The sequence below is a fragment of the Ruegeria sp. HKCCD7221 genome, from assembly GCF_013031225.1.
In the GTDB taxonomy this organism is placed as follows: domain Bacteria; phylum Pseudomonadota; class Alphaproteobacteria; order Rhodobacterales; family Rhodobacteraceae; genus Ruegeria.
Map to the genome: position 1 here is coordinate 1 of NZ_WPZE01000009.1, position 57671 is coordinate 57671.

General features: G+C 55.4%; 53 protein-coding genes and 1 pseudogene. 30 read left to right on the forward strand and 24 right to left on the reverse strand.

Annotated features, from left to right (window positions below; all coding sequences use genetic code 11):
* Positions 1-287 precede the first annotated feature (287 nt).
* The 3 genes from GOX73_RS17415 to GOX73_RS17425 are packed head-to-tail and all read right to left on the reverse strand — an operon-like array spanning position 288 to position 3067.
* Complete coding sequence (locus GOX73_RS17415) at positions 288-1346, reverse strand: GTP-binding protein (RefSeq protein ID WP_254429241.1); 1059 nt, start codon at positions 1344-1346, stop codon at positions 288-290.
* Positions 1347-1350: 4 nt separating this feature from the next.
* Positions 1351-2823: a guanitoxin biosynthesis MBL fold metallo-hydrolase GntH gene (gntH, locus tag GOX73_RS17420; protein WP_171125551.1), complete on the reverse strand. Its 1473-nt coding sequence runs from the start codon at positions 2821-2823 to the stop codon at positions 1351-1353.
* Positions 2824-2833: 10 nt separating this feature from the next.
* Positions 2834-3067 carry a hypothetical protein gene (locus tag GOX73_RS17425; RefSeq protein WP_171125552.1) on the reverse strand — a complete coding sequence of 78 codons (234 nt, stop codon included), beginning with the start codon at positions 3065-3067 and terminating at the stop codon, positions 2834-2836.
* Positions 3068-3166: 99 nt separating this feature from the next.
* Between GOX73_RS17425 and GOX73_RS17430 the strand changes: the two genes are divergently transcribed.
* The 6 genes from GOX73_RS17430 to GOX73_RS21065 all read left to right on the forward strand — a co-directional run bounded on the left by GOX73_RS17430 (position 3167) and on the right by GOX73_RS21065 (position 7824).
* On the forward strand, positions 3167-4561 hold the full coding sequence (locus tag GOX73_RS17430) for a hypothetical protein (RefSeq protein WP_171126728.1): 1395 nt from the start codon (positions 3167-3169) through the stop codon (positions 4559-4561).
* Between the two features lie 108 nt (positions 4562-4669).
* Positions 4670-4918, forward strand: coding sequence for a hypothetical protein (locus GOX73_RS17435; RefSeq protein ID WP_171126729.1), 249 nt, complete (start codon positions 4670-4672; stop codon positions 4916-4918).
* A gap of 40 nt (positions 4919-4958) precedes the next feature.
* Complete coding sequence (locus GOX73_RS17440; protein ID WP_171126730.1) at positions 4959-5867, forward strand: LysR family transcriptional regulator; 909 nt, start codon at positions 4959-4961, stop codon at positions 5865-5867.
* 92 nt (positions 5868-5959) lie between these two features.
* A complete protein-coding gene (gene speB / locus GOX73_RS17445; RefSeq protein WP_171125560.1) occupies positions 5960-6922 on the forward strand; it encodes an agmatinase in 963 nt (320 codons plus the stop codon).
* Positions 6923-6999: 77 nt separating this feature from the next.
* Positions 7000-7275, forward strand: a complete 276-nt coding sequence (locus GOX73_RS17450; RefSeq protein WP_171125562.1) for a hypothetical protein — start codon at positions 7000-7002, stop codon at positions 7273-7275.
* 237 nt (positions 7276-7512) lie between these two features.
* Positions 7513-7824 carry a hypothetical protein gene (locus GOX73_RS21065; RefSeq protein ID WP_371808193.1) on the forward strand — a complete coding sequence of 104 codons (312 nt, stop codon included), beginning with the start codon at positions 7513-7515 and terminating at the stop codon, positions 7822-7824.
* Here GOX73_RS21065 and GOX73_RS17460 read toward each other — a convergent pair.
* From GOX73_RS17460 to ccoG, 3 genes and pseudogenes are all read right to left on the reverse strand, one after another.
* Positions 7725-9140, reverse strand: a complete 1416-nt coding sequence (locus GOX73_RS17460) for a tetratricopeptide repeat protein (protein WP_217351017.1) — start codon at positions 9138-9140, stop codon at positions 7725-7727. The genes GOX73_RS21065 and GOX73_RS17460 overlap by 100 nt on opposite strands.
* A gap of 645 nt (positions 9141-9785) precedes the next feature.
* A complete protein-coding gene (locus GOX73_RS17465; protein ID WP_171126727.1) occupies positions 9786-10031 on the reverse strand; it encodes an HAD hydrolase-like protein in 246 nt (81 codons plus the stop codon).
* Positions 9977-10855 (reverse strand): annotated as a pseudogene (gene ccoG, locus GOX73_RS17470) (cytochrome c oxidase accessory protein CcoG); the annotation flags it as partial. The gene GOX73_RS17465 and the pseudogene ccoG, both read right to left, overlap by 55 nt.
* A gap of 252 nt (positions 10856-11107) precedes the next feature.
* Here ccoG and GOX73_RS17475 point away from each other — a divergent pair.
* On the forward strand, positions 11108-12508 hold the full coding sequence (locus GOX73_RS17475; protein WP_171126731.1) for a PLP-dependent aminotransferase family protein: 1401 nt from the start codon (positions 11108-11110) through the stop codon (positions 12506-12508).
* A gap of 260 nt (positions 12509-12768) precedes the next feature.
* Here GOX73_RS17475 and GOX73_RS17480 read toward each other — a convergent pair whose 3' ends face one another.
* Positions 12769-13125 (reverse strand): DUF983 domain-containing protein, encoded by a 357-nt coding sequence (locus tag GOX73_RS17480; RefSeq protein ID WP_171125568.1) that lies wholly within the window; start codon positions 13123-13125, stop codon positions 12769-12771.
* Between the two features lie 283 nt (positions 13126-13408).
* Positions 13409-13873 (reverse strand): phosphate-starvation-inducible PsiE family protein, encoded by a 465-nt coding sequence (locus GOX73_RS17485; protein WP_217351018.1) that lies wholly within the window; start codon positions 13871-13873, stop codon positions 13409-13411.
* Positions 13874-14275: 402 nt separating this feature from the next.
* Between GOX73_RS17485 and GOX73_RS17490 the strand changes: the two genes are divergently transcribed.
* Genes GOX73_RS17490 through GOX73_RS17515 form a run of 6 tightly spaced genes read left to right on the forward strand, consistent with a single transcriptional unit; the run spans position 14276 to position 21328 of the window.
* Positions 14276-15463 (forward strand): acetyl-CoA C-acyltransferase, encoded by a 1188-nt coding sequence (locus GOX73_RS17490; protein ID WP_171126733.1) that lies wholly within the window; start codon positions 14276-14278, stop codon positions 15461-15463.
* 6 nt (positions 15464-15469) lie between these two features.
* Positions 15470-16195 carry an IclR family transcriptional regulator gene (locus GOX73_RS17495; RefSeq protein ID WP_171125572.1) on the forward strand — a complete coding sequence of 242 codons (726 nt, stop codon included), beginning with the start codon at positions 15470-15472 and terminating at the stop codon, positions 16193-16195.
* Between the two features lie 19 nt (positions 16196-16214).
* On the forward strand, positions 16215-18275 hold the full coding sequence (locus tag GOX73_RS17500; protein ID WP_171125574.1) for a 3-hydroxyacyl-CoA dehydrogenase NAD-binding domain-containing protein: 2061 nt from the start codon (positions 16215-16217) through the stop codon (positions 18273-18275).
* 2 nt (positions 18276-18277) lie between these two features.
* Entirely contained in the window at positions 18278-19465 is a 1188-nt protein-coding gene (locus tag GOX73_RS17505) for an acyl-CoA dehydrogenase family protein (RefSeq protein ID WP_171125576.1), read from the forward strand.
* 3 nt (positions 19466-19468) lie between these two features.
* Entirely contained in the window at positions 19469-20527 is a 1059-nt protein-coding gene (locus tag GOX73_RS17510; RefSeq protein WP_171125578.1) for an acyl-CoA dehydrogenase family protein, read from the forward strand.
* Between the two features lie 3 nt (positions 20528-20530).
* A complete protein-coding gene (locus GOX73_RS17515) occupies positions 20531-21328 on the forward strand; it encodes an oxepin-CoA hydrolase, alternative type (protein WP_171126735.1) in 798 nt (265 codons plus the stop codon).
* Between the two features lie 202 nt (positions 21329-21530).
* On the opposite strand, the gene GOX73_RS17520 is transcribed toward GOX73_RS17515, so the two are convergent.
* The 12 genes from GOX73_RS17520 to GOX73_RS17575 all read right to left on the reverse strand — a co-directional run bounded on the left by GOX73_RS17520 (position 21531) and on the right by GOX73_RS17575 (position 32420).
* Entirely contained in the window at positions 21531-22217 is a 687-nt protein-coding gene (locus tag GOX73_RS17520; RefSeq protein ID WP_171125582.1) for a hypothetical protein, read from the reverse strand.
* 395 nt (positions 22218-22612) lie between these two features.
* Positions 22613-23098, reverse strand: coding sequence for a bacterioferritin (gene bfr, locus GOX73_RS17525; protein WP_171125584.1), 486 nt, complete (start codon positions 23096-23098; stop codon positions 22613-22615).
* A 198-nt stretch (positions 23099-23296) separates the two neighbouring features.
* Positions 23297-23554: a hypothetical protein gene (locus tag GOX73_RS17530; RefSeq protein WP_171125586.1), complete on the reverse strand. Its 258-nt coding sequence runs from the start codon at positions 23552-23554 to the stop codon at positions 23297-23299.
* 13 nt (positions 23555-23567) lie between these two features.
* Positions 23568-24269 (reverse strand): NapC/NirT family cytochrome c, encoded by a 702-nt coding sequence (locus GOX73_RS17535; protein ID WP_171126736.1) that lies wholly within the window; start codon positions 24267-24269, stop codon positions 23568-23570.
* 29 nt (positions 24270-24298) lie between these two features.
* Complete coding sequence (locus tag GOX73_RS17540; RefSeq protein WP_171126737.1) at positions 24299-24727, reverse strand: nitrate reductase cytochrome c-type subunit; 429 nt, start codon at positions 24725-24727, stop codon at positions 24299-24301.
* A gap of 56 nt (positions 24728-24783) precedes the next feature.
* Complete coding sequence (gene napA, locus GOX73_RS17545) at positions 24784-27276, reverse strand: nitrate reductase catalytic subunit NapA (RefSeq protein WP_171126738.1); 2493 nt, start codon at positions 27274-27276, stop codon at positions 24784-24786.
* Between the two features lie 2 nt (positions 27277-27278).
* On the reverse strand, positions 27279-27566 hold the full coding sequence (locus tag GOX73_RS17550; protein ID WP_171125594.1) for a chaperone NapD: 288 nt from the start codon (positions 27564-27566) through the stop codon (positions 27279-27281).
* A complete protein-coding gene (locus GOX73_RS17555) occupies positions 27563-27991 on the reverse strand; it encodes a ferredoxin-type protein NapF (RefSeq protein WP_371808660.1) in 429 nt (142 codons plus the stop codon). Before GOX73_RS17555 ends, GOX73_RS17550 begins: the two co-directional genes overlap by 4 nt.
* Positions 27992-28238: 247 nt before the next feature.
* On the reverse strand, positions 28239-29162 hold the full coding sequence (locus GOX73_RS17560; protein ID WP_171135040.1) for a hypothetical protein: 924 nt from the start codon (positions 29160-29162) through the stop codon (positions 28239-28241).
* 8 nt (positions 29163-29170) lie between these two features.
* The gene (locus tag GOX73_RS17565) at positions 29171-29926 is read right to left on the reverse strand and encodes a class I SAM-dependent methyltransferase (protein ID WP_171126741.1); all 756 of its coding nucleotides are present in this window, start codon (positions 29924-29926) and stop codon (positions 29171-29173) included.
* Positions 29923-31452: a hypothetical protein gene (locus GOX73_RS17570; RefSeq protein WP_171126742.1), complete on the reverse strand. Its 1530-nt coding sequence runs from the start codon at positions 31450-31452 to the stop codon at positions 29923-29925. Before GOX73_RS17570 ends, GOX73_RS17565 begins: the two co-directional genes overlap by 4 nt.
* A complete protein-coding gene (locus tag GOX73_RS17575) occupies positions 31449-32420 on the reverse strand; it encodes a glycosyltransferase family 2 protein (RefSeq protein ID WP_171126743.1) in 972 nt (323 codons plus the stop codon). The genes GOX73_RS17570 and GOX73_RS17575 overlap by 4 nt, the downstream gene beginning before the upstream one ends.
* A 686-nt stretch (positions 32421-33106) precedes the next feature.
* Here GOX73_RS17575 and GOX73_RS17580 point away from each other — a divergent pair.
* Positions 33107-34504: a pyridoxal-dependent decarboxylase gene (locus GOX73_RS17580; RefSeq protein WP_171126744.1), complete on the forward strand. Its 1398-nt coding sequence runs from the start codon at positions 33107-33109 to the stop codon at positions 34502-34504.
* A gap of 249 nt (positions 34505-34753) precedes the next feature.
* Here GOX73_RS17580 and GOX73_RS17585 read toward each other — a convergent pair whose 3' ends face one another.
* The gene (locus GOX73_RS17585) at positions 34754-35722 is read right to left on the reverse strand and encodes a DUF3137 domain-containing protein (RefSeq protein WP_171126745.1); all 969 of its coding nucleotides are present in this window, start codon (positions 35720-35722) and stop codon (positions 34754-34756) included.
* Between the two features lie 339 nt (positions 35723-36061).
* Between GOX73_RS17585 and GOX73_RS17590 the strand changes: the two genes are divergently transcribed.
* From GOX73_RS17590 to GOX73_RS17625, 8 genes are all read left to right on the forward strand, one after another.
* Positions 36062-37882, forward strand: a complete 1821-nt coding sequence (locus GOX73_RS17590; RefSeq protein ID WP_171126746.1) for a hypothetical protein — start codon at positions 36062-36064, stop codon at positions 37880-37882.
* 10 nt (positions 37883-37892) lie between these two features.
* Positions 37893-39026 (forward strand): hypothetical protein, encoded by a 1134-nt coding sequence (locus tag GOX73_RS17595; protein ID WP_171126747.1) that lies wholly within the window; start codon positions 37893-37895, stop codon positions 39024-39026.
* Positions 39027-39028: 2 nt separating this feature from the next.
* Positions 39029-39583, forward strand: a complete 555-nt coding sequence (locus GOX73_RS17600; protein WP_171126748.1) for a sigma-70 family RNA polymerase sigma factor — start codon at positions 39029-39031, stop codon at positions 39581-39583.
* Positions 39580-40188 (forward strand): hypothetical protein, encoded by a 609-nt coding sequence (locus GOX73_RS17605; protein WP_171135041.1) that lies wholly within the window; start codon positions 39580-39582, stop codon positions 40186-40188. Before GOX73_RS17600 ends, GOX73_RS17605 begins: the two co-directional genes overlap by 4 nt.
* A 2-nt stretch (positions 40189-40190) precedes the next feature.
* Complete coding sequence (locus GOX73_RS17610; protein WP_171126750.1) at positions 40191-41606, forward strand: S8 family serine peptidase; 1416 nt, start codon at positions 40191-40193, stop codon at positions 41604-41606.
* Positions 41607-41790: 184 nt separating this feature from the next.
* Complete coding sequence (locus GOX73_RS17615) at positions 41791-42810, forward strand: hypothetical protein (protein ID WP_171126751.1); 1020 nt, start codon at positions 41791-41793, stop codon at positions 42808-42810.
* A gap of 171 nt (positions 42811-42981) precedes the next feature.
* Positions 42982-45225 (forward strand): ATP-binding protein, encoded by a 2244-nt coding sequence (locus GOX73_RS17620; protein WP_171135042.1) that lies wholly within the window; start codon positions 42982-42984, stop codon positions 45223-45225.
* Entirely contained in the window at positions 45222-45944 is a 723-nt protein-coding gene (locus GOX73_RS17625; protein ID WP_171125623.1) for a response regulator, read from the forward strand. The genes GOX73_RS17620 and GOX73_RS17625 overlap by 4 nt, the downstream gene beginning before the upstream one ends.
* Before the next feature lie 13 nt (positions 45945-45957).
* On the opposite strand, the gene GOX73_RS20825 is transcribed toward GOX73_RS17625, so the two are convergent.
* Positions 45958-46845 carry a transporter gene (locus GOX73_RS20825; RefSeq protein WP_371808661.1) on the reverse strand — a complete coding sequence of 296 codons (888 nt, stop codon included), beginning with the start codon at positions 46843-46845 and terminating at the stop codon, positions 45958-45960.
* A 56-nt stretch (positions 46846-46901) separates the two neighbouring features.
* On the reverse strand, positions 46902-47219 hold the full coding sequence (locus GOX73_RS17635; RefSeq protein ID WP_171126753.1) for an antibiotic biosynthesis monooxygenase: 318 nt from the start codon (positions 47217-47219) through the stop codon (positions 46902-46904).
* Between the two features lie 210 nt (positions 47220-47429).
* Between GOX73_RS17635 and GOX73_RS17640 the strand changes: the two genes are divergently transcribed.
* From GOX73_RS17640 to GOX73_RS21075, 7 genes are all read left to right on the forward strand, one after another.
* Positions 47430-49358, forward strand: a complete 1929-nt coding sequence (locus GOX73_RS17640) for an amidohydrolase (RefSeq protein ID WP_171135043.1) — start codon at positions 47430-47432, stop codon at positions 49356-49358.
* Positions 49359-49366: 8 nt separating this feature from the next.
* Positions 49367-49816, forward strand: a complete 450-nt coding sequence (locus GOX73_RS17645; RefSeq protein WP_171126755.1) for a GNAT family N-acetyltransferase — start codon at positions 49367-49369, stop codon at positions 49814-49816.
* 35 nt (positions 49817-49851) lie between these two features.
* Positions 49852-50370: a DUF3299 domain-containing protein gene (locus tag GOX73_RS17650; RefSeq protein WP_171126756.1), complete on the forward strand. Its 519-nt coding sequence runs from the start codon at positions 49852-49854 to the stop codon at positions 50368-50370.
* A 141-nt stretch (positions 50371-50511) separates the two neighbouring features.
* Positions 50512-52440 (forward strand): amidohydrolase family protein, encoded by a 1929-nt coding sequence (locus GOX73_RS17655; RefSeq protein ID WP_217351019.1) that lies wholly within the window; start codon positions 50512-50514, stop codon positions 52438-52440.
* A gap of 188 nt (positions 52441-52628) precedes the next feature.
* Entirely contained in the window at positions 52629-54170 is a 1542-nt protein-coding gene (locus tag GOX73_RS17665) for a phospholipase D family protein (protein ID WP_171126757.1), read from the forward strand.
* Between the two features lie 147 nt (positions 54171-54317).
* Positions 54318-55091: a sulfatase-like hydrolase/transferase gene (locus GOX73_RS21070; RefSeq protein WP_371808662.1), complete on the forward strand. Its 774-nt coding sequence runs from the start codon at positions 54318-54320 to the stop codon at positions 55089-55091.
* A gap of 4 nt (positions 55092-55095) precedes the next feature.
* Positions 55096-55866 carry a sulfatase-like hydrolase/transferase gene (locus GOX73_RS21075; RefSeq protein WP_371808663.1) on the forward strand — a complete coding sequence of 257 codons (771 nt, stop codon included), beginning with the start codon at positions 55096-55098 and terminating at the stop codon, positions 55864-55866.
* Positions 55867-56068: 202 nt separating this feature from the next.
* On the opposite strand, the gene GOX73_RS17675 is transcribed toward GOX73_RS21075, so the two are convergent.
* The gene (locus GOX73_RS17675; protein ID WP_254429242.1) at positions 56069-56899 is read right to left on the reverse strand and encodes a class I SAM-dependent methyltransferase; all 831 of its coding nucleotides are present in this window, start codon (positions 56897-56899) and stop codon (positions 56069-56071) included.
* A 225-nt stretch (positions 56900-57124) separates the two neighbouring features.
* Between GOX73_RS17675 and GOX73_RS17680 the strand changes: the two genes are divergently transcribed.
* Positions 57125-57418: a putative quinol monooxygenase gene (locus GOX73_RS17680; protein WP_171126759.1), complete on the forward strand. Its 294-nt coding sequence runs from the start codon at positions 57125-57127 to the stop codon at positions 57416-57418.
* Positions 57419-57671: the final 253 nt, after the last annotated feature.

Here is a 57671-nt window from a genome sequence, read left to right on the forward strand (position 1 = left end):
GAATCGCTGGGCGAGGTCGCCGAATACGCTGGGGCTTCGATCCTGAAGCGGTGAAATCCAGTCGGGGTGCGACCTTGATCCAAACTCTGTGAGAGGGGTCGCACACGCAGGACGAAAATGACGAATACCCTGAATCCTCACCCTTGCGCGCATTGAGTGAGAAGCTCAGCGCCAAGTGAGTACATTAAGATAAGATTACGGTTGCTTAATATTGCGGTTGGAGCCTTGCAGGGAAACCGCTCACGGACCACCTAATCGGGTATCCCATTGGACAAAATCAGAGGCGATCAGGATGAAAAAGGTGGTGTTGACCAGCATTGTTGGCGGATCGTTGTTCTTGGCGGCATGTGGGGCCCCAACAACGCCAACTCGGTTTCCAACAACGCATCGGAAAGCGCGTGTTCCGAAAGGGCGCCCGGTGCGCCAATTGCGACGAGCCTTGTCTCGGGTTTTCGGCTGCCCCACGCCCCATCCCGTGCGATGTCCATACGCTTTCCGACGACTTGTACAAGGATGCGATGATCCGGATCCTCTTGGCTGAAGACAAAACCCTTCAGGCGATAGACGTTGCCGGGAAGCTTTCGAATAGCACTTCGAAGAGATGACAGGCTTATCGGGTTTTCAACTTTCATCATGATCGTCGAAAAGCTGTCTGAATGATCAGCGTGACGACAGTCGCAGTCGGGGCCATGTTCATGATGATCAGGTATCTCTGCTTCAAGTTGTTCTGCCGCAAAGCGGCCAACGGAAAGAAGTATGTCCAGTGGGACGTTCGCATTGACGGCTTCGACAAGACGATATCGCCTGAAACGAGAGCCAAGCCAATCATGCACCTTCTGAACTGTGGCCCTGTCGACAAGATCGACCTTGTTCAAAATAACCATGTCGGAAAATGCGATCTGACGAAGCTTGAGTTCCATCTGTTCCGGCGCGGCAAATAATTGTTCCGCATCAACAAGACACATGAGGCTGTCCAGGCGGATCATGTCCTGGAACCGCTGATCCGTAAACGTCATTGCGATTGACGACGGGTCCGATACGCCACTTGCTTCAAGAACGATGTATTCCGGTTTCTCAGGCCGGGCGAGAACGGATTCCACAGTCTCAATCAGATCATCCCGGATCGAGCAGCAAACGCAGCCATTCGCCAGACTCATCACATCATCTTCAAGGCCAACAACGAGATCAGCATCGACGTTGATGGATCCAAAGTCATTCACCAGAACCGCGACCCGCAGCCCGTGATTGCCTGTCAGGATACGGTTCAAAAGTGTTGTCTTACCGGCCCCAAGAAAGCCGGTAAGGATTGTAACAGGGATTGCGGATGCCGAGCCGAATTCGATCATGTAGTCACTCCGCCTTTTTCTTGCGGTTCGGGATGACGTCATCGACCTTGATGACGAAATCGCTGGGCCATTCTGGATTGGGGGCCCGGAACACGTCGGCTGGATAGTACTCCTTGGGATCAATCTCCATATCGCGGTATTTCTGGTCCTGCTGTTCCGCCCGTGATGACCGGGGTGCCGGTGGCTTGATTTCGTCCGGCAAGGTGATCCTGCCTTCGGCTTCCATTTTGCCCAATTCGCGGAATGGCGCGACCGAGCCGGATTTCCCCGGAAGCGTTGCCTTCCGATACCAGATTGCATCCTTTGTGACGTTTACGACGGCGACATCCAACCCCCAAGCGAATAGCCCGTCATAGTGGGCTCGGATTCCCGCCAGCATCTCGGCATCAATGTCCTCGTCCTGCGTATAGTGCGTTACCATTGCAAGCCGTGGGCGCGCCTCAGCCATCATCTTACCGACCGCATAGTGCGAGGTGTGGTGGGTATCGATTGTGTAGTTGAACAGTTCTTGCGGCAGGCCGTATTTGTAGGTCATCAACTGACCGATATCCTGACCGGACATTTCGGTGACAAACACGTCGACGCCTTTGCCGTACTCAAGGCTCAGTTCATCGGGACGGCCATCGCCGGTCCAAACAAAGCTCAGGCCGTTCCAATCCAAACGATAGCCAACAGCGCCGTCCTTGGCATGACTGCGCGGCCAGGACCGAACCGTGACGCCGTCTTCGTCATAGACAATGCCGCCTTCTTGACGGAAATCGAATTCATTTACGTCGATCTCGTACCCGTCCCCGATTGGGAAAACGTCAAATGCCTCCAGATGCCATTTGAGCATCTGTTGCATGCCTTTTACCATTCCGGCAGTACCAAGTTCGGGCGTCCGACCAGAGGGGCCGTGAATGCGCAGCGGTGTGTATCCACCTGACCACGCCCGGAATGGGTAGATGTAAGGAATATCGGCGTAGTGATCGACATGCAGGTGTGTGATGAAGATGTCATTGATCAACTGACCCGGAACCTGCATCCCGATGATATTGCGAACGCAGCCCGATCCGAAATCGAAGAAGAACCGTTTTCCATTGCCCAATTCCACCATGATACATGTCCCGGCCTGATCTTCACGGGGTGGAAATGGAGTTGAACCACAGAATGAAATCCGCATCTCGTCAGGCCCGAGTTCCTCGGACAGCGGGAAATAGTTCGCGTTCGAGCCTGTCATGTATTTCGTGGGGCGAAAATACTCTGGCAAAGTGATGCCCCCGGCAGGCCTGCCGCCGTAAGGGTTCTTAAGGGTTTCACCCAGTGGTCCATTGCCTTGGTGCGCTTGCGCTTCGCCTGTACCGTAACTGACCGCTCCGGTTGCGACTGCACCTGCGGCCAACCCCTGAATAACGTGCCGCCGTGAAGGGTTTTCGATTTCGTCAGATTGCTGGTTCGGATTGTTCTTAATATCTTTGCTGTTGTCTTCTTTTGTCATGGCCATGCCCTCAATTGGAAATGCTACGAGGATCGCGCTTCACCATCCGGCGAAGCTCGTTCACGAGTTCAGATTTGATGTGGGCCCATTCCGCGCGCTCTGAGGCTGTGATGGATACGTCATCCAATTGCGTCGAAACCTTCCGTAGGTCTTCGATGACTTCTTTCAGCAACGCATCCGCTTTGATACGCCCTGAAAGCACTTCGGAAAGTTCTGGTATCTCTTCAATCAGATCCACCGCCACTGGATAAATCCCGGTTCCCACTATCTATTCTCACATCCAGATGAGTGTGGTTGACCGCATCGGCCAAGTGAGTCACCGTGAGTTGGGGGTGAGTTTGCCTTGAACACAGTCAATGATTTGCAGATAGATCAAGATGTTGGGCAGCCGTCGCCGGATCTTGTCCGCGAAGCACTCGCGCGTGTTGTATCAAGCGAAGAGTTTCAGGCTTCGCCCCGCCTCCAGCAGTTTCTTACCTACGTTGTCGAGGAAACTATCGCGGGTCGCGGCCCCCAGATTCGGGGTAAAGCAATCGCTGTCGAGGTCTATGGGCGCCGCATTGACGGTTCTGGCGGTCAAAACCTTGTTCGTGTCGAAGCCAGACGGCTGCGTCGATTACTGCGTGAGTACTATGACGACCACTGGGATGGTACCGGCGTTCAGATATTTGTCGATCCTGGCGGCTACAAACCTCGATTTTCGTACGAGGCCCCGCCTGAAGATCGCACCGAAAATGTTAGAACGCACAAAGGTGCTGGGCGGCGTTCCTGTCTCGCATTGCTTTTCGGATTTGGGGCTCTCGCTTCTGTCGCTGGCCTTGGGATTTGGCTCGGCTGGGAACGCAACGAGTCTATGCCAACATCCAATTTCAGAGAGCAAGCGGAACGAGCCGCACTTGGCGAGCAGTCTTTGACGCGATTGCAGGCGTCTAACCTTGCGGATCAGGCGCGCGGCATGTTTTTCCCCGTCTTTGACGCTGAACGTCAGCGGATCGCACTAGGAATGTTCCAGCACGCGACCGAACTCGACCCTGCGCTGTCCGACGGCTACGCCGGTTCGGCGCAGGTTTTGGCGACTCTGGCATTGTTGTCACCGGATGAAGCGCAGAGAGAAGAGCTTATTGGCCAAGCTTCGAAAATGTCAGGGAAGGCGCTTGAATTATCCCCAACTGATGCGTGGGCGAATGCTGCAAATGGATGGGTATTGGCTGTAAGCGGTCAGTCAAACGACGCTTTGAAATTTGCGAAGATTTCGATCGAACTGACCCCATCGGACGGCCATGTTTTGGATCTTGTTGGAATAACGGCCATTGTTGCCAATGCACCCGAGCTTGCAGCCCAAGTCAGCAACCCCGAGAGACCCCGAACGGGATCTGGCCGATTTGGCGCAAGAAACATCTGGGGGGTCTCGCAGCTTATGCTCGGGAATTACGAAAGTGTTGTCGAAGCCTTTCAAGGCGCTCCAGCCGCCGGCGCCCCTGTCAGCGCCCCTTCTTTGCTGTTTCAAGCTGTTGCGCAAAACAAATTAGGAAACTCAGAGTCTGCGCGACAACTTGTTACTGAAATGCGAAAGACGTGGCCCGAGTTTCCTTACGAACTTCTCACCAACAGAATCTTTCCAAATGCTGGTGCGACCCGAAATTCAATATTCGAAACACTAGAAGTGTATGATCAATTGGGTTGCAAGAATCCGTGTCACGGGCGCGTAAGGTCAAGCGTTAGCGTGTCCGACGAGTAAGGATTGTCTGAACGGGACTTTTCATATCTGGCCGGATCTATCTGCGCCGAGATCAGCGCACCAATTGCTGCAGTTTTTGTACCCAGGGCTCGTCCTTTGGCTGCGCCAATGTCCCCAGTTCTGCCCCGCGCCATATCCGGAAATGGCCAACTCGGGCGCGACGAGCAGATCGGAGCCCTCTGCCTTGGCATCGCGCATGGCCTGTTCCAACCGGGTCTAACGGTCTTGGGGGGTGCCGCCCGCCTGCATCTGAAATGCGGTGATTTTCATGTTCGACCCCTTGTCGTGGTGCAGTTGGATCAAAAATTCAGCGTTTCCTTTCGCGACCGTATTCAGAATGCCGGATTCAACAAATAGTGCGTTGCAAACGGATACATTCCTCAGGCTCAATGAAAAGATGAAAATAACTGGCTCAGACATCCATCTTTTGACCGTATTTAACAGTGTGGTGCGCAATCGGGGTTTTTCGGCTGCGCAGGTTGAGCTTGGCATCAGCCAGCCGACGATCTCAAACCATATTACTGCGTTAGAGGAGCGTTTGGGCGTGCGCCTGTGTCAACGCGGGCGCCGCGGGTTCCTGCTGACCGAAAAGGGTCAGATGGTGCATGAGATAGGCATGGCTCTGCTTGGGTCTTTGGACGAACACTCGACCCATCTGGCCGAGTTGAAAGGCAATATGGTGGGCCGTCTGAAGCTGGCGGTGGTTGACGCCACCACAAGCGACAAAAATTTCAAGCTGCCGCAAGCAATAAAACGGTTCACCGAAGCCGCGCCCGCAGTTCGGATTGATCTTTCGATTTCCGAGCCGCAGGAGATTCTACAAGGTATTCTGGACGGTAGTTACCACATTGGGATTGGGAGTTTTGATAATGTTGGTAACGGGTTAAGTCTGACCGATTTATACGATGAAAACCACGCGCTCTATTGTGCGGGTACACATCCTCTTTTTGGCGCCCTCGCAGAAGAGATCACCGAGGATGTGATCGCACGTCAGGCCTGGGTGCATCGCGGATACTGGAATCAGCAAAGGCGGAAGACCCTGAAACCGTCCGAAAGGGACCTGTTTGTGCAGAAAATCGAAGCTCAGCTCATCTTGGTTCTGAGCGGAGCCTATGTCGGTCTGTTGCCCCTGCATTTGGCAACCCCACTGGAGCGCGAGGGCCGTGTCCGGCGTCTGCCCAATAGCCACGGCGACTTTACCTGCACCATGCAGATTGTCACCCGCTCCGGGAGCCTGCCTAACGTCAATGAGCTGTTCATTTCAATTCTCGAAGGGGTTTATAGGCCAAATTACATTGGGAAATGAAAATGTAAGAGTTTGCGCAACGGTATTTTTCGAGCGCCCGCCTCTGGTTAAGGTCTGGCGATAGTCGAAAAAACAGCGCGACGGGAACCACAATGCCAGACACCGCAAGGCCGCATTTCAATCAACCTTTGGGCGGAAATGAGATGCCGCGTTTCGGGGGTGGAACCACGATGATGCGGCTTCCGGCTCAGGATACAGCGCAGGGGCTGGATGCTTGTTTCGTTGGGATTCCAATGGATATCGGTACGTCGAACAGAACCGGTACACGTTACGGCCCACGGGCAATTCGCGCTGAAAGCTGCATGTTGCGGCCCTTTAATATGGCCACCGGCGCGGCACCTTTTGCCAATATGCAGGTGGCGGATATCGGGGACGTAGCGATCAACACCTTCGATCTGAAAAAATCCGTGGACATCATCACCGACGCCTATGATCAGATCCTCAGCCACAACACCGTGCCGATCACGCTGGGCGGTGATCACACGCTGACCTATCCTGTGCTACGCGCGATTGCCCGCAAGCACGGCCCGGTGGCCTTGATCCATGTCGATGCGCATTCAGACACGAATGACGAGATGTTCGGCGAAAAGATCGCCCATGGCACCCCCTTCCGGCGCGCGGTCGAAGATGGGTTGCTGCAAAATGAAAAAGTTTTTCAGATCGGGTTGCGCGGCACGGGTTACGCGCCCGATGATTTTGACTGGGGCCGCAAACAGGGTTTTATCGTCATTCAGGCCGAAGAATGCTGGCACAAGTCTCTAATCCCCTTGATGCAAGATATCCGTGCAAATATCGGAGATACGCCCACTTATCTGACCTTTGATATCGACAGTCTGGATCCGGCCTATGCCCCCGGCACTGGCACGGTTGAAATGGGCGGGCTGACCAATATCCAAGCGCTTGAGATCGTGCGTGGTTGTGCCGGGCTCAACCTTGTCGGAACCGATTTGGTCGAGGTCTCGCCGCAATACGATGTCAGCGGCTGCACCGCGCTGATCGGGGCCAACCTGGCCTATGAAATGCTATGTGTTTTGCCCGGAAACCAGGCCAATTAACGGCACTAATAGGAGACCGCAATGCCACAATCACCTTTCCGCGCCGCCGCTTTCTGGGTACTGCCGCCGCCCTTTCCGTGCCTACGATCGTCAGCGCCGCACAGCCGCTGAAGGTCGGAACCTATGGCGGGTTCTTCAAGGACAGCTTCAAGCAGTTCATCTTTTCTGAGTTCACCAAGGCCACAGAGATCGAGGTGAACTCGGCCGCCGTTCCCACGGGCGAAACTTGGCTGGTGCAGATCAAGAACGTCGCCCGCGCCAAGACCGCGCCTGCGGACGTCTCGCTGATGGCTGGTATTCCGCGAAGCAACGGGGCCGCCCACCGAAATCGCCCAAACTTGTGTCGGCCATGATTGGGTCGCATCCCTATATCCTGATCGCGAACTCCGAACATTCTTTGGCGGGGTTAAGCGCAGTGTCGTCCTAAGCGATTTTGCAGGGAACGTTCATCGCCCGAGAAGAGGGATTGGGCACCCGGATGCTGATGGCGCGCTATCTGGACGACATGGGAGCAGGGCAAAGCTATCGGGTTTCGGTTATGGGGTAACGAAACCATCAAACAGGCCGTGAATGCAGGGCTGGGTATTGCTATGCTGTTCAAACATACGGTTATGGAAGAGCTGAAAACCGGGCGTCTGGTCAGCCTGAACCTGAACGTTCTGCCGCTGCAGCGGCATTGGCATCTTATTCAGCCACTCAATATACCGGGCGCGCCCGCAGCAAAAACAATCTGGGGCGAGATTTGTGAAATGGAAGGTAGTTTCCTGCCCCGACAGATCAGGGGCAGGGGTCTGCCGGCTTGTCAGGCCGAGGCAAGCACGTCGGCCTTCGACGTGGCCCGAGCTGCGCCGCTGTTATCGCCTAATCCTTTCAACGCGCGCGCGACGGCTCGCCAGTTTTGAACAGACGTTGGCTTTAATCCGGCGCGCTCATTGGCCAACCCCAGCGCCAGATCATAGCGTTTGTCGCGCAAGGCGGCCTCCAGCAAGGTCCAGCCGATGATGTCCCGCTGGGCAAAGCTGCCGCCCAAGCGGTGGGTCATATAACGGACCGGCAACAAGCGTTCGACGCAAGCGGAATAATCTTCGCGCTTAAAGTCCTGAATTGCCATGCAAAAAGGCATTCCTATTTCGCGGCTCATTGCAGCGTTCGCGTCCGAGGCGCTTTCGAGATAGCGTTTGTTGGCGTGGATCAACAGGTCTTGTGCCTCTAACCGGTCGTCAGACGCAAATGTCATCATCGCGTGCACATCATTGAATGCATAAAGCGTGTCCTGGGCCGCCGGTTCCCATTTGTTGGCCAGATGCACCCAGCGGTCGCCCGAATCCTGACCGGCCAGATTCATACGCCACAGCAGGGCCGCCGCATCCAGCTCTTCGTATTTGTTGCCATCCTTCTGGCGGGAATCCAGGTGGTGATCAAAGATATCGTAGACCTGATCATATTGCTCCAGATCGAGGTGATATAGCGAGGTGTGCCACCATAGGTGGTTTGCGAAATTAGACGTGCCCCAGACGTCAGCGCGATCTTTCATGAACTTGATGCCGCAGGATTGCTGTCCGCGCATCTCCATCACATGGCTTACTGCGTGAATCGCATAGGGGTTGTCAGGCCGGATATCCAATGCCTGTCGTGCCAGATCTTCGGCATGGGTAAAGTCGCGGTTTTCTTCCAACCCAAAAGCGTAGAAGCCCAGAACAAACTCATAGCCCGGAATATCGGGATCCCACAGGTTGAAGACACGGGCGGCCACGTCGCGCTGCCCCGGGACATCGCCAAGCAAAACCATGGTGTAGTGGATCAGACCAAGCGCAAACAGATCCTTAGGGTATTGCGTCAGAACGGCCTCCCACTTCTGTAAGGCCCCAAAAAAATCACCAGCCGCCCAGGCTTTGACAGCCGCCAGGTGACCCTGCTCGCGTGTGTTGGCCTGGTCTGACAGTTGTTCCGCGCGCGTGATCGCTTCGATGAACTGCGGGTACACGCGCGTTTCCATGAACTGTGTCAGCCATCCAGCCTTGAACAGCCACCCCATGACGAAGCGGGGATGCTCGGCCAAAATCGCTTCAATGCCGGCAATTGCGTCTCCGCGGAAGGACAAGGATTGTTCAATCGCCCGTTCCAACCCCTCGATGGCCGATGCGTCGCCATAAGAAACCGGTACCCCGCGAATATCCTTTGAGGACCGCGGAGTGCCTTGCATTTGATCGAGCGCCATTTTGTCGTCCTTAGCCGCTGTCAATAAACATATCTCTTATTCGAACCGCTCGCGCTTATTGGGCAAGCGTTGTCTGCACCATTTCGGGCTGGCCTTGTCCTCGTTTATGCCACAGGCGGTACCTGACCGAGTATGAGCTTCGCTGATTTGTGAAGGGGAGTGTTAGTTTCGTGTTCAGATTGGGTCAGCGAGCGCAGATTATTGCATCACAAAAGGAATTTCGGCAGGAATCGGTTAAAATTTGAAACATGTGCCAAAAAGTCTGAAATAATTCTGAAATAATATTGACGAGAAAACACACCCCTTGGACCGCCAATAATTGACTTTGGCGGTTCAAGGGGTGAATCGACTCTGGGTGTATCAGGGCGACCGGGCGTTTTCGGAGTCGGCTAATAGTGCGCCCACAAAACCCGGCATGCCGTCGTGGTGGGAAAAGGATTGGGTATGCGGAATCAACCCGACCGGTTTCTTGCGATATTCTTCGGTGAACAGCAAAAACGGAACCTACGCACGCATTTCGGCCTCGGCATCAACCCCGCTGTCGCCGACAAAAATCTCAGGCCCCGGTGGCAGGTCTGCATAGGCCGAATACAGGGGAGCCGGGTCGGGGTTATGTACAGACGGTCTGTCCCCGGCGCACACGACCTAAAAATATTCTTCAAGATCAAGATGCTTAACGACGTCCATGCAGGGGACCGTTGGCTTGTATTTGCAAATTCCCAGGTTGTGACCTCCCTGAACCAGCGCATCCAGCGCCTGTTTGACGCCCGGATATATTAGCGTCAAATGAACGGCTTCCTGATAGCCTTCTTTGAACTTGCCCAATATCCGGTCATGATCCGCGTCATCACGTCGTTGCAGGCGTCGATGTACAAAGCGCAGGTGATGCATTCCATCTGTGATCCGTTCCTGATGTCGATTCCTTTCGGGCAGACATTCACTCAGCCCTTGCAGTCAATGCAATTGCCGGCATCCAATGTGTTGGCTTTGCCTCGCGGCTCTCCCCGCCAGTCACGATAGCCTACAACCAGAGTGTGTTCATCGATCATGGCAGCCTGAATGCGCGGCCCCGGGCAGGCATAAATGCAAATGTGCTCACGCATGAAGTCGACAAAGATGAACGTTGACAGCGTCACGAAACCGATGGTGCCGTAGGCGGCCGGGTGGGCAAAAAATGCGACCAGATCAGCCAGAAACGTTGGCGCGTTGGCGAAATAGATAACCCAAGCTCCGCCAGGCCCGACACTGATTAGCTGCCAGATGGTCCGTTTGGTCAAGCTCAACCGCCACTTCTGCAGGGTCCACGTGCTGCGATGCAGCCTGAGCCGCGCATTGCGGTCCCCTTCAATCCATCGCTCGACCAGAATGAACAAATCGGCCCAGACAGTCTGCGGGCAAGCGTAGCCGCACCAAACGCGACCCAGCGCCGATGTGAACAGGAACAGTCCCAGACCCGCCATAATGAACAGGCTCGCGACGAAATAGAATTCGTGCGGCCAGATCTCGATCCAGAAAAAGTAAAGCCAACGGCTGGCAATATCGACCAGTACCGCCTGATCAGACAGGTTTGGACCCCAATCCCACCTGAGCCATGGGGTGACGTAATATATGCCCAGCGTAACGATCAGGATCACCCATTTGAGGCGGCGATGATAGCCTGACACCTGACGGGGAGATATGGGTTCGCGCGGAGCACATAGTGAGGGAGACGACATCCGTTACTTCTTGATCTTGCTTGGATTGTACCCAAGTTAGGTTCTGTCGGTTTTTGCATACCGCTGTGCTGCAATCGGGTGCGAAACACTGTGCTATTGCCTTGAAAGGTTGGAATGAAACGTCGAAAGTCTTTCCGTTTTTCGTTTACTTGCGCTTCTTTCTGCCCGGCGGCCATAAGGGCGGCACAAGCGTGATTGATGCATTTTAATATGCATACAAAGGGCATATAAATGCAGACAAGGAGTGAAGCAATGAATGACAGCACGCCAAATGTCGCATGGGTTCCAGCCGTCGAAGAAGGCAACGGCCCTATGTACCTTGCGATTGCTGAAGCCATTGCGCGCGATATTCGTGCGGGCGTCCTGCGCCCCGGTCAGCGGCTTCCGCCACAGCGCGCGCTGGCCAGTGTTCTCGGCATTGATTTCACGACCGTCAGCCGGGCGTATTCGGCTGCAGGAAAAGACGGTTTGGTCGAGGGGCGCGTGGGGCAGGGCACCTACGTCAAAGAGTCCAGGCCTGCCAATCCGGTGGCTTCGGACAGCGCAAAAAACCAGACTGTCGATATGAGCATGAACGTGCCTCCCCGGTTAGAGGATGCTGGGCTGGTGCGCAGTATGTGGCAGGGCTTTGATGCGCTTCGATCCGAACATGGGGTTGAGTTTCTGATGCGCTACCAGATGCCCGGTGGCAGTCATGAAGACCAACAGGCCGCGCAGTTCTGGCTTCAGCGCCATCTGGGGCTTCAGCCGCATGATGACATCATCATTTGCAATGGTGTGCAGGGCGCAACCTGGACTATTTTGTCGCTCATACTCGAGCCGGGCGATACGATATGCTGCGAAGAATTGACTTATCCCGGCCTTCTGGCGCTTGCGCGGCACCTGAAGCTGAACGTTGTGCCGATCCCAATGGATGCGGACGGTCTGGACCCCGACGCGCTGGATGAGGTTTGCCAGACCGCGAAGCCCCGTGCCATTTACGCCACGCCGACCTTGCACAACCCGACGACGATCACAATGCCCGTCGCACGGCGCGCGCGTATTGCCGAGGTTGCCCGCAAGCACGATCTTCACATCATTGAAGACGATGCCTATGGGGTGCTTGCAAGCACGGCGCCGGATCCGCTTTGTGCCATTGCGCCAGAGCGGACGTGGTACGTATCATCCCTTTCAAAGTGTCTGGCACCGTCGCTTCGCGTTTGCTTTATGGTGCCGCCATCCGGCACGTCGAATGACAGCGTCAGGCGGGCGATGCGCGCAAATGGCAGCGTCGTGTCACCGATTTCTGCAAGGTTGGCAACGAATTGGATCACCTCTGGCCTGGCCGACAAAATTTTGTCCGCGATCCGGTTTGAGACTGAACGGCGGCAGGGCGTACTGCATCAATCTCTGCCGGATATTCGTGTTCCAAAGGACGCATTTCATGTCTGGCTTCCGCTGCCGGGCGGGTGTTCCGCCATAGAGTTTGTTCTGAAGCTGCGCGGCTCGGGGCTGGGGCTTGTGCCCGGTGCAGCTTTTGCGCTTGGCAAGGCGCCAAATGCGGTCCGGGTTGCGCTTGGGTCTCCTGATACCGCGGCGAATTTGGGGACAGCATTGCGCAAACTGGTCGATGCGTTGGAAAACGCGGATCAGCACGATTGGATGGTTGTCTGAAAGTCCAAACGCTCACGGTAGATTCAGCCAGATTAAGAAAAGATGGACGTGGGTTCTGTTTCGCTTGAGGCGACAGGAAAAACCATCGCAGAACTTACTGCGACGGCTCATCTTTTTTGCTGAAATAGCCCTTGCGAGCGTCGCGTGACTGAAGGTTGAGGGAGATCATGTTGCGTAGCTGGGCTTTCCGGAAGGGAGTTGCGCAACCGACTAGGGCCTTGATCTGTCCGAAAAGCCTAGGCTTGCTTGGCAAGCCTGCCTTAGAACCCGTGCATGTGTTTTGCCCACTGAAGCCCAATTAGCGCGCCCTTGAACCGTGGCAGCAAGAACAGGGATAACGCAACTGCACCGGCGGATGTCACCGTCGCCATAACCAACGGCGTAGGTTCCCAGACAGACCAGATAATATGCAGCGCAAAGCCTGCTAAGTGACCAACGATCAAAATCGTAAAATACGCAGGGCCATCATCGGCGCGCGCGTGTGTCAGATCAAGGCCGCACACAGTGCACGTATCATTCACCTTTAGGTACTTGTGAAGCACGTGCCCTTTGCCACAGTTCGGGCATTTGAGAGCAAAGCCCCTGCGCAGGGCTGATCGTGTGTCTCTTTCTTCCATTTCCGAATCCAGCCATCAAAGATAAATTCTCGGGGTGTATGGCATACAAAAGCCAAACATTGTAAGCAAAATGTCACTTTTTGTATGTATATTTTGACGCATGCGTTTGCAAATGGCGGGCGACTGTAACCTGCCGTCCACTCAACACATGGCCGCAATTCTTTAAGATCGACGAGTACTACCTGACCTAAACGACGCAGCGCCCAGATTGTTGGACTGATCCGAACAAATCCGGGCGGCAATCAGTTTGTGCAGAATGCTTGTAGGGGGTGGGCGGTTCCGCTCATGGTTTTCTTGCTATGAGCCAGTACGTTACGCCCAACGCCAGACCGATCGCTGCATATCCAAGAAAGTAGTGAGAGTCCAAGCTCTTGTCGTCCAGCGTGATGATCTTTCGAGCGACCGCCATCAAGGCTGTCGCGACTACAAGCTTGATATGGATGACGTCGGCGGTCAGGTAGAGCGTGATATTTGTATAGATTTCGATCGCGATCAATACGACCAGAACAGCACTGAATACCGCCAGAAGATCGCTAACCTCCAGAATGTACAAAGGTGGTTCCATAAATTTCTGATAGGTTGTGAAACCGGCATCAATAATTGCCAACAAAATAATGCCGAGCATGAGGACAGATAACGCTCGAACGCCGTGGCGGATCATGCGGTTGCACCATCGAACGATAGCGTCCTCGTGGTTGGGATCCAGCTCTACGTGTTCTGGGACAAATTTGTTTTCACCGCCACTCATCGTCGTCTCCAATAGTAATTTTCTGTGCAAGCAACGGATATTGCACCAAATTGAATCGCTCACTTTTCTTTGATGTAATCCTCCCATGAATTGGAATTGCTTTTCCAGTCTGATCTGCCGGTCGTCAAAACAACGCGTTAGGCTGTTCTGGAAATGCCAATCCGACCCATTTGAATGGGGGTTTTGAGTGAGACTGTCGATCTTATAATTCCGCTATGCGGAACACTAAACCGCATATTGACTAACTCAGATCTTGGAGCTAGAACAACGGCGCTGCATCTGAGGAGAGTGTATTGCGCCAAACCCACCAGCTGATCGAAGAACAGGCAGCGAGCGAATTATCCCACAAGAAAGTTGGGGCTTTCGCGGACACACCGGCACAATTGATCAAAGAGGTTGAGAATGCTTGACGCATATATTTACGATGGGCTGCGCAGCCCGTTTGGTCGGCACGGCGGTGCGCTGGCATCGGTCCGGCCCGATGATCTGGCATCACAGGTTTTGGACGCGCTGGTTAAACGCAGCGCATTCGACGCGTCCGAGATCGAAGACGTCATTCTTGGCAATGTCTGCCAGTCGGGCGAAGACAGCCGCAACGTGGCCCGCTACACCGCATTACTGGCCGGTCTGCCGGTTGAGGTTGGCGGTCAGACCGTAAACCGCCTGTGTGGTTCGGGCATGTCAGCCGCTTTGGACGCCGCGCGTTCAGTTACAATTGGCGAGGCTCCTTTGTACGTCGCAGGCGGTGTCGAAAGCATGACCCGCGCCCCCTTTACCATTGCCAAGTCCGAAACCGCCTATGCAAGGCAAACACAGATCTTTGACAGTGCCATCGGTGTGCGCTTTCCAAATCCGCGCATCGCTGAGATGCATGGGGAATACCCGATGCCAGAAACCGCTGATAATCTGGCCCAGGACTATCAGATCACACGTGAGGCGTCGGATCAATTCGGATACAACTCTCAGGCCCGGTACGAGGCGGCCCGAGCGCGTGGCTTCTTTGATGCCGAGATCACCCCGATCACCATCAAGGGGCGCAAAGGGGCGACCCATGACGTTGGGCAGGACGAACATCCCCGCCCGGATACACAACTTGAGAAGATGTCGGCTTTGCGGACGATCTTCCCCGAGGGGGTGACGACTGCCGCCAATGCCTCGGGCGTTAATGATGGTGCGGCGATGCTGATGATCGGCGCCAGAACCGACCGTGCCGCGCCGCGCGCGCGGATTGTGGCCGGAGCCATCGCAGGCGTACCGCCCCGGATCATGGGAATCGGCCCGGCGTTCGCAGTCCCCAAGGCGCTGGAGCGCGCCGGTCTGACTTTGGATGACATGGACCTTATCGAGATTAACGAAGCCTTCGCGGCACAGGTTCTGGCCTGCTGCAAACACTTAGAGATTGATCCCGCTGACAGCCGCCTGAACCCCAACGGTGGTGCGATTGCGGTTGGTCACCCTCTGGGTGCGTCGGGTGCGCGGATCGTGCTGACCGCGATGCGGCATCTTGAGGAAACGGACGGGCGTTACGCCTGTCTGTCCATGTGCATCGGCGTGGGGCAGGGGATCGCCCTGATCCTGGAGCGCGTGTAAGCCCACATGTCGGACGCGGAAAGAGATCGCCGGTTTGCTTCGACCCTCGCCAAAGGGTTGCAGGTGATGCAGGCGTTCAAGCCCGGTGATGTCTCGCTGGGCAACCGCGAGTTGGCAAGGCGCACAGGAATGCCCCCATCCACCGTGGCGCGGATGACCTTCACCCTTGCCTCGATGGGGTTTTTGGAGCAGTTGCACCCGTCCGAGGCCTACCGGCTTGGGCCTTCGGCCATGGCGCTTGGATACACAGCACGCGCCGGGCTGTCCTTTCTGCCAATGGCCGAAAACGTGATGCAGCAACTGGCTGACGACACCGGTGTGTTGGTTGCGCTGTCCATGCGTCACGGCGATGCGGCCATGTTGACCCGCTGTTGGAGGCCGCGCAACGCATCGTCGCTGTGGCTGAGCGAGGGGCACCGGCTTCCGATGGAGCAAAGCGCCCCCGGTCGCGCCATTCTTGCCGCTGACCCAACGCTGGTTGCCGAAACTGAACAGGCACGGGCCGACCGCGAACATCTTGAAAGCAGAGGTTATGTAATTTCCTACGGAGGCTGGAACAGCGGCGTCAATGCTTGCGCTGTCCCGTTCCAAACCGCCCTGGGCACGCAGCCATTTGCCTTTCTGTGCGGTGCCAATGCCTCTGATCTGAATACCGAAAAACTGGAACGGGTTGTGGCGCCACGGCTGCGCGACACGGTGCAAACACTCAGGCATAGCCTTGGGTACATGTGATAGAAAGCAGGAGATTTTTATGACTGCGGTCGAAATTCGCAAAGAGGGTGAGGTCGCCCTTGTCAAGATCGACAGCCCTCCGGTCAATGCCGCCGGATATGACGTACGCGTCGGGCTGGTGAATGCAATTCAGGACGCGGCATCGGACGACGCAATCAAGGTCATCGCTCTTTTTGCTGCGGGTCGAACCTTTGTGGCCGGTGCAGACATCCGTGAGTTTGGCCAGCCGCCGAAACTGCCCGGCCTGCCCGAGGTTTGCGACCTGCTGGAGGCAAGTGCCAAGCCGATAGTCTGCGTTTTGCACGGGACGACACTGGGCGGCGGTCTTGAGATCGCTCTGAGTTGTCAGGCGCGGGTCGGCATCAAGGGCCTGAAACTGGGCCTGCCCGAGGTTAATCTGGGTTTGCTGCCCGGCGCAGGTGGGACTCAGCGTTTGCCCCGGCTTGTGGATGGTAAGACGGCTTTGACCATGATCACCTCGGGCAAGCCGATCTCGGCCGAAGCGGCACTGGAAGCTGGGCTGCTGGATGATTTGCAGGATGGTGACCCCGAGGCGGTTGCCCTGGCTGCTGGTCAGCAGGTTCTGGACGGCACACTCAAAACCCGCGTTACGGCTGAACAAGACAACCGCATCACCGCAGATGAGTTGAACACGTTCCGCGCCAAGGCAAAGGGCGAATTGGTAACCCGCGCATTGAAAGCGGCAGAGGCAAGCAGCCTTCCGCTGTCCGAAGGGTTGCAGGTAGAGCGTGACCTTTTTGTCGAAGCATTGGGCAGCAATGCTCATAAGGGCCTGAAACATGCGTTCTTTGCGGAACGCGCCGTGGCGCATATCCCCGAAGCCAAGGCGGACGCACGTGACCTGAAGTCTGGTGGTGTGATTGGTGGCGGTACCATGGGGTCGGGCATTGCAACGGCGATGTTGCTGGCCGGGATGCCTGTTACGCTGATTGAAATGGAAGAGGACCGCGTTGCTTTTGCCCGTGAGACCATCACCAAGAACCTCGACGGTGCAGTCAAACGCGGAAAACTGACCGAGGGGCAGCGGGACGCCGTTTTAGGCATGCTGACCTGCACCACCGATATGGCCGCTCTGGCGGACGCAGATGTGGTGATCGAAGCGGTATTCGAATCCATGGACGTAAAACGCGAGGTTTTCGGGAAGCTGGACCAGATCTGTAAACCGGGGGCTGTTCTGGCGACGAATACTTCGTATCTGGACGTCGATAAAATCGCGGCGACAACCAGCCGGCCTCAGGACGTGATCGGGTTGCACTTTTTCTCGCCCGCCCATGTGATGCGTTTGCTGGAAGTTGTGGTAGGTAAAGAGACCGCGCCCGAAATCGTCGCCACCAGCTTTAGGTTGGCCAAGAAACTGCGCAAAATCGCCGTGCGGTCAGAGGTTTGCGACGGCTTTATCGGCAACCGTATTCTGGCACATTACCGCAAGTCTTCCGCCTATATGCAACTGGACGGTGCGCCGTTTGAACAGATCGACGCCGCGCTTGAGGGTTTTGGCTTTGCGATGGGTCCCTTTGCTGTATCGGACTTGGCAGGGCAGGATATCGGCTGGGCCACGCGAAAGCGGCAGGCAGAGTTCCGCCCGGCCGAGGAGCGCTATGTCGAGATCGCCGACCGGGTCTGCGAGCAGGGCTGGTTTGGACGCAAGAGCGCTAAGGGTTTCTATATTTATGACGGCAAGACCCGCAGCGTGAACCCTGCCGTGGCCGAGTATGCGCAGGTCGAGCGCGAGGCCAAAGGTATCTCGCCCCGCAAATTTACTGATGCCGAGATCGTGGATTGCTATATGGCCGCGATGGTGTCCGAGGCCGCGCGAGTGGTCGAAGAAAAGATCGCCCTGCGCCCCATCGACGTGGATGCGGTTTTCCTGTTCGGTTACGGCTTTCCGCGCCACTGGGGCGGACCATTGCAATATGCAGACATCACAGGGCTGGATGTTCTGGTTCAGCGCATCGAGGAATACGCGAAAGAAGACCCGTATTACTGGCAGGTTCCAGCCCTGCTGCGTGAGCTGGCCGAGGCTGGCAAATCCTTTAACGATCTCAACAAGGAGGGCTGAGGATGGACCTGAGCTTTACCCCAGAAGAAGAGGCGTTTCGCGCCGAAGTCAAAGCGTTTCTGGCCGAAAACCTGTCCGAGGCACTGGCTGCCAAGGGTCGCAATGGTGAAGAACTGACCAAGGCGGATATGGAAGGTTGGCACGCCACGTTGCAAACACGCAATTGGCTGGCCGCTACCTGGCCAGTGGAATACGGCGGCCCCGGCTGGAGCGCGGTCGAGCGCCATATCTTCGAAGAAGAATGCGCAATGGCATTTGCCCCGCGTATCGTGGCTTTTGGCGTAAGCATGCTGGGGCCGGTTCTGTTGAAATTCGGCTCGGACGCGCAAAAGGCCGAATTTCTGCCGCGCATTCTGGACGGGACCCATTGGTGGTGTCAGGGATATTCCGAACCGGGTGCCGGGTCCGATTTGGCCAGCTTGAAAACACGCGCGGACCGTGATGGGGATCACTATGTGATCAACGGTCAAAAAACCTGGACCACGCTGGGTCAGCACGCCGATAAGATCTTTTGCCTTGTGCGCACCTCTTCCGAGGGCAAGCCGCAGGAAGGGATCAGTTTTGTGTTGGTGGATATGAACACGCCCGGTATCGAGGTTCGCCCGATCAAACTGTTGGAAGGCGGGCACGAGGTGAACGAAGTGTTCTTCACCGATGTCCGTGTGCCGGTGGCCAATCTGGTGGGCGAGGAAAACAAAGGTTGGACGATCGCCAAGTATCTGCTGACCCATGAGCGGACCAATATCGCCGGAGTGGGTTTTTCACTTCGTGACTTGGACCGGCTGAAGCGGCTGTCGAAGCAGTTGCACCGGATGGGCAAACCCTTGGCTGAAGACCCGGTTTTCGCGGCTGAGATCGCCGAGGTGGAGATTGATCTGGAAGCCATGCGGGTGATGAACCTTGCGATGTTGTCCGCGGCCAAGGAAGGCGCTGCGCCGGGGATGCAAAGCTCGATGCTTAAGATTAAGGGAACGGTCATCCGTCAGCGCATCCACGGCCTGACCAAATCCGCGTTGGGGGCCGCCGCTGCGCCATTCCCGGCCACCGAGCTGTCGGACAACGCCCGCACAGTGCCCGAAGAAGCCACCGCATCGGCGGCCACGTACTTTAATAATCGCAAACTCTCGATCTTTGGCGGATCGAACGAGATTCAGCGCAACATCATCGCCAAAGACATGTTCCGGAGCTGAGCCATGGATTTCAAACTGACCGAAGACCGGCAGATGCTGTCGGACACGTTGCGCCGCTACCTTGCGGACCAGTACAACTTTGAAACGCGCAACGGCTTGATCGAAACCGCGCCGTATCATTCCCCAGCGAAATGGGCAGAGTTGTCAGAGCTTGGCCTGATCGGCGCCTTCGTTCCCGAGGATCAGGGCGGTTTCGGCGGCGCTGGTTTCGACATCACAACCGTGTTCGAGGAACTTGGCCGCGGCCTCTGTCCTGAACCTATTCTTGCCACGCTCATGAGCGTGCGTGCCGCGGCTGATTGCGGTGCCGAGCAACTGGTCGAGGACATGATCGCAGGCACAAAACGTTTGACCTTTGCGGTGTTTGAGCCGGACGCGGACAGCTTGCCGCTGATCCGAACCAGCGCAGACAAGTCCGGCGATGGTTGGGTGCTGAATGGCCGGAAATCTGTGGTCTATGGCCTGCCGGGGGCCGATGGCGCTCTGGTCGCGGCGCGAACCGAAGCCGGGGTTGGACTGTTTCTGGTCGATAGCCCCGAAACCATCGACTATGCCATGATCGACGGCGGTGGCGCGGGGGAGTTGATCCTCGACAGCGCGGCGGCCACCTGCATCAGCGAAGATGCCGGGAATATCATCGAAGCTGCACTTGACGCTGGCCGTCTGGCGCTGTGCGCCGAGGCTGTGGGTGTCATGGAGGTTCTGGTCGGCATGACGGTCGACTACCTCAAACAGCGCAAACAGTTCGGTCGCCCAATCGCAAGCTTTCAGGCGCTGCAACATCGCGCGGTGGATATGGCAATCGAGATCGAACAATGTCGGGCGATCACCATTCTGGCGGCAAGCAAGCTGGCAACGGATGAGGCGGGTAAATATGTCGCGATGGCCAAGAACCTGATCGGCCGCACCGGACTGCTGATTTCGGAAGAAAGCATTCAGTTGCACGGCGGCATCGGCATGACCTGGGAATATCCCGGCTCGCATTATGCCAAGCGGCTGTCGATGATCGACCACCAACTGGGCGACCGCTATGCTCAGTTGCACCGAGTGATGGCGGCCTGACCCATGAGCGAAGCTGTCTTGTTCGAGACCCAAGGGTCAACACTGATCATCACCATCAATGAGCCCGAGCGCCGCAATGTGCTGTCGCGCGCGGTCTATGAGCCTGTAGAAAAGGCCCTGAGCGATGCGGTTGCACCTGACTCCTCGGTTCGGGCCGTGGTGATCACCGGTGCCGGGCAGTTTTTCTCGGCTGGCGGCGATTTGCGTATGCTCAAGCAGCGACGCGAAATGCCTCTGCCGGACCGAGAAGAGCAGATTGAGTTTCTGCACAGCATGATCCGAACCGTCCGTGCCTGTCCGCTGCCGGTGATCGCGGCGGTAGAAGGCGGAGCTGCGGGGGCGGGGGCATCCCTTGCTTTTGCCTGTGACATGATAGTGGCCTCAGAAGGAGCTAAATTCACCCTGGCCTATGTCAACGCGGGGCTGGTCCCGGATGGAGGGGGGTCGGGTTTCCTGTCGATGAACCTGCCACGCCAGTTGGCGTCCGAAATGTGTTTGACGGGCCAGCCGGTCTTGACCGAACGGCTGTACGCCATGGGAGTTGTAAACCGGGTTGTTGCGCCCGGCGATGCCCTGAGCGATGCGTTGGACCTGACCGAAGCGTTGTCGCGCGGACCACGTCAGGCGCAGGCTTCTATCAAATCGCTAATTGCGGCGCCCGAACGGGAAGCATTCAACGCACATCTGCTGCGCGAGCGACGCCTTATGTCAATTGCCCTTGGCAGCGACGAAGCGCAGGAAGGTATTCGCGCGTTCGAGGAAAAACGCAAACCTGTCTTTCCTGATTCACACGGGTCTTAGGTTTGCTTGTTCCTGTTGGCCAAGGGTGGCGGAGTCCACACGCACTGACCTGCCGCCCTAACTGATTGCAGTGGCGAATATTTGGAAGTCTATCATCAGCTCCCGAGCCCGCCTGCGCGCCTGAGCGAACAAAGTTAAGGGGCGCGTTGGCCCGTACAAAGCCGGGTCTTGGTCCCTTAGCGATGTATGGTGAGCAGCGGTTCTATTCGCCTGCTGTTACGCCGTCAGAGTTCGGGCGGCCTTCGGGCAGCTCGGAAATGTTAGGCCACAGGCTTAGTATTTGTTGAGTGGTTACCGCCCAAGAGAAGTTCAGCCAAAACACCGCTCCGAGGAATTTGGCGCCATCTTCAAATAGGATGCGATACTGGCCGAGGTAGACCTGAATTGACTTCTGAAAGAAATCTATTCCGATCGAGGTCATAAAGAACAAACCCGCGATAACAAGGTGAATACTGGCCAGCCGTCCCAGATGACGGCGGTAAAGAACGACAGTACCCGCCAGGAACAAAGCGTACCCTCCAAAGAAAAACTTTTCACCAATGGGGAGCCGCTCGTGCAGCAAGAAAAAGTCATCGAGGCAGAACGCGGTCGAAAGAAATGTCAGGGCCAACAGAAATCTTCGTGACGCCATTGTATGTGGCGAGCCACTTAATAGGGCAAAGCCAAACGCAGTTACGGTCGCGCTGGCCATCCAGAACAGAACGCCCATATTCGAAAGAAACCCTGCATAAGACGGGGCTTTGAATTGTTGCGCAGGATCGCGGGTCAGGTAGCCAAAGTCTGACCCGGTCGTCCAAGAGATGCCGAAGACGATCAACAGGCTGATCAAGCCTACGGCAATGCTGAAAGGTGCAACGTCAAAAGCCGATACTTGAGTACGGTCCTGCATCAGATCAGAGCCATCTGGAAAGGCAGGTCAAATTTCGCGTTGTCATCCGATGTGGCATCGCCTGCGAAATTTATCCCTAGGTTCTTTTCATGTTTCAGCAGGGTTAGGGGAAAGAAAAACCTTGCTCGGCGGCCATTGTGAAACTCCGACCATCCTGCAAAGGCGTATTGCCAACCCAATCTTGCAAGACCCATCATACCAAAATAACCCAATGTGATTCTGTCTAAAACTGAGACTGATTTTTCAATAGTTCGCTATTTTCGGCAATATCCCTTAGCTTGTGAAACTTCACCTTACAGTTCACCGGTCGAAACCACCCGGGCAGGGGGCTCATCCGGCAGGACGTACGAACTACGCAAAATTGAAACCGCGTAACAGATGGTACGCTAATGCGCTTACTCCGCGTCTTCCATTTTGGTTGCGTTGAGTTGAGCGAACAATTCAGGCCCAACACGGTCATACAATTCCAGTTGGGTTTCGAGAAAGTCGATATGTCCTTCTTCGTCCGACATCAGGTTTTCAAACAGGTTCATCGAGACGTAATCGCCCGCATCCTTGCAGACATCTCGGGCCTCCTTGTAAAGGGCGCGTGCGCTTCTTTCGGCGGCTAGATCGCATTCCAGTGTTTCCCGCGGATTTTCACCGATCCGCAACGGGTCGAGTTTTTGAAGATTTGGATGCCCCTCAAGGAAAATGATCCGCTCGATGAGTTTGTCGGCATGTTCCATTTCCTCGATCGACTCTTCGCGGCTTTTCTTGGCCATGCTGCCAAGACCCCAGTCGTCCTGCAATCGGTAGTGCAACCAGTATTGGCTGACTGCTGTCAACTCGTGCCGCAAAGCCTTGTTAAGGTATTCTATTACTTTCTTGTCACCCTTCATCGCGGGCCTCCCTGAATCTGTCTGAAAAATGGTTTTGAACAATTCGTCTGAGTCAAGACTGTAACATCGGGAACTGCAATCTCCAAAGCGGTGCAAACCCCGCAATTTAACTGGTCGCAGGCCCGCATCGCTGAACTTAAATTAGGCACATCTTTTGAAATACCTGTCTCAGAACCCGTCGGGCAGGTTTCGGCTGGGTCAAACTGTTGCGCCCTTGATGCGAATAGCAGTTCCTAACATGCCTGCGCATATCCCAATGATCACAGCGATGACCAGTTCGGTCATTTCCACATTGGCAAAGGACCAGTGTGCGAAAATCAATGTCTCGATCACGCCGACAATCCCACCCATCGCAGCGCCAAGCATCAGATTTCGGGTCATCATCCCCAAAGCAAGGCCAAGGATTCCAGGCAGGCCGATAATGTTGGCTCCGATGGTTCCAAGTAATTCAAGCATGTCTTGTCCCCTCTCACTCGGCCTGCGTGGTCAGGTACGACCGTATTTCAGCGCTACTGTCAGCCAGTTGACCCTGAACGGAATTCTGTGGTGTGCCGGCAAGTGTCTCTGTAACTTCTTGGTATCGTTCAAGGTATCCGGGTGGAAGGTTATGGGCGATACCCTGATGACAGTCGATACAGGTCATGTTGTTGTCGATCGCGCGCTGATGTTCGGATGCCGCGCGTGCCTCCTGAATCGTAAAGTCCATATAATCGAAGTTGTGACAATTGCGGCATTCGCGACTGTCCGAGGCCTTCATCTTTTTCCAGACAACCGATGCCATACTCAGGCGGTGTTCCTCGTATTTTTCGGTTGTGCTGATGGTGCCGACCATCTCGTGATACACGTCTTTGACGGCCATGATCTTAGCTTTGATCTTGTGGTTCCATTCATGAGGGACGTGGCAGTCCGAGCAAATTGCGCGGACACCAGAGTGGTTGTTGTAGTGTATCGTTTCCCGATACTCGCCCAAATTGGTTTCCATCGAATGGCACGAGGTGCAGAATTCCTCGGTGTTGGTCAGTTCCAAGGTCCAGTGGAATCCGCCCCAAAACAGGATTCCAGCAAGAAAGCCTGCCAGCAGCAAAAAACCAGAACTGAAGGCAACTGCCGGTGTCCAGATTGCGTTCCATACTCGGCCTATCCAACCGCGTTTTTCAGGGGAGTCTGCCATCTCGGTGCTCCTTTCAGATCAGCTTTGGATCAGTCGGTGGACGACGGTTGAAAGAGGTTGGTAACCAGAGGTTCCGTATCCGCTTGCGGGACGTGACACTGGTTGCAGAAATACCGGGTTCCGGCGATGTGATCCAACTCGGTCCCGTCGCGATCCAGGTAGTGCGTCATCGAAAGCGTCGGCGCATTCCGCTCACCGGCCTTTGTCCAGTCGTGGCAGGATAGGCACTGATTGGTTCGCAGATCAATCTGGTACTGCGTGATGGAATGCGGAATCAACGGCGGTTGCTGGCGGTAGTTTCGGACCATTCGGCCCTCTCGGCCTTCCCATTGAAGGCTCATGTTTACAACGCTGGGCGCATCTGGCGGGGTTCCGCGCAGGTCACGAAGTTCTTGCGCAATCGCAATACTGCCAAGCGCGATGAGAAGGGCTGCTGCGGTGGCGACTATCTTGTTCATCTTGCATGTTCCTTCTTTATTGGCTGGATGACCGCCTTGGGGCGGTCATCGCTGCTTCAGGCACGCTCGACTTTGCAGGCGCATTTTTTGAAATCTGTCTGCTTGGACAGTGGGCAGGTCGCGTCAAGCGTCAGCTTGTTCGTCAACTGGCCTTCATCGAACCAAGGCATGAAGATCAGCCCCTTGGGAACCTTGTTTCGCCCCTTGGTGGATACGCGACTTGTGACTTCACCGCGCCGCGTGGAAACTTTGATTTCCTGCCCATGTCGCAAATCGCGGGCTGCGGCGTCTTCGGGGTGCATGTAGATCACGGCCAGAGGGAAGGACCGGTGCAACTCAGGAACACGGCGTGTCATGGAGCCCGAATGCCAGTGTTCAAGGACACGACCCGTACAGAACCACAGATCGTATTCCTCATCCGGCATTTCCGGAGGTGCCTCATAGGGTGCGAAGATGATCTTGGCCTTCTTGTCGGGGAACCCGTAGAACTGAACTTCGGATCCGGCCTCGACATAGGGGTCGCTGCCTTCGCGATACCGCCACAGAGTTTCTTTTCCGTCCACGACCGGCCAGCGCAAGCCGCGCTCTTCGTGATAGCGTTCAAAGGGTGCCAAGTCATGGCCGTGTCCACGCCCAAACTCGGCGTATTCCTCAAACAGGCCCTTCTGAACATAGAACCCAAAATGGTTTGCATCGTCATTTGGGTGCCCTGGCTGAATTTCACTAAGCGGAAACTTGTCGACATTGCCGTTATTGTAGAGAACCTCGTACAGGGTTTTCCCGGCCATTTCGGGTGCCGTGGCGACAAAGTCCTCTCCCCATGCTTCTTCGACGGTGAACCGCTTGGAAAACTCCATAAGCTGCCACAGGTCGGACTTGGCGTCGCCGGGTGCGTGAACCTGTTGCCGCCACATTTGAGTGCGGCGCTCGGCATTGCCATAGCAGCCTTCCTTTTCAACCCACATGGCCGTCGGCAAGATCAGGTCGGCAGACATCGCCGTCACGGTCGGGTAGGGGTCGGACACAGTGATAAAGTTGTCGGGATTACGGTAACCCGGCCAACCCTCTTGGTTCATGTTCGGGGCTGCCTGCATGTTATTCGTGCACTGGACCCAATAGGCGTTCAACACTCCATCGTTCAGCATCCGGTTTTGCTGAACAGCGTGGAAGCCGACCTTTTCAGGAATTGTGCCCGCGGGCACTTTCCAGATTTTCTCGGCCTTCGCGCGGTGTTCTGGGTTGGTGACCACATAGTCGGCTGGCAATCTATGCGCAAAAGTTCCCACCTCACGCGCGGTACCGCAGGCGGACGGCTGGCCCGTCAGTGAAAATGGCGAGTTTCCGGGCTCGGAAATCTTTCCGGTCAGCAGGTGAACGTTATACATCAGCGAGTTCACCCACGAGCCCCGCGTATGCTGGTTGAAGCCCATCGTCCACAGGCTCATGACCTTGCGGTTTGGGTCGGCATACTGCTGCGCAAGGTGTTCAAGTTTCTCGGCCGGAACACCAGACAGCTCGGCCGTGTATTCCAGGGTGTAGGGTTTCACCGACTCTGCGTATTCGTCAAAACTGATCTCGGTCAGCTTGCCAGAGTTCGGATTGGCCGCCGCCTCTTGCAGTGGATTGTCGTCCCTCAGGCCAAAACCGATATCAGTGTCAGTTTTGGTGATATTGACATGCTTGGACAGGAATTCTTCGTTTACCGCGCCCGTTTGGATGATGTGGTTGGCGATATAGTTGAGGATGGCCAGATCCGTCTGCGGATTGAATACCATCCCGTTGTCGGCCAGTTCGAAAGAGCGGTGTTCGAACGTGGAAAGTACGTGAACCTCGCAGCCTTCTTTTGTCAGGCGCGTGTCGGTCAGACGCGACCATAGGATCGGGTGCATCTCGGCCATGTTCGATCCCCAAAGAACGAAGGTGTCTGCAGCTTCCAGGTCATCGTAACAACCCATCGGTTCGTCAATTCCGAAGGTTCGCATGAACCCAACAACAGCCGACGCCATGCAATGTCGCGCGTTGGGATCAATGTTATTTGACCGGAACCCCGCCTTCATCAGTTTGGATGCGGCATACCCTTCCCACACGGTCCATTGACCCGAGCCGAACATTCCAACGCCCTCGGGGCCTTTGTTCTTTAGAGTCTCTTTCCACTTTTCGGCCATTATGTCGAAAGCGTCATCCCATGAGATTGGCTCGAATTCTCCGTCCTTGGCGTATTTACCATCTCTCATACGCAGCATCGGCTGGGTCAGGCGATCTTCGCCGTACATGATCTTGGACAGGAAATAGCCTTTGACGCAATTGAGGCCGCGGTTCACCTCGGCTTTCGGATCACCCTGCGTGGCGACAACACGGCCATTCTTGGTGCCAACAAGGACGGTGCATCCGGTCCCGCAAAACCGGCAGGGCGCCTTGTCCCAGCTTATGTCTGGAATGCCAATCTGCGCATTGGCCTGACCTCCGGCCAGGGGAATACCAGCGGCAGAAGCGGTTGCAGCGGCAGCAGATGCCTTAAGGAATGTTCGGCGAGATTCTGATGTAGTCATAGCTATGGCCTCCGACTGGTGGTTTGGCTTGGGGCATCAGGACGCGAAACGTTGTCCGCAATATCCTCAAAATGATGATAGGTAAGAGTGACCGAGAGCACCCCCGGGATCTGATGCAGGTCCATGATGATCTCGGATGCTAGGCGCGCGGGCGTGTCTTCGACAACGACGACGAACCGGCCTTCGGCTGTTTGCGCATGCACTTCAACGCCCGGTATCTCATTCATCACCAGCGCCGCAGCATCGGCCTGAGCCGGGGAAACATGGGTAAGGCAGCCACAAATATTCATTGAATCGGCTCCATCTGAACTTGGGTGCGCCGTTCCAGCATAATCGCATCGACAGGGCACAGCGCCACGCAGGACCCGCATCCGTTGCAGGCATCGGAATCCAGTGCGGGTTCGGCACGCCCGCCTGTCTGTAGTTTGAACCGAAGCGCATTCTGGTCGCAATTGTCTTGACAGATACGACAGCTTACACCGTTCATGGACAGGCAGCTTGAAGCCCGCACCGCAGCCCGCCAGGGCCAGTCGGCCAAGCGTTCGATATCCAAAGCATCGGTCGGGCAGGCGCGCGCGCACTCACCACAGAACGTGCAGGGGTTATCGTTTGGTTTGAAAACAGGGTAGCCGCCGGGTTCCATTGAAATCAGGTCTTCCGGGCAGGCTAACACGCATTCTGCGCACTTTGTGCAGGCATCGGCGAAACCGCTCACACAAGCACCCGGAGGTCGGACGATGTTTCCGTCCTCCCTGAGAATTTTGGCACTCAGAAACCCACGTCGGCTGGTCACTCGATCCATACTGGTTGACCTGGCTAGAGACGATTCCCTAATGCCAGTATTCCGCTTATTGTCTCAAATTGCAGCAATTTTTCACCCAAATCGCATTTCAACTACAAAAAGAGGGTCTGCGCGTTGGATTTCAGTGGATGAGCAACGACGTAAGACTTGGCAGCAGGGCTTATGCTGGCGCGCCGTTGCGCAGAACGGCTGCACACATCGCAAAGCAGACCAAATCGCCAGAGACTGTGACAAGCCGGAAAACGGCGACAGCTACGATCAGCCCGCCTGCGGGCATTACATTCGAAAGAAACAGTAGCAGTACTGCCTCGCGCGGGCCTAAACCAGCAGGTGCACCGGGTGTCACGTACCCAACCAGCCATGCACAGATGCCCGCGACAATTGCGACAAGGAATGGGCCCTGACCCACTATCCAGACGATTGCTCCAAAAATTGCGCCGAGCCCCAGCATGAACAGCGCGCAAATCGGCACCACAATGCAAAAAGTGCGGGTCAGTTCCTTGCTATTCCCCGCCATTCGCGAGGTGATGAACAAACCTGCAATCAACAAGGGAGCAGAAATGAGTGTGAGAAACCGCACCGTGTCTTCCGACCAGCCAATTGTTTGCGCGATTTGATCGACCCCCGGAGTGACGAGTGCAGCAATCAAAAGTGCCAAAACAGCGCCTGCTGGCATCGCAATTAATTCTAACAGCGTCGCCAGCCCCAATTGTTTCGCGCTTAACGGGCCGTCGCGCAGGACCATAGCGCGCCCGATCAGATGGGCCACATTACCCGGCAAATAGCGTGCAATCTGCGCCAACCCGAAAGAGCGCCACGTTCGCCGCCGGGGTTCCGCGCCGTAGACGCCAACCAGTTGGTGCCAGGTTTCGGCAGGCAGGGATAGCGTCAAAATGTAGACAAGCGTCAGGCCGAATAGTTGGACAAGTTCCGTTGAACTTGGGCGCCAATGCGAAACCTCTGTCCAATTGCGCTGAACTTCGAGCGCGATATAACCCAGTGACAAGACAAGCAACACGACCCCAGCCACACGAATTGCGCGCCTGAACCATAAGCCTGCGCGCAAGGGCGTGTTCTCTTCCATCGGCAGGCTCAGGTATGAGCCGTCAATATTGACGTCTCGTCTGAATAGGGCAGCGACGGGGTAAGCCCGGGGTAGCGATTGACGGAAAGCCCGGACTGACTGATAGCCTCGCGATATCGGACACGCTTTGAGTTGTCGAAGACAATCATTCCACCCGGTGACAGCCGGTTTGCAGCGTGGCGCAAGCAAGCTTGGCGTGCGCGACCGTCGATAATTATCAAGTCGTATGAGCCATTCGCCTTGTCAATTTCCGATGCATAGGATGTAAAGTTCAGGCCGCGCATGTATTGTTTCTGAGACAGATAGATAGGGTCCAAAAGTGCGACGTCTTTTGCGTTCGAAGCAGGTGCTAAACGCAGGTCGACCGGGCAGATATTGGTCTGACCCTGGACCCGTTCCAAGACGCGTGCGTACCAATCCGCATCATGCTCAACGCTCGTTACAGAAGCCGAGCGTCGCGCCGCCCAGATCGTGCTGGCCCCCGCGCCGTATTCAAATACACGGGCTGGTCTTGATTTCAGGAACGCTTCGACGACTTCAATCGCATCATAGGTCCACCAGGGAACGTCCAGGGCGATCAGCCCGTCTATGTCATGGATTGCCATAAGGCTTGACGCCCAATGATACCCCCTGCCGCGATGATGCCGGCGCGAGAGCCAGTCTGCGACGCTTGTTTTGTTCAGGCCCCAAGCGATGCCTCGCATCGTTGCGACGTAGCCGGATTTTGCTGCCCTCGAAAGGGTGGCGCGTGGATCGTTTGTCATACGGCGTCCTCAAGCGAAGAATGCGACCTGCAGGTTTTCGTACCTTGTTCGACGGTAAGACCAATCTGGGCCGCGCGCTTCAGGCAGGCGTCTTCGGACCACTTTTCAAAGTATTCTCCCGGCCTTTCCCTGAGCGGAGAAGCATATTTATACACCGACGCTGTCGTTGTTGCAGTTCCGACAATAAAAGCCGTCGTACCTAATCCAACGATCCAGGCTTTTGCAGCTATGCCCGGTTCGCGTCGCATACAGAACACGGCACCCATCAGCGCCAGTGTTGCGATAACTGGCCAAAGATCCAAGCGGTATCGGAAGGTGATCGTGCCGTAGGCCAGTGTCACAATAGCCGACAGCGCAACCGCAGCTACAAGCCCTGCCATTTGTGTGTCGCGCCAAGCCGCGCGGATACCGAACAGCGCCAGAAGGCACCAAAGCGGCCATAGCATAACCAATCCTGTTCTTGGGCCGCCAACTCTGATATGTCCTAGAATCGGCTCCGTTACCGCCCGGTAAAGACCGAGAATCGAGTCGGACAGGCCGGTCAGGAAAGATGCTGAAGGGACGTCGAACAAGTAAAACGCTGCATTGGGAACAACGCGTAATGGGTTCAGACGACCATGCTCTTCGAAGGCTGCCGCGCGGATCGAGTCCTTGGTTTCTATTCCCCAAAAGACGTTGCCATATACAACGCGCGAGCCTTCATAGCTGCCATGGGTGATCAACGCATCCCCAAACCGCAAAGCATTTAGCCCGAGATATCCGAACCCGCCTGCGGCCAAAATCCCCATGGCGATGATCGCGGGGATGAGAAAGGCTGAACGGTCGCGCCACAAACCGTGTCCAATTGCCAAAACGACACCGGCATAAAGCCCGATTGCCACATTTGGCCGCGCGTGCACGGCGACCATCGCGCAAACGGCAAGCAAAACGACTGCCACTGACATTGGTGTCACGCCGCGCGCCGCGCGTGTCCAAACGGCAGCAAACAGCCCAGACATCGCAAACGCCACTGCAATCGGTTCGTGATAAAACGAAAGGTTGATGACCAAGGCGGGGCCTGGCCCGGCGACCCACAAGGCGGCACAAAGCGCCAGCACCAAAACGCGGCGATCCGCAGAAACTCCTGCTGTCCGGGCCAAGGTCACAAGAACATGCTGCCAGCCCAGCGTTCCGACCACGGCCCAAAACCAGATCGAAAAGCCGTTCATGGGGAAGGTCTCGAACGGCCAAGCCCAGCCAAAGGCAAAGCGTGTCAGAAGCGGCGCAACGCCATGATAGAGATAGCCCGTTCCGTCTGCGGTATAGTGACCTTCGTAGCGAAGCACGCGGGCGGGCAGGTCAAACCGACCATCCAAAATCGCCGCATAATAAGCGTCATATATCTGCCAGCCAAAAGGTTTGAGGTCGAACAAGGTCCACGAACAGATCACAAGAAAACCGAAATAGACGGACCCCAAAATTGAAATCAGCCATAGAATACGTTTGCCCCCGGCAAACGGGGCGTTTGCCGCGCCCATATCCGTCACGTCGATCCATTCCCACGATTATTTGTGTCGATACGCAGTTCCAGTTCCCGCATTCGGCTCAAGACTTGTTCCGTAAGGCGCCGGTTTGTTGCAATCGCGTCGCTGAGAAGCGCGATGATCATGGTGATATAGCCGGCCAGAATAAAAACGCCGCCCAGAATCAAGGACTGTACGCGGCCCTCTCCGTCACCGGTGAAATAGTAGAACAGAAACCGCAGAACCGGGATTGTTCCGATGATCAACATCACCAGGCCGATTGTCAAAAAGGCGCTGAGAGGTCGATACATCGTATAGCTGCGAAGGATTGTTGTCGCCTGCTTTCGCAGAAATCCACCCATCGACGTGAACAAGCGCGAGGGGCGCTCGACGGGATTCACGTTGACGGGAACAGACGCTATTTTCAGGTTTGTCTGCCCTGCGTGGATCAGGGTTTCGGTGGTATAGCTGAACTTGGTCATGACGTTGATCGTCAGGGCAGCTTCACGGGTGTATGCGCGAAATCCAGATACTGCGTCAGTGACGTCAATCCCGGCAAGCCGCCGCACGACCGACGTTCCGAACCGCTGCAACAGGCGCTTCAATGTGGAAAATTCAGCGTTCTCGCCGGGTTTGCGGTCGCCGACAACAATGTCCGCTTCCTTGCGCAATATCGGCGCCACGAGATCGGGAATGGACAAACCGGAATACTGGTTATCTCCGTCGGTGTTGACGATGATATCCGCCCCAGCCTGCAGCGCGTGATCAATTCCAACCTGAAAGCTTCGGGCAAGGCCCTTGTTGCCCCGGTTTCGCAGCACATATGTTGCCCCGTTTTCGCGCGCAATCTCTGATGTTCCGTCAGTGGACCCGTCGTCGATTACCTGAACTTCAATGCTGTCTACGCCGGGAATTTCCTTTGGGATGTCGGCAAGGACCGCGGGCAGGGTCTCTGCCTCGTTGTAGCAGGGAATTTGAACTATGAGTTTCAAACCGATTTACCTTCACACTAGTCACAAAAAAACCCGCAGAAACAGGGTCAACCGATGGAGGAGCAAGTGGTGTAAACTTCTCCATTGATTCTTAAATACGCGCCACAATCAGTAGCAGATGTCAGTCAATGCGTTAAACAAAACCGTTGTTTTGCTCATGCTGGTCGAATGACACAGGGTTGCCATTCAGCCTTTCACCTGCCCTTTCCTTCACCTGAATGGTCCGACAGTTTATTAGAACATTAGAGGCAGGCGGAGGTGCTCTGGTCTACCACTGATGTGTTAAACGCCTTCAGAACACGGACCTGTTTCCTTGCTTTGCATAAGAAACAGCCACTTTGACCTGCTTGAAATCAACCAAATGCACGCGCTGTTTATTTGGGCCAGGTGGCAACTGTGCCAGAACAGCTTCGGAAAGTGCACTGGCTCGGTCTCGGGTTCTTCCCAATTAAGCCAAGAAATGCGCCGGCGAATGCGCGATGAACGATACGGCGCTTTTGTTGGTGCCCGTGGGTTGGGCAGCTGCAAGGGCGCAATTGATATCTAAACGCCCCATTTTGGCAGTTCCGGAACGGGTCAGGCCAATATAGGCTTATAGGTCTAGGCCGAAGTCTTTCAGCTACAAATACAACGACTGCCGCAGAGGTCATGTCCAGTTGATCAGCGGGCGACACAAGGGCGAATTGATGAACTGGGATGAATTTTCGCATTGGGGGCAGCACATTTCGAAATGGGCTGCCGATTATCACCAAACCCTGTCGGATCGCCCAGTCCGGGCGCAAACAAACCCGGGGGATATTGCCGTCCAGATTGACGCGTCGCCGCCAGACTCGGGGCAGGCGATGGAAACCATCATGGCCGATTTTGAACGGATCGTCATGCCGGGAATGACCCATTGGCAGCACCCGCGTTTCTTTGCCTATTTCCCAGCCAACGCCGCGCCGCCCTCGATGTTGGCCGAGATGTTGGTGACCACAATCGCTGCTCAATGCATGCTGTGGCAAACCTCGCCCGCCGCGACCGAAGTTGAAACCGTGATGGTCGATTGGCTGCGCCAGGCACTTGGTCTGCCTGATGGCATGACAGGGGTCATTCAGGACAGTGCGTCTTCGGCCACTTTGTCGGCGGTGTTGACCATGCGAGAGCGCGCCACCGGGTTTACCGGCAACCGTGAAGGGTTGAATACGAAAGGAGCGCTGCGGATATACTGCTCGGATCAGGTGCATTCGTCCATTGACCGGGCCTGCTGGGTTGCCGGGATCGGGCAAGACAATCTGGTCAAATTGCCGACGCTGGGGTCAACTTACGCGATTGATCCCAACGCGCTTGAGGCGGCGATCCAAAGCGACTTAGTCGCCGGGCACGTTCTGGCCGGGATCATCGCGATCACCGGGGGTACGGGTGTAGGGGCCTGCGATGATCTGATGGCCGTTGCGGATATCGCGCAGAAGCATGACCTATACACCCATCTTGACGCTGCCTGGGCCGGGTCCGCCATGATCTGCCCCGAGTTCCGTCAGGCGTTGTGGGCCGGAGCGGATCGCTATGACAGTGTTGTCTTTAACCCACATAAGTGGCTTGGCGCCCAGTTCGATTGCGCGATCCAGTTTCTGAGGGACGCTACACCGCAGCTCAACACTTTGAAAATCGAACCCGAATACCTGAAGACCACAGGGGCCGAGGTCACGAACTATTCCGAATGGACCATTCCGCTGGGTCGCAGGTTCAGGGCGTTGAAAATCTGGTTCCTGCTGCGCTCTTACGGTTTGGATGGCCTGCGCGAGCGAATTCGCAACCATGTTGTTTGGGCAAATGAGCTTGCCAAAATAATCGGTGCAATGGACGGTTTCGAGATCACGACGGGACCCATCCTGAGCCTGTTTTCGTTCCGCTGCCCGGGTGACGACGTGATGCAACAACGTCTGGTGGATGCGCTGAATGACGATGGTCGGATTTATCTGACGCAGGGCATGTTCGACGGCCGCAAAATCATCCGCTTTCAGGTGGGGCAATTCGATACGACGCGGAATGCTGTGTTGATGGCTGCTGATGTGATCAGCGAGGTTTGGGAGGCTTTGAATTGAAGCTTGCGACCTTGACCGCGGGCGGTCACACCTATTTTAGTGCGGTCACTGGAAAATCACACGCTGGATTATCAAGGCGAGATGGCGAGTGTGATAGGTCAGGGTGGGCGCAGAGCTTCGCAATGCGGACAGGGCGTTGAGCCCGGCCAAATGCCCTCCGGGAAGTAAATTCCATGCTGATTTCAGTCCATTCGGCTCAGTCGATATTGCGTTTGCCTGAAGGCACAGGCGAAGCTAACGCCACACCCCTCAGGCGTGCAGGGCGTCAATGATCTGCCTTGGCGTCATCAGATCGCGTAAAGCGCGGTGGATGCTGTCATTAGCTTCGCTCAGGGGGGCGCCGGCGACATCAAACCCCAAAAAGCTATGCGGCAAGCTGAGTGCCAGATAGAACCGCCTGCCAGAAAAGGCCGCAGCGCAGTAATCCTTCCCCCCCTGAAACCGTCCTGCAATGTCCGTCAAGGTGTAAGCGAATTGAGGTTTAAGATACTGACCAAGTTGGGCCGGGTCGTCAGTGTAGACCTCAAAAACCTGTTCGGCATCTTCCAGACCCAAATCCCAGCGATGGGTTGGCAAGGTATTACGGGACGCCCAGGAATAAAGCTTATTCAGGGTCTCGCCAAAATCCTTGACGAACACAGTGCGTGGCATGTCGACCGGGCAGTCGATCTCAAGCACGATTCCGGCGAACAGGGTTCTGTATTTCCGGTCGTCATTGTGATCGCGATAGCTTTCAGAGCAGCTCATCTTCAGCAGCTTGTAGTTTGTATCCCGCCATGTTCCGGTGATGGCGGTATCCTCGCGTATGCGCTCGGCCTTGGGTAAAATCTGCAGGGCAACAAGACGGCCTACTGGCATAAAGTCTGCGGGAACTTGCGCGTGCAAGTCCATGTTACCCAGAAACTTGCACAAGATCGGACGCACGAAACCCGAAACGTCCTTGCTGATGCGGCTTCCGCGTTCGAGATAGATAATCAACGCTGCACCGCCACCAAACCCCAGTGGAAAAATACCAAGGAGCGGGTGGACGTAATACGATGCCAAAGCAGCCAGAACGACCGAGACAGCGCCAATAAGTTTTACCCAGACCATGCTTCGCGAGATCGCGGCTTGGCGCTCTTCCTCTTTGCCGCGCAAAAAGGGGGCAATTTGCCATTCATACACTTCTGCAAACCCCGCTTCGAACGGGGCGCTTTCAACAAACTCGTATTCAGCCATCACCATGCCTTTTGCAGTCTGGGTACGTGCAGACTTTACTTTGGGCAGAGCCTTCGGAATATCCCTGCGGGTGTATCAATTGTATCCTGTCAGACACGTTGCGCGGGCACCAAAGCCTTGTGTGGCTTAGCGCGTGACCCAAGCTGATACACAACAGCAACAATTGAGACATTACAGTGGCTTGTCTCGTTACTGCTCTCTCCTGATCCTTAGCAAAACAATATTTTAGGCAGTTTCGCCGCATAGGGCGTTGCACTGCGACAAGACGACGAGGGCGCAGTTTTGCGGCAGCAATTCAAACAGAAAGTCCGGTGTTTTTTGTGCATCGGTGGATTGGCCATGGCGACCACCCCCGCAGCCGCGCAGGATCTGATTGAAGATCTTGGGACGCTGGAAGCCGGGCAAACGCTTTACCTGCCACTCGACATTTCCAGCCTGACCGGAGAGGTGGCAATCGAAGTTGACGGCATCGACATGACCGATGTCGCGGCGGTCGAGAATGGACAGCTTGTTCTAAACATTGTAACCCCTTTGGCGGGTGAGTTCCACGATGTGACCGTCTATCTGCTTGAGGGTGACGGCTTTGTGCCGATCGCCAGTTACAGCTTCCTGACCACGGCCCGCAGCCGGTTGACGGTTTCCGTTGACGCCAGTCACGAGGCCAGCATCCAATCTCTCAACAGCGACGAAGCTGCAAACGCCTCAAGCAGCGGTTCATTTGGCGTGGAAAATGAAGAAGGTAGTTTTCGCGGACAAGTCAGTTATCTGGGCTCGACGCGCCCCGTCGAGCGGGTCACCGAAAACCCGGTAGATATTGCCGAGTATCTGTTCGAGTTCAATCGCACGCTGGGTGCCACAAACTTAACTGGGCGATTGGGCCATCAGATGCTGGACTATGATCGCGCGCTGGTAGGTGATGTATCCCGGCGTGGTCTATCGGTCGACATGGGCCTGTTAGATCAGCGCGTGGAACTGGGGGCCTTCGCGTCGCAAAGTGCCGACGCATTGGGGGCCGCCAACTTCACAGGGCTGGCGGACGAAGACAGCCGCATGCAGGGGGCAAGATTCGCGTTCCAACCTTTTGCCACGCAGGACTTCAGAGTGTCCGTGCAAACCTATACCGGCGATGGTGATCCCTATGGCGGCAGCGCGACAGGTTCCGGTCAAGGCTCGTCGCTTTCGCTGGACGGGACATTGTTGGGCGGGCGATTGTATTATGGGTCAGTTTGGTCACAGACCGATTGGGACGAAGATGACGGCGGCCCATTGCCTGAAACCAGCGCAAACGCGGTTCTGTCCCACTTAAGCTACGACGTTTTGAACACGGACGCGGGTGACCGGGCTTTAACCGTGGGTCTGGGCTATGAAAAAGTGGATCAGGACTACTTTTCGCTCGCCAATCCCGGTGTTGCAGTCGGGGCCGAAACCTGGCGACTAACGATGGACTACAGCGCCAACCGGTTCGCCCTCAATATCTTTGCCGATACCCAGAAAACCAATGTCGGGGGGCCATCCGGCTGGCCCGAAGATCGGATTTCGCAGGTCCTGACCGACCTCCGCTATGACTTGCAGGGCGAGGGGTTCTGGCAGGGTACAGCCCTGCGTTTTGGGGGTGGCTATATCGAACAGGATCGGCTGACGACCCCCAACGCGGCACCCCCGCCCGAGGATTATACCTCAACAACTTTGTATGTGGGGTTCGACAAGCTGGGGGATGTCGGCAATTGGTCACTGGATTATGTCCGCATCCGTGAAGATGATCAGGGGGTGTTGGATATCGACACCGACAGCCACAGTTTGAATGCAGCTTTTGACTATGGCGTCAACGATCGGGCGAATGTGAATGGCACCGCGGGATACACGCGTGTGGATGGCGATTTTGATACATGGGAGCGGTACGAAGCCACTTTGGGCCTCAGCTATGCGCTGCGGCCGGATGATCTGATTTTTCGGCTCGATACCGGCATAACGCGCACTGATGAACCCTTCGCGCTGGACGGAGAGTATTATGCAACCGAACTGGCGTGGCGGTTCCACCCAACAGCCGAACTGGTTCTGAGCGCAAGCCGAGCCGACGGGCCCTATGCCAGCGAAAGTGGCGGGGACGAGGATACTCTGGTCGGCCTAACCCTTCGCGCAACAACGAATTTTTTTAGGTAGGAGGCGGAGTATGCGATTTCTGCCAACACTCATACTCAGCTTTTTCTTGTCCCTTGTGTGCGGCTTGGCTCATGCAGCGGGGCCGGTTTCCGTCAATCCTCCGACGGCACGCGTCAATGGGTCGGGTGAATCCGCAATAACCTTGAACTGGCGCGTCGGGGTCATCTCGCGAGCAGCAAGAGCCGTTACGGTCACTTCGCCCGGCGCGCAACTCAGCACCGGCGGTACTATTGGCGGCCCGCTGCGCCGAACGGTGCGGCATCCGGGCGGTGGTCTGATCTTTGTAACACTGCCCGAACGGCTTGTTGTTGACCGGACAACAGCGGCACGGATTGCGCAGGCGGGCAACGCCGTTCTGACCCGCAGCTTCACGGACTTCAACGGAACCTCAGCGCCCGCAACCTTGCGCCTGCAAGCGACCAGTGGCGGTCCACTGGCCGTGCGTTTTGCTGATCTTGCCTTTGACGACGACAGTCTTTTCCGTGTGGTTCCCAGCGGCTCGCAATTGGCAGCCCGGCTTGAGTGGACTACGAACGGACGCGGCATCCTTGACGGCGCGTGGGAGGTTGCCGGTCCGTCGGACGTCGCGGGCGATTTCCGTGTCGTCGGAAGAGTTCGTCAGGTTCTGGCAGGCGCGCGGCGCGCCACATTCGAGAGCCCGCCGCTGCCGGTAGATCGGCCCGGAATCTACAGGGTGCGGTTCGTACCCTCGCCCGGACAGCGAGGCAGCTTTACGCTATCCGTTCCCGATCTGCGCTATACGGTCACCGCCGTGCCCATTGAGCCGCAAACGCCGGATCCAGCCTCCAAGCCAATGCTAAATCTTTCGGCGCCCCAACCGGGCGCGGGGCTTAGTGCAGCGACTGTGTTCAGTTGGCAACCGGTTCCCAACGCAAGCCTCTATCGTCTGGAATTTCTGGATTCGGGTGCTGGCGGACTTGCGCCAAAACAGATCGCCGCTTTGGATACCAGTGAACGGTCAACGCGGTTGAAGGATTTCACGCTCGATCGCTTGCGTCAGGTCAGGGTTTTGCGCTGGCGAGTTGCTGCGTTTGACTCTGCAGGGAACCTGTTGGCTGTGTCTTCGGTACGTGGCCTGAACACTACGCCAAGCCAGCAACCTGTTTTGCAGCTTAGGCAATAGCCATGAATAACGCGCAACTGAACGCCTTGCTGCAGGCCGTCGCGGGCGGGGATAAGACCGCTTTGGCCGGGTTGTACCGGGCGCTGGAAAAGCCGGTTTACAGATTTATTGCTTCAAAAATGAACGATCCATTCGAAGCGGGCGACATACTTCACGAGGTCTTCATGGAAGTCTGGCGCTCGGCCGGTAAATTCGAGGGTCGGTCTGCTGTCAAGACCTGGGTATTTGGAATTGCCTACAGGAAGACAATGGATCACTTCAGAAAACATAAACGTATCTCGCCCAGCGATGACCTGCCCGAGCAGGTCGATGAAGGGCCTGATGCCGTGACCTGCCTTGCCGCCGCGCAAGAGGCCGAACATCTTCGGTTCTGTCTTGAGGGGCTTAAGGCCGATCACCGCAGCGCCATTGAGCTCGCGTTCTACGAAGACATGAGTTACGGCGAGATTTCGCGCGTGGTTGACGCCCCTGAAAACACGATTAAGACGCGAATTTTTCACGCAAAGAAGCTTTTGTTGCGCTGCCTGTCAGGTCGAATGAAGGAGGCAGCGACATGACCGGTCCAAATAGGGATGACGATGAAATCCAGAGCCTGCTGGTGTTTCTTGCAAATGATACGTTGGAAGGTGATGAACGCCGCGCAATTGAACGCGCAGTGGCCGCAAATCCCGAATTGCAGGCGGAACTGGCTGCGTTGAAAGCGGCGCGGATTCAAATGCAAGCGACCGAAGTCGGGACCTCTCCGGGTGAGTTTGGGTTGGCAAGGCTAATGCGGGATGTAGATGCAAATCGTACCGTGACGCAGCCAAAAGCAACAAAACCCGGCCTTTGGAAAATCGCGGCCATTGCAGCAATGGCTTTGCTGGCCGTTCAGGTGACGTTGCCATATTTGAACACTGGACCAGATGTCGAGCTGGCCGATGGTGGCGCTGAATCTCTGGACGCTGGGCCAACCCTGACAGTGGTATTTGCCGCGACAGCCACCGAACAAGAAATCCGCGCCCTTTTGCTGGAACTGGAATTGACCATCGTGTCCGGGCCATCGGCTTTGGGTCTGTACTCGCTGGCCGCGAAAGACGAAGACGCCGCCGCCCGTGCGTTGGAACGTCTAAACGCCGCAACGGGGATTGTGGAAAGCGTCGAAGTCGAGGGAGGGGATTGATCATGCGTATTTTCATGCTCCTTCTATTGCTTGCTTTTCCGATTGCAGCGCAGGCCGACGACTTTCGGATCATCGCCACGGGATGCGTAAAGCCCAGAGATTCCATCCGAATTGAAGCCCGCGATTTTGGTGCAAGACCCAGTGACATTCTCGCGACCAGCCGGGGCCAGACACTGAAAATGCAGGTGCTGCGCTGGTTACCCAGCCAAGTCACGATCGCGGTGCCGTCGCGCGGGCTTCGGGCAGGTGAAACTTATCGCCTCGTCTGGGCTATCCGTGGAACAACCGGACGAGACCTTGGGTCCATCACGCTTTGCGCGCAACGCCAGCGCAATACAGAACGCGCAGCGCGTGACATGGTGCCTGCGCCGGATGGGTCACCGGAATACACGGTTCTGGTCCCAGCCCGGCAAGAGCAAGCGGCAAGGGATGTGTTGCAAGAACGCGGGGCGCAGCTTTTGCGCCGGCGAAATCTACCCCAGATGGGCCGGGTCATACTGTTTTATGCTTTCCCCCAAGGGCTGACACTTGCAGACGCGCGCGCTGCTTTGACGATCCCTTCGCCAGATGCTGACGTTGACCGCCATCATATTTACGGGTTCGCGGCCCCGCCACGTCTCTATGCTGCCGCGATGGTAGGAGATCCTCCTGAGCAATCCTGCGCTCTTCGGCGCGCCGTGCGGGTCGGAGTAATCGACGGCCCTGTTCAGGCGGGACACCCGGCGCTTGCCGGCGTGCGCATCCAGCGTCAGTCTGTGCTGTCGCTGGGGCTCAGGCCCACGGGAACCGACCATGCTACGGCAGTCGTTGGGTTAATCGCCGGGAATGGCTCAGGCGGGATTGTCGGCCTGGCACCGGGTTCAGAGATTTTTGCGGCCGAAGCGTTTGGTCGCGACAAAGGCCGTGAAGGTGCACGGTTGGAAGATATTGCCACGGGTCTGGACTGGCTACGCGCGCGCAATGTTCAGTTGGTCAATATGTCGATGTCCGGCGCGCCTAACGCGGTGTTTGCTGAATTGCTTGCCAGAGCCCGCGCGCGTGGCATGGTCGTGGTTGCAGCCGCCGGAAATGACAGCAGCAACGCGCCGCGTTTGCCAGCGGCATCCCCCGATACCATTGCCGTGACAGCAGTGGACGCGGCCCGCCGGATTTATGGCAAGGCAAACAAGGGCCCTCATATCGAGTTTTCCGCGCCGGGGGTCGACTTATGGGTCATTACAGCGATAGGCGGCGGTTATCGGTCTGGGACATCTTACGCCGCTCCGCTTGTGACTGCTTTGCTGGCCCGACACGCATCCCGCGGCGGGCTGTCTCTGGACAAAGCGCGACGCATCTTGCGCCAGACAGCCGTTGATCTTGGTTCATCAGGCCGAGATACGCGTTTTGGTTATGGCCTTGTGCAATCCGGCGGGTGCTGACCGCACAAGGCTCTGACAAAGTCGATACATTCCAAACATCTGCCGGACATCTGCCAGATACGTCCGAACCTTAATCTCACGCCGCAGGCGCAATTCGAACAGGCCCTCAAAAAAATTTGAACCTTTCTCGGGTGCCAAACGACAGACAGTCACAAGCAAACAGAAAGCTGAAGGAATTAAGATTATGAAGACCGTAACCAGTATCAAAACCGTAGCTCTGATCTCTGGCATTTTTGCCGCCTTGCCGCATGTGGCCTCGGCCGACAGTGGTGTGGCGACTGTTACCAACACAAACCCGACCTCGCTGAAAGTTCTCAGCAACGGTCAGAATTATACCAAATTGGATTTGAACGGAAAATTCGTAGTAGGTGCCAATCTCAAATATGACACCGGCACCGCAGGGCGGATCAAAAAATGGACCATGGAGCCTGAAATCACCCATGGTTTCGGTATCGCGGCCAAGGTTCAGGGCACGTCGTTTTACAAGAAGACTGTCTCGTATTCGGTCGGCAATCGTCCGAAATCCATCGACTATAACTGGCCTTTCGCCCTTAGCGTCGGCACGATCGAATCCGCGGCTGTCAGCATGTGCGAAATGAAAGCAACTGTCCTGCGCAACCAGGGTAAATCGGACAAGCAAATCTTTGGCTCAAACCACGAGGTGAGCTTTAAGGTTTCGCTGAAAACCACGGTCGAAGCGTCAGGTGCCGGGTCCAATAACCAAATCTGGGAATATTCTGCACCGAAGACGGTCAAGATCGTATGCAGCAAATTCTCTGGGCCGCGCGTGCCTTTGGCCGGGGGTGGCGTCAAAGGCTATACCCAGCCGGTTTCCGTAAAGAAGGCTACGATGAAACTGACTGAAATTGCTCCGCCCAACGGGGCCTGCAAAATCAAGACCACGACCGCTATTTCCACCAATACGGCCAACGCACAGATCAAGTATCGGTTCGTGCATAACACTGGCAAGAAAAGCAACGTTTTTACCGCCAAGACAGCAGCCAACAAGATCGCCGTGGTGCAGCACACTTGGGATATTCCCAACGGCAACGGTCCGGAAAACGGTTGGGTGAAAATCGAAGGTGTCTCGCCCAAGTTCCAGTCGAACGGTGCCAAGTATTCTATGAATTGCAAAAGCCCGGGTAATGGCGGCTTCAAGGTCCAGTCGGGCGGAAGCAAGCCCAAGACACTTCGACTGAACTGATTTATCTTAACGAGTGATCGGCCCCCTCTGAACGAGGGGGCCTTTTTTGTGTGCGTCCGCCAAAGCATGCATTTGGCGCAGATACAATTGATACAAACGGATTTATGTGGTGACGTCAGACAGACACGTCCTGCGGTCACATAGAAAGTTCACTATTTGAAGAGAAACCAGATGCATTCACGCGCCACCAAGTCCCAGCCCCAAAAATCTGACGCAACCGTCAGTTTTTTCCGTTTCGACAGGGCTGGTTTGTGCGTGGAATGGAACGGTGTCATCCCGGCTGGGCTGCCTGCACCTGAAGGTTTGTCAGAACGCGCTTTTCTTGATGAGATTTTGTCCAACGCATTGAAGTTGACCGCCGAAGAAACGGTCTGTTCTGCGAGAACGGCCGCGAGCCTGTTGCTTGGTGGAAACGCCAGCGTCACGATGGAACTGCAAGGCAATCAAGTGGTGGTCGTTTCCAGCTTTGAGTGCGGCAATGACCGCGGGTATGTGCTTGCGCCGCTGGGAGGTAGGGAAGACGCCGCTGCGCGACAGGTTGACACGGACACTGCACGCGACTTGCTGCACAGCGCAATTCACCCGTTGAGGGATGGCATCAGCCTGTGGGATCGGGATGGCTGCCTGATCGTCTGCAATCCCGCATTCTCGAGTTTTGTTGGTCTTGCCGAGCGAGACGCGCAACCGGGCATTCGGTTCGAGGATTTTGCGCGTGCTGTTGCGGCAAGGGGACATTTTGCACCCCATTCGGACAGCAAGGACGCCCTGATCCGGTTGAGCGCGCAAACGGCTGCAGAAACCAGGCTGGACACGCGCGATGGTTGTCCAGTCACCTTCTCTGGCAGGAAAAGCGATGCGGGCGAATTGTTGCTGACCCTCTCGGACCAGAGCGGACGGGATCAGATCGAGCAGGCGCAGCGCGAAGCCGACCTGCTGGTGCGCACGATTGTTGATGCCTCGCCCACGCCTTTTCTGGTCTCGCGTGTGGATGACGGCAGAATCCTCTATTGCCCTCCGGCCTCGCGGGAACGATTTGGTCAGTTGGATACCACGCTGGGGTTCTTTCTGAACCCCGAGGATCGACAGGCCTATCTGGATGCGCTGTTACCCACAGGGCAGTTGGACAATTACCCCGTCCGCTTCCTTAAGCAGGATGGCAGCGTCATGCAGGGGCTGACATCGGCCCGGGTGATCGACTTCAAGGGTGAGAACGTCATCGTATCATCAACGCGGGACATGACCGATTACCTGCAGATGCAGGACGAACTGGAAAAGCAGCGCGAAATTGCCCATCAGAACGAGAAATTGTCAGCGTTGGGATCGTTGCTTGCGGGTGTGGCGCACGAGTTGAACAACCCTCTGTCCATCGTCGTCGGCTATGCGCTGATGTTGCAGGACAAGGTTGATGATCCTGTTCTGAAGCGCCGGGTGGAACGTATTGGTCAAGCCGCTGAACGCTGCACAAGGATCGTGCGGGCGTTCTTGGCCATGGCCCGCCAACGTCCGATGGAAATTGTGCAATGCGATGTCGGAACTCTTGTCGAAGCTGCGCTCGAGATTTCGGGGTACGGTTTGAAGAGTTCGGGCGCAGATGTGCGGGTCGAGCTGGACCCAAATGCGCCATGTGTTGATGCAGACCCCGATCAGATTGTTCAGGTTTTGACCAATCTTGTGGTCAACGCGGAACATGCTGTCGCGAGCTTGGGCGAACAGGGCCGCGTCACACTGCGCAGCGGGACGGAACCGAAGTCCGGTCATGTTTTCATCGAAGTCGACGACAACGGACATGGAATTGACCCCGCCATCCAGTCCCGGATTTTCGAGCCGTTCTTCACGACCAAGGTGGCGGGCGAAGGGACGGGGGTTGGACTGGCCTTTTGCCATCGCATCGTGACCAGTCATGGCGGCAGGTTGACCGTTGAAACAGCACCTGGTGAGGGTGCAAAATTTCGCATTTGCCTGAAACCAGCATCACCTGATCAGGCCGCTCCGAACGCGGAAGAAGCGCCAACCTCGAACACCTCGAGGCTGAAGGTGCTCAGCATCGACGACGAGCAAGATGTAACCGAGTTGATTTCCGATATTCTCGAGGACGCTGGATACGAAGTGACAACTTGCAACGATTCCCGGGACGCGTTGAACCTGCTGGAGCGGGACGAATACGATGTCATACTCAGCGACATGACAATGCCGGGTCTGGATGGAACGGAATTGTTGAAGTTGATTGCACAGCAAAAGCCCGAGTGCTTGAACCGCTTTGGTTTCGTGACAGGTAACGCAATGAGCCGTAAGACGATAGAGTTTCTAAAATCCAACAATTGCAGATACATGGAAAAGCCAATTGCGCCTCAGGACCTGTTAAGACTGGTCGACCAGATTTTCAGTTCGCATGAGGCAGGCGGGCCCCGGTCATGAGTAATGGAAACATCATCATCTGCGATGACGAACCGCATCTTCGGGAAATGGTCGCGGAATACCTAGCCGAACGCGGCTTTGACGTCCGTGAGGCCGAGAATGCAGACGCGCTGTTTGACTGTATCAGCGACGGCACTGCACCGGATCTGATTGTTTTGGACATCAACATGCCAGGCCAGAATGGTTTAGCTGCATTGCAACGACTGCGGCAGGAAACAGAAGTTCCGGTCATCATGTTGACCGCTGCGGCTGACGTCATCGACCGGGTCGTTGGGCTTGAGATGGGTGCGGATGACTATCTTGGTAAACCCGTTGACTTGCGCGAGTTGGAGGCGCGGATCAAAGCGGCCATTCGGCGCTGGCCCGCAGCAGGGCGTGGTGGCGAACCGGCCCCTCCTGCCAACCAATCCTGTCTTGCGGCCAAAGTGCCATTCGGAAGCTGCTGCCTGGATCTGGACGCGGCGCGTCTCTTCGACACCGAGGGGCAGGAAATTCCGGTGACTGCGATGGAATTCAACTTGCTTCGGGTTTTTGCCGAGAACCGGGGCCGTGTTCTGAACCGGGACCAGCTTTTGGAGCGGGCTCACGACCGCGGTTGGGAACCTTTCGACCGCTCAATCGACCTGCGCATATCCCGCCTGCGCCGAAAGATTGAAAGGAACCCCTCCAAACCCGAGGTTATTCGTACTGTCCGAGGTATCGGTTATATTTTCGGCTGACCGTGTCAGACTACTATCGCGGGAACAGCAAGGTCAGGATCAGACGTGCGCCCCAACCTTCAGGCCCTGCATCCGTGCTATCTGCCCAATAACGAACACCGCCACCGACGCTTATGAGTTGATCACCAACTTTGGTTACTTTCGTTGCAACCGCGTTAAGCGGAACCGACCATTGCTCAGCTTCCCAGTCATAGGTGGACTCGCTGTTAAGCGTGAATGTCCATGCATTTGGTGTCGTGTAAGACAGGAAGGGCTGTAAGAACGTCTGGTTGACGTCAGTGTCGCCGCTGATGTCCCAGATGTGATTGGTCAACCCTCCGTATGTCCATGGGCCCTGTTGCTTGAGGGCTACTGCCGTTAGGCCTGCGCCCCATTCCCCAAGACCCAATGTGTCATCCGTGGATGTTGGCAGCAAAAATACCGGGCCAGCCCCCCATATCCATCCCCCAGCAGTTGGTCGTTTTGGGGAAATAAAGAAACTTTGGACCGTATCACCCAATCCAAATTCGCTTCCTGCGCCAGTTGGGATGCCATCGGTGGAGACAACCGGCAAGATCGTTCGAGAGATCAAATTCAAATCTTCAGTCAAATCAAAGGGAATGACGGGTTGAAAATTCAGGGTCCAGCGGGACCCGTCATCATCTGGCCCGATGTTCTCATCATAATTCATTTGGAACGGAACACTGATTAGTGCCGCGACAGGGTTCGCCAACTGCTTGGCCAGATCTTCAGCTTCTGACTGCGCCTGCGCAGCGCCTGTTCCAATGAATGCCGAAATTAATGCCAATCCAATAAATTTCAGGAATTGCAAATGTTTCATCCTTCTTAAAATACAAAGACTTCGAGCGAGTGTTGGAAACTGCCAACTATTGCGTATTTGGCATACAATAGCTTCAGCCACACGGGTCTCAAAACGAAACCTATGAAAATTAGGCAAGATCTTGCGACCAACGTGTTTCAGTAATCACGGTGCTCAATTTCCTCATAATGCGCGCTGGTCAAATCCCAGCGGCTGAGGACCTTTTGCGCCTCAACCGGAACATAGCAACGCTCATAATCCTCGCCCTGAAAATCAATGACGTTTTGCAGGCTGTCGAAGGTCATGATGGTAATAAATTCGACCTCTTGCCCAAGATCCCGGCGCAAAAGCTCGATTTTGCGATAGCCCGGGATGTTCTTGGCCTCGATGCCGGGAAACACCGTGTCGTGCAGCAGGGCCTGATAAGTATCAGCATTTTCGTGCGTCGTGTAACCGTGCCAAATGCGTTTGATCATCCTTAACCCTTTCGCGAAACCGCCCTAACCTTAATCGTGCATATCGCAAACAACGATACCTTGGCAGCCGGACGCAGCGTCGACCACTCAGGAGGTTACAAGGGCACATGATGACGAATAAGTCCTGAAAACCGAAGAAGAATTTAGTTGATTGAATCACCGCGCGGGTGGAAGATCGACCCAGTGTTTTCTCTTGAACGAGGTAATGCCATGAATTTTTCAAAACTGTTTTCCGTACTGTCACTCACCCTTCTACCAATTGACGCCCTTGCACAATCCTCTGCGCTGCAAGACGCTTACCAGCAATTTCCAGAATTCCCGGCAACCACCGTTTACGTCGGGAAAGAGATCGTCACGATGAACCCGGACGTGCCCGTGGCAGAAGCGGTGGCTGTCAAAGATGGCCGTATAGTGGATGTGGGGGCCTTGGCTGATATCGAGCAGCGCCTTCCCAAACGTAGCTATGCAATTGATCGTGGATTCGAGGATAAGGTGATTGTCCCAGGCTTTATCGAACAACATCTCCACCCGCTGCTTGGGGCGTTGGTGATGATGTCTGATGCCATTATCTCAATCGAAGACTGGGAAACCCCGAACGGTTTTGCACCCCTTGCTATTGATCAGGAGGCATTCAGGAGCCGACTGGTTGAAGCAGTCGAAGGCTTTGATACCAGTCTGGGTCGCCCGATGATGGTTTGGGGGTATCACTCAACCTGGCACGGCGACATGAGCCGCGCGATCCTTGACGAGCTGGTGCCAGATGTTCCGGTTGCTGTTTGGCAACGCTCCACCCACGAGATGTACTTCAACACACTGGCGCTCGAGCAGTTGGACATTACCGACGACTATATTCAAAGCTGGCCAAGTCAGCTGGCTATATCGCAGGCTGATATTGAGAATGGACATTTTCTGGAGGCCGCCTTCTGGGAACACGTCTTCTTTGAGAAGTTTGCGCCCGCTTTTGCATCAATCGACCGGGTAATGGACGCACTGGAATACACGCAGGATTATTACCACAGCAACGGCATCACGACCCTGGCCGAGCCCGCTGGCCCCGTAGATCAAAACGCGCAAGCCTTGGTGGCAAAAGCGTTCGGGCCGGATGACACTCCGTTCAACTTCTACTTTGTCCCTGACGGACGCACACTGGGCGGGATGTTCCTCGAGTCCGAGGGCCCCGAGCGTATGCTGGCCGAAACCGAAGCCATGCTGGGTTGGAGCGAGGGCAGAACCCAATTCCTGCCCAAGCAGATCAAGTTACTTCTGGACGGTGCCATTTACAGCCAGTTGATGATCATGCGCGACGGATACACGGATGGTCACAAAGGCCAGTGGATCATGACGCCCGAGTTCTTCGAGGACGTGTTTGATGTGTATTGGGACGCCGGATATCAGATCCATATTCATAACTTGGGCGACGGGGGCCTGGATATCGTTCTCGACACGTTGGACGCCGCTATGCAGCGCAACCCGCGCGACGACCATCGGACAGTGATGGTGCATTTTGGGTATGCCCAACCGGACCAGATCGTCCGCATCAAGGATCTTGGGGCGCTTGTGAGTGCGAATGCAGTTTATACGCCGACTTTGGCTGACAAATATGCAGCTGAAGGCGTCGGACGCGAACGGACGGAACGCATGGTGCCTTTGGCCGATGCCGTGAATGCAGGTATTTCCATATCATTGCATTCCGATATGCCGATGGCGCCTGCTGTTCCGCTTAAATTCATGTGGGCCGCCGTGAACCGCGTGGCAACAAGTGGCTGGGTGCCGGGACCGGACCAGAGGATCAGCGCGGAAGACGCGCTCAAAGGTATAACGATCGGGGCGGCATATTCATTGCGATTGGAAGATGAGATCGGTTCGATCGAAACCGGCAAGCTCGCGAATTTCACGATCCTTGAAGACAATCCTTTGACAGTCGACCCCATGAAACTGCAAGAGATTGGCGTTTGGGGCACGGTCCTGCAAGGCCGGGTACAACCGGTACCGATAGAAAGCGACCCTGATGACAGGGCAGGTATCGAACTGGAAAACGACGATCAAATACTTGAAGCCGCACTGCGCCATGCACGCAACAAGGCTCATTACCACGATCACTCACCCAAGAAACTCAAGGGCCTTCCGGCTTTCAACTGAATGAGCACATGCAAGAAACCACGACCATACGTCCCATCGCCGAGGCGGATTACGAGGTCTGGTGTCAACTCTGGCGCCAGTACCTTGCATTTTATGAAACTTCGCTGGGCGACGAGATTTATCGCACCTCATTTTCCCGGATGATGTCGGGCAATCCCGGTGAGTTTCAGGGTTTGTTGGCTGAGGTCCAGGGTAAGCCTGTGGGCCTGGCCCACTATTTGTTCCACCGATCCATGTGGAGCGTGGAAAATACCTGCTACCTGATGGATCTTTTTGTCGACCCGCACACACGGGGGACTGGCATCGGTCGCGCCTTGATCGACGCAGTTCACAGCAAAGCCGCCGAGAACGGCGTCACGACTACATACTGGATGACGCAGGAGTTCAACTATAAGGGACGAATGCTCTATGATCAGGTCGCCGAGAAGACGCCATTTTTGGTTTACGAAAAGCATTGATCTGAAATCGTGGCAAAGGGGGATGAGATTCAACCATGACCCAAACCCGAAGAGATTTTTTGATTGCGACGGCCCTAAGTGCCGGAAGCGTGCTGAGCCCTGCTGGCGTGCTTGCACTGGACGCTGAACCCACACAACTAGGCTGGAAAGATCTTGCACCGGGTGCCGAGACTACGGTCGTTCAGCGCCTTCGAAATGGCGGCATTGTTCAACATGGTGAATTGTCAGAACCCGTTGACGCCGAAAAGGGCGCGCAACTGACCACTCAATACAACGGCCTGCGGGTTCGCCTGCCCGGATATCTCGTACCTTTGAAATTTGAAGAAAACAAAGTTTTGTCTGCGCTTCTTGTGCCATATGTCGGGGCATGCATTCATGTGCCACCGCCGCCCCCAAACCAATTGGTTCTTCTTTCGCCCGAAACGCCCTATGAAACAGATACGCTGTTTGAACCCGTTTGGGCGCTCGGAGTGTTCTCAACCAACCAATCCGAGACCCATCTGGCTAAAGTTGGCTACGAGATCACAGCAGCGGAGATATCGCCATACTCCTGATGTTCTGGCAGCCCTGGCACAATGTTGAAGACTCAGTCCTTGTGATCGCCTAAGAATTCATTTTGCAACTTAAGGTAGTTGCGGCAAAATCCACATCAAAGATTTGAATGCTTTAATTTTTTTTGAACTGGAGGGACGGCGATGATCAAAACCCTGACCAAGGTAGCAATCGCAATGGGAATTTCGGTGACGGGCCTGTCGTTACCGGTGCATGCGGCTGATGGCGACATCACAATCTATACCGCAGATAAAATCATCACGATGGAAAAGCCGCTTCCTGAAGCCAAGGCTGTGGCTGTGTCAGATGGTCGTATCGTGTCGGTCGGCACGCTTGAAACTTTGGTCGACTATGTAAAGGCCGGGGCGGTTATCGACACCACCTTCGCCGACAAGATCCTTATGCCGGGCCTGATCGACCCCCATGTTCATCCGTCGCTGCCTGCGATTTTGACACAGTACCCTTACATTGCTCCGGATGACTGGACTTTACCGACTGAAGAGTTCCCCGGCGAAACCACACCGGAAGGCTATGTTGAGCGCCTGAAGGAACTGGTGGCTGAATATGAGAAATCAGGGGACACTGAAATCCCCTTCATCACTTGGGGCTATCATCCACTCTGGCATGGCGAGCTTTATCGCGATGACCTGACCGATCTGTTCCCCGACACGCCAGTGATCTTGTGGCATCGCTCGTTCCATGAGCATTTCTTAAACGACGCGGCCATCGAGTTGCTTGGGCTGACGGAAGAAGATGCGCAGATCTTCCCCGAAGAGTCCGACTGGGAACGCGGCCACTGGTGGGAGAACGGGCTGGTCGGAATTTTCCCGAAGATGCCCTTCATTCTGGAAGAATCCCGCTACTCGCAAGGCATGGAGACCTTTTTTGAGATCGTCCATCAGGCTGGCGTCACAAGCGTGATGGATATGGGCATCGGCCTGTTCGGTGATCCGGTCGGAGAAACAAACCTGATCCGGAAAGTGTCCGAGCAAACCGGAGCCCCGGTGCGTGTCGTCCTGACGCCGATCATCACGGATTTCACGGCGCGTGGGAAATCGCCCCAAGAGGCTCTGGCCGAAATTCGCGAGTGGGAGAAGGGAAACACCGACAGGGTCAAGTTCGACAACCACTTCAAGCTGATGATGGATGGTGCGATCTACAGCGGCCTCTCGCAATACGGGTTCCCAGGCTACAAGGACGGGCATCAAGGCCAGTGGATGAACGAGCCTGAGGATATTTTGGAATGGGCCCGGTTCTTTTGGAACGAAGCGTTCCAGTTGCACGCCCACACCAACGGCGACGGGTCCGCAAGCCTACTGATTGAGATCGTACGCGACCTGCAAGAGGAAAAACCGCGCTTTGACCACCGCACGACGCTTGAACATTTTGCCTATGCCACGCGGGACCAGATGCGGCAAATGAAGGCGCTGGGTATGGTGGTGTCGGCCAACCCTTACTACCAATACATCCTTGCTGACGTGTACGCGGATGTGTGGTTGGGGGCAGATGTGGCACGCTTTATGGTGCCCTTGGGCAGCGCTGCGGACGAGGGGTTGATAATCGGGTTGCATTCCGACAGTCCAATGGCACCTCTCAGCCCGCTAACGCTGGCACAAAATGCGATGGAACGCGTGTCGATCAACGGCAATAACAATGCCGGGTCAGAACAACTGGACATAGATCAGGCCCTGCGCGCAATCACCATTGATGCCGCGTGGTTCATGCGAATGGAGGACGAGATCGGTTCGATCCGCGCGGGCAAGAAGGCAGATTTTGTTGTGCTTGAACAAAACCCGTATGAGGTCCAGACTGCAGACTTGTCCAAGATCGGAATATGGGGAACGGTTTTCGAAGGCCAAAAGTACCCGATTGTAAAGGAGGCCAGCATGAAGCCAAACAACGACCTTGTGAAAGTCCCGAACCCATCGGCTGTGTTCTGTGAAGAAAGCGGCGGGACCTATGAAATCCGCGATGGTGCTGATGGTGGAAAGACCGGGATTTGTATTCTTCCATCAGGTGAAGAAGTCGACGCTTGGGAGTTTTTCCGAGAGAACGCGCCGACTGATGGATAATATCAACATTTAGAATTTGGCGCTGAGGGAAAACCATTCCCGCGATTTGACTGCCCAGATACCCGGTTCGTCGCACGGAGTCTGAGTTCGATCGCGCGACGCCCAAGTCTAAACTCTTGATAAATGAGCCGTCGATAGATCATGTTAACGAACAAGGCCTATCTGATGTACTGAACACGGAGCCCTGAATGCGGCTGATCAGGATTTTGTTGACTGTAGTGGTGGTGATCACAATCGCCGTGGTCGGGCTAAAGCTGGCATTTCCACTTCCTGAGAAAAACTATTCTGAGCAAACTCTCAAACAAGATCCCGACTGGGACGGACCTTTAGGCGCCACTATTAAACAAGCGATCGAACGAAACCCCGGCCTTGACGGGGTGCGGCCTTTGGGCAATGGACGCGCCGCCTTTGCGGCCAGGGCTATATTCGCAAGGCAAGCGACGTCTTCTATCGACGCTCAGTACTACATTTGGCAGGACGATGTTACTGGTCTGATGCTTCTTGATGAGCTTAGGGCCGCAGCCGAGCGTGGCGTGCGGGTCAGATTGCTGGTCGATGATAACGGCATCTCGGGGTTGGATGGCTTGCTTGCTGAACTGGATGCTCTGCCCAACGCGCATGTGCGCATTTTTAATCCCTTTACGCTGAGAAACCCCAAACTTCTGTCTTATGCATTCGACTTCAGTCGCTTGAACCGTCGGATGCATAACAAATCAATGACTGTGGATGGGGTCGCCACGATAGTCGGAGGCCGCAATATCGGTGACATCTATTTCGATTATGGGGCTGGAACGCACTATCTGGATGTAGATACGATCGCCATTGGCCCTATTGTCGATGAGGTGTCGCAGTCATTCGACGCGTATTGGAACAGCTCATCATCCTATGACGCGGCCTTGTTTCTGGAGCCCACCGCGGGAAAAAGCCTGCAATCCAAGGCGGATGCCGCACGAAAAACCGCTGTTGGTGCAGGCTATCAAAAAGCGATCCAAGACAATGAACTTGCGGACCGGATAGCTGCGCGTGATCTGAAGGTCGAGTGGAGCGAAGTTACCCTTTTCGTGGACGACCCAGCCAAAGGGTTGGGCCAAGCAGACAGTGAAAATCTGATCGTCGAGCAACTGATAGCATTCGCCAACGACTCTCAAACCTCACTGGACCTTGTTTCAGCATATTTCATTCCCGGCAAACGCGGTGCCGAAGTTTTGGAAGGACTAGCCAGGTCTGGGGTTAAAGTCCGTGTCTTGACCAACTCATTGGACGCGACCGACGTCATGCCGGTTCATGCGGCCTATATGCGCTACAGGGAAGATTTGCTGAATAGCGGTGTAGAACTTTTGGAGCTTCGGGCTTTGCGGCAGGAACATCGCGAACGAAGCCTGCCAGAAATGCTGGCGGGGTCGGCATCAGGATTACATGCAAAGGTATTTGGATCGGATGGCAAACGTGTCTTTATTGGTTCATACAACCTCGATCCCAGATCCGCGCGATTGAACACTGAAATGGGGCTCATGATCGAAAGCGCGGCGATCGCTGAATCACTGGCCGAGAAATTGGCTAACACCGATTTTTCGTATCGCGTTGAGTTGAATGAAGACGATGAGATTGTCTGGCTGCAAGAAGAACAAGACGGGACGGTCACCGTTTACACCGAGGACCCGGAAACCAGCGGCTTCCAACGCGCCCTAACGGCGGTCGTAAGGTGGCTGCCCGTTGAGTGGATGCTTTGACCCCGCTGTTGAAGCTGGCCTGAACCTTCTTCCAAGCCAGCGTCGCGCGTCTACTGAAGATTTTTTGGGCCACAAATTCCTTAAATCAAAAAACTGAATTTGTGTTGTTTTGTCGAGAATTGAATCAGGTATTTTTGGGAGGAAAACATGAAGTATAAAATTAAGTCCACTATCGCGGCGGCTTTGTTTGCTGCAGCCGCTACAGCGGTTCATGCCCAAGATGAGCCTCCGATGAACTTCCTCATAATTTGGGGGGATGACATCGGTTTTTGGAATATCAGCGCATATAACCACGGGATGATGGGGTATCAGACACCCAATATCGACCGCATAGCCAAAGAAGGCGCGCTTTTTACTGATTGGTACGGAGAGCAATCCTGCACGGCTGGACGCGCCGCCTTCATCACAGGGCAATCTCCCATCCGCACGGGTCTGACAAAAGTGGGCCTGCCGGGTGCGCCAGAGGGCATGCCTGTCGAAGATCCTACCATCGCCGGGCTTTTGAAGAACCATGGCTACATGACGGGACAATTTGGCAAAAATCATCTGGGCGACCGTGACGAACACCTTCCCACAAACCATGGTTTTGATGAGTTTTTTGGAAATCTCTATCACCTAAACGCCGAGGAAGAACCCGAAAACCCGGATTATCCCAAGAGCGAAGCGTTCAAGGAAAACTTTGGTCCGCGGGGCGTTATTAAGTCAACTGCAGATGGTTCAATCGAAGACACTGGACCGCTTACCAAAAAGCGCATGGAAACCGTTGACGAAGAAGTCACCGCAAGCGCGTTGGATTTCATGGAAAGAGCTGTAGAGCAAGACAAGCCGTTTTTTCTTTGGTGGAACTCCACCCGGATGCACATTTTTTACGCATCTCAAGGAGGACTCCGAAGGCGTGACCGGCCTGGGGGTTTATCCTGACGGCATGGTCGAGCATGACGGGCATGTCGGTGTTCTTTTGGACAAGCTGGATGAGCTTGGCATCTCTGAAAATACGGTCGTGATGTATTCTACCGACAACGGTGCCGAGACGTTCACCTGGCCAGACGGCGGGACAACGCCTTTCCGCGGAGAGAAAAACACACAATGGGAAGGCGGCTATCGCGTACCAACGGTCATCAAATGGCTGGGGGTCATCGAACCAGGGTCCAAGATCAATGGGGTGGCCTCACACGCCGACATGCTGCCAACGATAATGGCGTCCGTTGGTGAACCCGATATCAAAGAAAAGTTGCTGACAGGCGGCGTTCAAGCCATCGGGCGCCAATACAAGGCGCATCTGGACGGCTACAATCTTCTGCCTTCTTTCTCGGGTGAAACCGACGATTGGCCTCGCAGCGAGTTTATTTATTGGACCGATGACGGCAGTGTCGCGGCCCTTCGCTACGACCAATACAAGGTGACGTTCCTCAAACAAAATGCGCATGGCCTCGACGTCTGGCTTTCGCCCTTTGAAGTGTTGCGTGCACCAATGCTTTCAAACTTGCGCAGCGACCCATTCGAGAGAGCCGAGGAGGAAAACGCAATGGGTTATCAGCGCTGGTTCCTTGAACATATGTTCGCCATCGCGCCAGCCGCTGCTTATGTCGGACAATGGTTGCAAAGTTTCGAGGAATTTCCGCCAAGGCAAAAACCCGGCAGCTTTAACCTCGACAACGTTATGGAAGAACTCACCAGCCGGGCGGGCAACCAATAGCTTTTCCGGAAAGAGTTTTTCTTTCAGGGCACGTTTCGAACAATTTTACCCTTGGGCTGACGATTCGCTTAGTCCAAGGGAATAGCACTGCCAGCTTTTCACCTTTCCCAATGCCGTTGTTCGGGTTTGCGCGATCACATTGGAGCGCAGGCTGAGTTGCGTGCGGTGGCCCCAAGACTAATGATCAGCAAGCCAACGTCTATCAGATAGCTGTTGCCGCTGAAATCACAGACGGCATCGGAAGCTTCCAAGGGCCATTTGACCCATATTTGGCTTTGATGAGCTCACTCATAGCCGCCTGAATATCGGCCAGCGTTTCGGTCGGTTGCGAACGCAAAAGCAAACCACCCCGAACTGTGCCCTCCATGAACAAAGTGACCATGCCGTCGGCGTTTTGCGTTTCAACATAGTTTTGCACCAAACTCTGCGAAATATCCGAGAAGCCCGCTTTTGTTAGCGTGGTGTCAACTATCTCGGGGTCAGCATAGTCGTGCAAACCGGGGCCGGGCGGCAACTGAACTGACGGGTCCCCCAAGCGACCGATCACTTGAAACAAATCCCCAAGTATTGTGGGGATGGTTGGGCCATGCCAGACCGAAAAGGACAAGCGTCCCCCCTTACGTAGAACCCTGTGCACCTCTTGCAGAACGCTAACCGGGTCTGGAACATGCAAAATGCCAAAGCCAATTGTTACGGCGTCAAAACAGGCGTCTTCAAAAGGAAGGTTCATAGCATCACCCTCAACGAAGACTGCATCTGGCACATTCTGGCGTGCCAACTGCAACATTGCGGGCGAGAAATCCAAGCCAGTCGCTTGGACTCCGGCTGCAAGCAGCCCGGCGGTGACAACGCCCGGTCCGCAACACAGATCCAGCACCTGCTTTCCTGGGCCTATCCGCGCTTGTCGTAAAAGTTCCGGGACGCTTTGGGCTGCGGTGCCTTCCAAACTGGCCGCATAACTTTCGGCAGTGTCGGGCCGGGACCATCCTTCCTTTTCGGCGGTTCCAAATTCAGAAAAATCTAAAGTAACCATTGTTCGCCCCCCATAAGTGGGCAGCATAGCACGATTTTGTATTTCTTGCTGTTCTGGCAATTTGGTGCGGCCAAGACGCTAGACTTTTGTTTGACGGTCCAATCCACAGATAACCCCGCCGACGAAGCGACGCATAAGCGCAGTCAGGACATTCGCAGGCTCTGATGGTATGATCCTGTGTGAGGCATTTATGCAGGCCAGTAAGTCTCTGAGGGAGGAAACGGCATGATAATGCGCATTTTTCAAGTTCAGGTAAAAGAAGGTAAGGAAGACGAATTTGCGAAATTCTTCCACAAAACCGCAATTCCGATGATGAAAGAAACTGCAGGGATTGTTCAGGTTTTACCGGGTGCTCCGCACAGCGATAGCCCAAATGAATTCTGTTTCGTGATGGTTTGGAAAGATTTAGCCACGCTTAAGAAGTTTGTTGGCGAGGACTATAGCTCTCCGCATATTGATCCTGCCGAAGCCGAGTTGGTCGAAAGCAGGTTAATCAAGCACTACGAATTGGTTGAGTGAGCTGTAGGTCAAACGATCCCATATAACGGGCCGCAATCGCCGCCTGCGTAGGCACTCTGACCAGTTCAAACCGACCGCATCGTTTATTAGATGCAAACCTTACCGACAAAATGAACGGGTGAAGGAATAGGGTTTTCCTAACATGTTAGGAAAACTCGATGCTTTGGGAAGGCGCTAAATCAATACAAGGAATTGATTTTATTGGTCGGAGTGAGAGGATTCGAACCTCCGACCCCTGCCTCCCGAAGGATCG

What these genes read in the sequence shown, in the direction of transcription:
- GOX73_RS17460 (WP_217351017.1), bottom strand. Translation starts at nt 9,140, where the DNA reads ATGGCGCTCGATCAAATGCAAGGCACTCCGCGGTCCTCAAAGGATATT.
- GOX73_RS17590 (WP_171126746.1), top strand. Translation starts at nt 36,062, where the DNA reads ATGGCGACCACCCCCGCAGCCGCGCAGGATCTGATTGAAGATCTTGGG.
- GOX73_RS17620 (WP_171135042.1), top strand. Translation starts at nt 42,982, where the DNA reads ATGCATTCACGCGCCACCAAGTCCCAGCCCCAAAAATCTGACGCAACC.
- GOX73_RS17635 (WP_171126753.1), bottom strand. Translation starts at nt 47,219, where the DNA reads ATGATCAAACGCATTTGGCACGGTTACACGACGCACGAAAATGCTGAT.
- GOX73_RS17485 (WP_217351018.1), bottom strand. Translation starts at nt 13,873, where the DNA reads ATGAGTGGCGGTGAAAACAAATTTGTCCCAGAACACGTAGAGCTGGAT.
- GOX73_RS17535 (WP_171126736.1), bottom strand. Translation starts at nt 24,269, where the DNA reads ATGGCAGACTCCCCTGAAAAACGCGGTTGGATAGGCCGAGTATGGAAC.
- GOX73_RS17665 (WP_171126757.1), top strand. Translation starts at nt 52,629, where the DNA reads ATGCGGCTGATCAGGATTTTGTTGACTGTAGTGGTGGTGATCACAATC.
- GOX73_RS17415 (WP_254429241.1), bottom strand. Translation starts at nt 1,346, where the DNA reads ATGATCGAATTCGGCTCGGCATCCGCAATCCCTGTTACAATCCTTACC.
- gntH (WP_171125551.1), bottom strand. Translation starts at nt 2,823, where the DNA reads ATGACAAAAGAAGACAACAGCAAAGATATTAAGAACAATCCGAACCAG.
- GOX73_RS17580 (WP_171126744.1), top strand. Translation starts at nt 33,107, where the DNA reads ATGAACTGGGATGAATTTTCGCATTGGGGGCAGCACATTTCGAAATGG.
- GOX73_RS17640 (WP_171135043.1), top strand. Translation starts at nt 47,430, where the DNA reads ATGAATTTTTCAAAACTGTTTTCCGTACTGTCACTCACCCTTCTACCA.
- GOX73_RS17500 (WP_171125574.1), top strand. Translation starts at nt 16,215, where the DNA reads ATGACTGCGGTCGAAATTCGCAAAGAGGGTGAGGTCGCCCTTGTCAAG.
- GOX73_RS17605 (WP_171135041.1), top strand. Translation starts at nt 39,580, where the DNA reads ATGACCGGTCCAAATAGGGATGACGATGAAATCCAGAGCCTGCTGGTG.
- GOX73_RS17435 (WP_171126729.1), top strand. Translation starts at nt 4,670, where the DNA reads ATGTCCCCAGTTCTGCCCCGCGCCATATCCGGAAATGGCCAACTCGGG.
- GOX73_RS17540 (WP_171126737.1), bottom strand. Translation starts at nt 24,727, where the DNA reads ATGAACAAGATAGTCGCCACCGCAGCAGCCCTTCTCATCGCGCTTGGC.
- GOX73_RS17600 (WP_171126748.1), top strand. Translation starts at nt 39,029, where the DNA reads ATGAATAACGCGCAACTGAACGCCTTGCTGCAGGCCGTCGCGGGCGGG.
- GOX73_RS17515 (WP_171126735.1), top strand. Translation starts at nt 20,531, where the DNA reads ATGAGCGAAGCTGTCTTGTTCGAGACCCAAGGGTCAACACTGATCATC.
- GOX73_RS17475 (WP_171126731.1), top strand. Translation starts at nt 11,108, where the DNA reads ATGAATGACAGCACGCCAAATGTCGCATGGGTTCCAGCCGTCGAAGAA.
- GOX73_RS17550 (WP_171125594.1), bottom strand. Translation starts at nt 27,566, where the DNA reads ATGAATATTTGTGGCTGCCTTACCCATGTTTCCCCGGCTCAGGCCGAT.
- GOX73_RS21070 (WP_371808662.1), top strand. Translation starts at nt 54,318, where the DNA reads ATGAAGTATAAAATTAAGTCCACTATCGCGGCGGCTTTGTTTGCTGCA.
- GOX73_RS17675 (WP_254429242.1), bottom strand. Translation starts at nt 56,899, where the DNA reads ATGGTTACTTTAGATTTTTCTGAATTTGGAACCGCCGAAAAGGAAGGA.
- GOX73_RS17440 (WP_171126730.1), top strand. Translation starts at nt 4,959, where the DNA reads ATGAAAATAACTGGCTCAGACATCCATCTTTTGACCGTATTTAACAGT.
- GOX73_RS17480 (WP_171125568.1), bottom strand. Translation starts at nt 13,125, where the DNA reads ATGGAAGAAAGAGACACACGATCAGCCCTGCGCAGGGGCTTTGCTCTC.
- GOX73_RS17680 (WP_171126759.1), top strand. Translation starts at nt 57,125, where the DNA reads ATGATAATGCGCATTTTTCAAGTTCAGGTAAAAGAAGGTAAGGAAGAC.
- GOX73_RS17530 (WP_171125586.1), bottom strand. Translation starts at nt 23,554, where the DNA reads ATGCTTGAATTACTTGGAACCATCGGAGCCAACATTATCGGCCTGCCT.
- GOX73_RS17625 (WP_171125623.1), top strand. Translation starts at nt 45,222, where the DNA reads ATGAGTAATGGAAACATCATCATCTGCGATGACGAACCGCATCTTCGG.
- GOX73_RS17585 (WP_171126745.1), bottom strand. Translation starts at nt 35,722, where the DNA reads ATGGCTGAATACGAGTTTGTTGAAAGCGCCCCGTTCGAAGCGGGGTTT.
- GOX73_RS17505 (WP_171125576.1), top strand. Translation starts at nt 18,278, where the DNA reads ATGGACCTGAGCTTTACCCCAGAAGAAGAGGCGTTTCGCGCCGAAGTC.
- GOX73_RS17650 (WP_171126756.1), top strand. Translation starts at nt 49,852, where the DNA reads ATGACCCAAACCCGAAGAGATTTTTTGATTGCGACGGCCCTAAGTGCC.
- GOX73_RS17495 (WP_171125572.1), top strand. Translation starts at nt 15,470, where the DNA reads ATGTCGGACGCGGAAAGAGATCGCCGGTTTGCTTCGACCCTCGCCAAA.
- GOX73_RS21075 (WP_371808663.1), top strand. Translation starts at nt 55,096, where the DNA reads ATGGTCGAGCATGACGGGCATGTCGGTGTTCTTTTGGACAAGCTGGAT.
- GOX73_RS17565 (WP_171126741.1), bottom strand. Translation starts at nt 29,926, where the DNA reads ATGACAAACGATCCACGCGCCACCCTTTCGAGGGCAGCAAAATCCGGC.
- GOX73_RS17510 (WP_171125578.1), top strand. Translation starts at nt 19,469, where the DNA reads ATGGATTTCAAACTGACCGAAGACCGGCAGATGCTGTCGGACACGTTG.
- GOX73_RS21065 (WP_371808193.1), top strand. Translation starts at nt 7,513, where the DNA reads ATGCTGTTCAAACATACGGTTATGGAAGAGCTGAAAACCGGGCGTCTG.
- GOX73_RS17615 (WP_171126751.1), top strand. Translation starts at nt 41,791, where the DNA reads ATGAAGACCGTAACCAGTATCAAAACCGTAGCTCTGATCTCTGGCATT.
- GOX73_RS17465 (WP_171126727.1), bottom strand. Translation starts at nt 10,031, where the DNA reads ATGCATCACCTGCGCTTTGTACATCGACGCCTGCAACGACGTGATGAC.
- bfr (WP_171125584.1), bottom strand. Translation starts at nt 23,098, where the DNA reads ATGAAGGGTGACAAGAAAGTAATAGAATACCTTAACAAGGCTTTGCGG.
- GOX73_RS17595 (WP_171126747.1), top strand. Translation starts at nt 37,893, where the DNA reads ATGCGATTTCTGCCAACACTCATACTCAGCTTTTTCTTGTCCCTTGTG.
- GOX73_RS17490 (WP_171126733.1), top strand. Translation starts at nt 14,276, where the DNA reads ATGCTTGACGCATATATTTACGATGGGCTGCGCAGCCCGTTTGGTCGG.
- speB (WP_171125560.1), top strand. Translation starts at nt 5,960, where the DNA reads ATGCCAGACACCGCAAGGCCGCATTTCAATCAACCTTTGGGCGGAAAT.
- GOX73_RS17520 (WP_171125582.1), bottom strand. Translation starts at nt 22,217, where the DNA reads ATGCAGGACCGTACTCAAGTATCGGCTTTTGACGTTGCACCTTTCAGC.
- GOX73_RS17655 (WP_217351019.1), top strand. Translation starts at nt 50,512, where the DNA reads ATGATCAAAACCCTGACCAAGGTAGCAATCGCAATGGGAATTTCGGTG.
- napA (WP_171126738.1), bottom strand. Translation starts at nt 27,276, where the DNA reads ATGACTACATCAGAATCTCGCCGAACATTCCTTAAGGCATCTGCTGCC.
- GOX73_RS17560 (WP_171135040.1), bottom strand. Translation starts at nt 29,162, where the DNA reads ATGGAAGAGAACACGCCCTTGCGCGCAGGCTTATGGTTCAGGCGCGCA.
- GOX73_RS17610 (WP_171126750.1), top strand. Translation starts at nt 40,191, where the DNA reads ATGCGTATTTTCATGCTCCTTCTATTGCTTGCTTTTCCGATTGCAGCG.
- GOX73_RS17645 (WP_171126755.1), top strand. Translation starts at nt 49,367, where the DNA reads ATGCAAGAAACCACGACCATACGTCCCATCGCCGAGGCGGATTACGAG.